This window comes from Nonomuraea sp. NPDC050691 (assembly GCF_040654455.1).
In the GTDB taxonomy this organism is placed as follows: Bacteria; Actinomycetota; Actinomycetes; order Streptosporangiales; family Streptosporangiaceae; genus Nonomuraea.
Window position 1 is genome coordinate 57,672 of the sequence record NZ_JBFAIA010000009.1, and the last position, 56,015, is coordinate 113,686.

General features: G+C 72.6%; 51 protein-coding genes and 3 tRNA genes (2 of these 54 cut by a window edge). 34 read left to right on the forward strand and 20 right to left on the reverse strand.

Annotation, left to right across the window (positions count from 1 at the left end; translation table 11 throughout):
• Window positions 1-2,342: the 5' portion of an AAA family ATPase gene (locus AB0H81_RS06135; protein ID WP_358369921.1), read on the reverse strand. It extends 1,216 nt beyond the left edge of the window; 2,342 of the gene's 3,558 nt are visible here — the first part of the coding sequence; the start codon lies at window positions 2,340-2,342; the stop codon falls past the left edge of the window.
• A 142-nt stretch (window positions 2,343-2,484) separates the two neighbouring features.
• Between AB0H81_RS06135 and AB0H81_RS06140 the strand changes: the two genes are divergently transcribed.
• Together AB0H81_RS06140 and AB0H81_RS06145 are read left to right on the forward strand one after the other, a co-directional pair.
• Window positions 2,485-3,927: an NB-ARC domain-containing protein gene (locus AB0H81_RS06140; protein WP_358369924.1), complete on the forward strand. Its 1,443-nt coding sequence runs from the start codon at window positions 2,485-2,487 to the stop codon at window positions 3,925-3,927.
• A 21-nt stretch (window positions 3,928-3,948) separates the two neighbouring features.
• Entirely contained in the window at window positions 3,949-4,089 is a 141-nt protein-coding gene (locus tag AB0H81_RS06145) for a hypothetical protein (RefSeq protein WP_358369927.1), read from the forward strand.
• Between the two features lie 82 nt (window positions 4,090-4,171).
• Here the strand turns inward: AB0H81_RS06145 and AB0H81_RS06150 are convergent, their stop codons facing one another.
• The 6 genes from AB0H81_RS06150 to AB0H81_RS06175 form a co-directional block, all read right to left on the reverse strand.
• Entirely contained in the window at window positions 4,172-4,957 is a 786-nt protein-coding gene (locus AB0H81_RS06150; RefSeq protein WP_358369929.1) for an alpha/beta hydrolase, read from the reverse strand.
• 100 nt (window positions 4,958-5,057) lie between these two features.
• Window positions 5,058-5,975, reverse strand: a complete 918-nt coding sequence (locus AB0H81_RS06155) for a BTAD domain-containing putative transcriptional regulator (protein ID WP_358369931.1) — start codon at window positions 5,973-5,975, stop codon at window positions 5,058-5,060.
• 4 nt (window positions 5,976-5,979) lie between these two features.
• Window positions 5,980-6,714 (reverse strand): hypothetical protein, encoded by a 735-nt coding sequence (locus AB0H81_RS06160; RefSeq protein ID WP_358369934.1) that lies wholly within the window; start codon window positions 6,712-6,714, stop codon window positions 5,980-5,982.
• Between the two features lie 172 nt (window positions 6,715-6,886).
• Window positions 6,887-7,414: a hypothetical protein gene (locus tag AB0H81_RS06165; RefSeq protein WP_358369937.1), complete on the reverse strand. Its 528-nt coding sequence runs from the start codon at window positions 7,412-7,414 to the stop codon at window positions 6,887-6,889.
• A 78-nt stretch (window positions 7,415-7,492) separates the two neighbouring features.
• Complete coding sequence (locus tag AB0H81_RS06170; protein ID WP_358369940.1) at window positions 7,493-8,218, reverse strand: LuxR C-terminal-related transcriptional regulator; 726 nt, start codon at window positions 8,216-8,218, stop codon at window positions 7,493-7,495.
• Window positions 8,219-8,220: 2 nt separating this feature from the next.
• Window positions 8,221-9,027 carry an IclR family transcriptional regulator C-terminal domain-containing protein gene (locus AB0H81_RS06175; protein WP_358369943.1) on the reverse strand — a complete coding sequence of 269 codons (807 nt, stop codon included), beginning with the start codon at window positions 9,025-9,027 and terminating at the stop codon, window positions 8,221-8,223.
• A 133-nt stretch (window positions 9,028-9,160) separates the two neighbouring features.
• Here AB0H81_RS06175 and AB0H81_RS06180 point away from each other — a divergent pair, with 133 nt between their 5' ends.
• Together AB0H81_RS06180 and AB0H81_RS06185 are read left to right on the forward strand one after the other, a co-directional pair.
• On the forward strand, window positions 9,161-10,228 hold the full coding sequence (locus AB0H81_RS06180) for a homoserine dehydrogenase (protein WP_358369946.1): 1,068 nt from the start codon (window positions 9,161-9,163) through the stop codon (window positions 10,226-10,228).
• Window positions 10,221-11,648, forward strand: coding sequence for an aldehyde dehydrogenase family protein (locus tag AB0H81_RS06185; RefSeq protein ID WP_358369949.1), 1,428 nt, complete (start codon window positions 10,221-10,223; stop codon window positions 11,646-11,648). The genes AB0H81_RS06180 and AB0H81_RS06185 overlap by 8 nt, the downstream gene beginning before the upstream one ends.
• Here the strand turns inward: AB0H81_RS06185 and AB0H81_RS06190 are convergent.
• The 4 genes from AB0H81_RS06190 to AB0H81_RS06205 all read right to left on the reverse strand — a co-directional run bounded on the left by AB0H81_RS06190 (window position 11,643) and on the right by AB0H81_RS06205 (window position 14,976).
• Window positions 11,643-12,083 carry an Lrp/AsnC family transcriptional regulator gene (locus AB0H81_RS06190; RefSeq protein ID WP_358369952.1) on the reverse strand — a complete coding sequence of 147 codons (441 nt, stop codon included), beginning with the start codon at window positions 12,081-12,083 and terminating at the stop codon, window positions 11,643-11,645. The genes AB0H81_RS06185 and AB0H81_RS06190 overlap by 6 nt on opposite strands.
• A gap of 79 nt (window positions 12,084-12,162) precedes the next feature.
• Window positions 12,163-12,927 carry a cyclase family protein gene (locus AB0H81_RS06195; RefSeq protein WP_358369953.1) on the reverse strand — a complete coding sequence of 255 codons (765 nt, stop codon included), beginning with the start codon at window positions 12,925-12,927 and terminating at the stop codon, window positions 12,163-12,165.
• Window positions 12,928-12,938: 11 nt separating this feature from the next.
• Window positions 12,939-14,375 (reverse strand): amino acid permease, encoded by a 1,437-nt coding sequence (locus AB0H81_RS06200; protein WP_358369956.1) that lies wholly within the window; start codon window positions 14,373-14,375, stop codon window positions 12,939-12,941.
• Between the two features lie 130 nt (window positions 14,376-14,505).
• A complete protein-coding gene (locus AB0H81_RS06205) occupies window positions 14,506-14,976 on the reverse strand; it encodes a hypothetical protein (protein WP_358369958.1) in 471 nt (156 codons plus the stop codon).
• Between the two features lie 119 nt (window positions 14,977-15,095).
• Here AB0H81_RS06205 and AB0H81_RS06210 point away from each other — a divergent pair, with 119 nt between their 5' ends.
• Together AB0H81_RS06210 and AB0H81_RS06215 are read left to right on the forward strand one after the other, a co-directional pair.
• A complete protein-coding gene (locus AB0H81_RS06210) occupies window positions 15,096-15,860 on the forward strand; it encodes an IclR family transcriptional regulator (RefSeq protein WP_358369961.1) in 765 nt (254 codons plus the stop codon).
• A gap of 212 nt (window positions 15,861-16,072) precedes the next feature.
• Window positions 16,073-17,524 (forward strand): N-acetylmuramoyl-L-alanine amidase, encoded by a 1,452-nt coding sequence (locus AB0H81_RS06215; protein WP_358369963.1) that lies wholly within the window; start codon window positions 16,073-16,075, stop codon window positions 17,522-17,524.
• 84 nt (window positions 17,525-17,608) lie between these two features.
• Here the strand turns inward: AB0H81_RS06215 and AB0H81_RS06220 are convergent, their stop codons facing one another.
• Together AB0H81_RS06220 and AB0H81_RS06225 are read right to left on the reverse strand one after the other, a co-directional pair.
• Entirely contained in the window at window positions 17,609-18,154 is a 546-nt protein-coding gene (locus tag AB0H81_RS06220; RefSeq protein ID WP_358369966.1) for an NUDIX hydrolase, read from the reverse strand.
• 47 nt (window positions 18,155-18,201) lie between these two features.
• On the reverse strand, window positions 18,202-19,260 hold the full coding sequence (locus AB0H81_RS06225; protein WP_358369968.1) for a LacI family DNA-binding transcriptional regulator: 1,059 nt from the start codon (window positions 19,258-19,260) through the stop codon (window positions 18,202-18,204).
• Between the two features lie 72 nt (window positions 19,261-19,332).
• On the opposite strand from AB0H81_RS06225, the gene AB0H81_RS06230 reads away from it, so the two are divergent.
• The 8 genes from AB0H81_RS06230 to AB0H81_RS06265 all read left to right on the forward strand — a co-directional run bounded on the left by AB0H81_RS06230 (window position 19,333) and on the right by AB0H81_RS06265 (window position 28,881).
• The gene (locus AB0H81_RS06230; protein ID WP_358369971.1) at window positions 19,333-20,490 is read left to right on the forward strand and encodes an aminotransferase class V-fold PLP-dependent enzyme; all 1,158 of its coding nucleotides are present in this window, start codon (window positions 19,333-19,335) and stop codon (window positions 20,488-20,490) included.
• Window positions 20,491-20,628: 138 nt separating this feature from the next.
• Window positions 20,629-21,936: a sugar ABC transporter substrate-binding protein gene (locus AB0H81_RS06235; RefSeq protein WP_358369973.1), complete on the forward strand. Its 1,308-nt coding sequence runs from the start codon at window positions 20,629-20,631 to the stop codon at window positions 21,934-21,936.
• A complete protein-coding gene (locus tag AB0H81_RS06240; RefSeq protein WP_358369976.1) occupies window positions 21,933-22,835 on the forward strand; it encodes a sugar ABC transporter permease in 903 nt (300 codons plus the stop codon). The genes AB0H81_RS06235 and AB0H81_RS06240 overlap by 4 nt, the downstream gene beginning before the upstream one ends.
• Window positions 22,832-23,641, forward strand: coding sequence for a carbohydrate ABC transporter permease (locus tag AB0H81_RS06245; RefSeq protein ID WP_358369978.1), 810 nt, complete (start codon window positions 22,832-22,834; stop codon window positions 23,639-23,641). Before AB0H81_RS06240 ends, AB0H81_RS06245 begins: the two co-directional genes overlap by 4 nt.
• Before the next feature lie 2 nt (window positions 23,642-23,643).
• Window positions 23,644-25,353, forward strand: coding sequence for a glycoside hydrolase family 36 protein (locus tag AB0H81_RS06250; RefSeq protein ID WP_358369980.1), 1,710 nt, complete (start codon window positions 23,644-23,646; stop codon window positions 25,351-25,353).
• Window positions 25,354-26,394: a LacI family DNA-binding transcriptional regulator gene (locus AB0H81_RS06255; protein WP_358369983.1), complete on the forward strand. Its 1,041-nt coding sequence runs from the start codon at window positions 25,354-25,356 to the stop codon at window positions 26,392-26,394.
• The gene (locus AB0H81_RS06260; protein WP_358369986.1) at window positions 26,384-27,679 is read left to right on the forward strand and encodes a hypothetical protein; all 1,296 of its coding nucleotides are present in this window, start codon (window positions 26,384-26,386) and stop codon (window positions 27,677-27,679) included. Before AB0H81_RS06255 ends, AB0H81_RS06260 begins: the two co-directional genes overlap by 11 nt.
• A 116-nt stretch (window positions 27,680-27,795) precedes the next feature.
• Window positions 27,796-28,881 carry a hypothetical protein gene (locus AB0H81_RS06265; protein ID WP_358369990.1) on the forward strand — a complete coding sequence of 362 codons (1,086 nt, stop codon included), beginning with the start codon at window positions 27,796-27,798 and terminating at the stop codon, window positions 28,879-28,881.
• A gap of 8 nt (window positions 28,882-28,889) precedes the next feature.
• Here AB0H81_RS06265 and AB0H81_RS06270 read toward each other — a convergent pair whose 3' ends face one another.
• Both AB0H81_RS06270 and AB0H81_RS06275 read right to left on the reverse strand, forming a co-directional pair.
• Window positions 28,890-29,633 carry an ABC transporter permease gene (locus AB0H81_RS06270; protein WP_358369993.1) on the reverse strand — a complete coding sequence of 248 codons (744 nt, stop codon included), beginning with the start codon at window positions 29,631-29,633 and terminating at the stop codon, window positions 28,890-28,892.
• Window positions 29,614-30,654 (reverse strand): ATP-binding cassette domain-containing protein, encoded by a 1,041-nt coding sequence (locus AB0H81_RS06275; RefSeq protein WP_358369996.1) that lies wholly within the window; start codon window positions 30,652-30,654, stop codon window positions 29,614-29,616. The genes AB0H81_RS06270 and AB0H81_RS06275 overlap by 20 nt, the downstream gene beginning before the upstream one ends.
• Window positions 30,655-30,937: 283 nt before the next feature.
• On the opposite strand from AB0H81_RS06275, the gene AB0H81_RS06280 reads away from it, so the two are divergent.
• From AB0H81_RS06280 to AB0H81_RS06340, 13 genes are all read left to right on the forward strand, one after another.
• The gene (locus AB0H81_RS06280; protein WP_358369999.1) at window positions 30,938-31,960 is read left to right on the forward strand and encodes a GH25 family lysozyme; all 1,023 of its coding nucleotides are present in this window, start codon (window positions 30,938-30,940) and stop codon (window positions 31,958-31,960) included.
• A gap of 56 nt (window positions 31,961-32,016) precedes the next feature.
• Window positions 32,017-32,544, forward strand: coding sequence for an NlpC/P60 family protein (locus AB0H81_RS06285; RefSeq protein ID WP_358370002.1), 528 nt, complete (start codon window positions 32,017-32,019; stop codon window positions 32,542-32,544).
• An 82-nt stretch (window positions 32,545-32,626) separates the two neighbouring features.
• Window positions 32,627-32,830, forward strand: coding sequence for a transposase (locus tag AB0H81_RS06290; protein ID WP_358370005.1), 204 nt, complete (start codon window positions 32,627-32,629; stop codon window positions 32,828-32,830).
• Between the two features lie 79 nt (window positions 32,831-32,909).
• A tRNA-Thr gene (locus tag AB0H81_RS06295) sits at window positions 32,910-32,982 on the forward strand.
• A 133-nt stretch (window positions 32,983-33,115) separates the two neighbouring features.
• Window positions 33,116-33,189: transfer RNA gene (locus AB0H81_RS06300), tRNA-Met, on the forward strand.
• Window positions 33,190-33,255: 66 nt separating this feature from the next.
• On the forward strand, window positions 33,256-36,786 hold the full coding sequence (locus tag AB0H81_RS06305) for a WD40 repeat domain-containing serine/threonine protein kinase (protein WP_358370007.1): 3,531 nt from the start codon (window positions 33,256-33,258) through the stop codon (window positions 36,784-36,786).
• Window positions 36,787-37,276: 490 nt separating this feature from the next.
• Window positions 37,277-37,350, forward strand: a tRNA-Met gene (locus tag AB0H81_RS06310).
• Between the two features lie 70 nt (window positions 37,351-37,420).
• Window positions 37,421-37,585, forward strand: coding sequence for a 50S ribosomal protein L33 (gene rpmG / locus AB0H81_RS06315; protein ID WP_019632658.1), 165 nt, complete (start codon window positions 37,421-37,423; stop codon window positions 37,583-37,585).
• Window positions 37,586-38,002: 417 nt separating this feature from the next.
• Window positions 38,003-38,452, forward strand: coding sequence for a MaoC family dehydratase N-terminal domain-containing protein (locus tag AB0H81_RS06320; RefSeq protein WP_358370010.1), 450 nt, complete (start codon window positions 38,003-38,005; stop codon window positions 38,450-38,452).
• The gene (locus AB0H81_RS06325) at window positions 38,452-38,880 is read left to right on the forward strand and encodes a MaoC family dehydratase (protein ID WP_358370013.1); all 429 of its coding nucleotides are present in this window, start codon (window positions 38,452-38,454) and stop codon (window positions 38,878-38,880) included. The genes AB0H81_RS06320 and AB0H81_RS06325 overlap by 1 nt, the downstream gene beginning before the upstream one ends.
• A gap of 170 nt (window positions 38,881-39,050) precedes the next feature.
• Entirely contained in the window at window positions 39,051-39,968 is a 918-nt protein-coding gene (locus AB0H81_RS06330; RefSeq protein WP_358370016.1) for a hypothetical protein, read from the forward strand.
• 81 nt (window positions 39,969-40,049) lie between these two features.
• Window positions 40,050-41,090, forward strand: a complete 1,041-nt coding sequence (locus AB0H81_RS06335; protein WP_358370058.1) for a UDP-N-acetylmuramate dehydrogenase — start codon at window positions 40,050-40,052, stop codon at window positions 41,088-41,090.
• Between the two features lie 258 nt (window positions 41,091-41,348).
• Window positions 41,349-41,921 (forward strand): TMEM165/GDT1 family protein, encoded by a 573-nt coding sequence (locus tag AB0H81_RS06340; protein ID WP_358370019.1) that lies wholly within the window; start codon window positions 41,349-41,351, stop codon window positions 41,919-41,921.
• A 5-nt stretch (window positions 41,922-41,926) separates the two neighbouring features.
• Here AB0H81_RS06340 and AB0H81_RS06345 read toward each other — a convergent pair whose 3' ends face one another.
• Together AB0H81_RS06345 and AB0H81_RS06350 are read right to left on the reverse strand one after the other, a co-directional pair.
• Complete coding sequence (locus tag AB0H81_RS06345) at window positions 41,927-44,803, reverse strand: AAA family ATPase (protein WP_358370021.1); 2,877 nt, start codon at window positions 44,801-44,803, stop codon at window positions 41,927-41,929.
• 119 nt (window positions 44,804-44,922) lie between these two features.
• Complete coding sequence (locus tag AB0H81_RS06350) at window positions 44,923-45,069, reverse strand: hypothetical protein (protein ID WP_358370024.1); 147 nt, start codon at window positions 45,067-45,069, stop codon at window positions 44,923-44,925.
• A gap of 305 nt (window positions 45,070-45,374) precedes the next feature.
• Between AB0H81_RS06350 and deoC the strand changes: the two genes are divergently transcribed.
• Genes deoC through AB0H81_RS06370 form a run of 4 tightly spaced genes read left to right on the forward strand, consistent with a single transcriptional unit; the run spans window position 45,375 to window position 48,768 of the window.
• On the forward strand, window positions 45,375-46,304 hold the full coding sequence (gene deoC, locus AB0H81_RS06355; RefSeq protein WP_358370027.1) for a deoxyribose-phosphate aldolase: 930 nt from the start codon (window positions 45,375-45,377) through the stop codon (window positions 46,302-46,304).
• 8 nt (window positions 46,305-46,312) lie between these two features.
• Window positions 46,313-47,737: an aldehyde dehydrogenase family protein gene (locus AB0H81_RS06360; protein ID WP_358370061.1), complete on the forward strand. Its 1,425-nt coding sequence runs from the start codon at window positions 46,313-46,315 to the stop codon at window positions 47,735-47,737.
• Window positions 47,727-47,924 (forward strand): hypothetical protein, encoded by a 198-nt coding sequence (locus AB0H81_RS06365; RefSeq protein WP_175595187.1) that lies wholly within the window; start codon window positions 47,727-47,729, stop codon window positions 47,922-47,924. Before AB0H81_RS06360 ends, AB0H81_RS06365 begins: the two co-directional genes overlap by 11 nt.
• Window positions 47,917-48,768: an aldehyde dehydrogenase family protein gene (locus AB0H81_RS06370; RefSeq protein WP_358370030.1), complete on the forward strand. Its 852-nt coding sequence runs from the start codon at window positions 47,917-47,919 to the stop codon at window positions 48,766-48,768. The genes AB0H81_RS06365 and AB0H81_RS06370 overlap by 8 nt, the downstream gene beginning before the upstream one ends.
• Window positions 48,769-48,797: 29 nt before the next feature.
• Here AB0H81_RS06370 and AB0H81_RS06375 read toward each other — a convergent pair whose 3' ends face one another.
• The gene (locus tag AB0H81_RS06375; protein WP_358370033.1) at window positions 48,798-50,138 is read right to left on the reverse strand and encodes an FAD-binding oxidoreductase; all 1,341 of its coding nucleotides are present in this window, start codon (window positions 50,136-50,138) and stop codon (window positions 48,798-48,800) included.
• Window positions 50,139-50,209: 71 nt separating this feature from the next.
• Here AB0H81_RS06375 and AB0H81_RS06380 point away from each other — a divergent pair, with 71 nt between their 5' ends.
• Entirely contained in the window at window positions 50,210-51,106 is an 897-nt protein-coding gene (locus AB0H81_RS06380) for a LysR substrate-binding domain-containing protein (RefSeq protein ID WP_358370035.1), read from the forward strand.
• 55 nt (window positions 51,107-51,161) lie between these two features.
• On the opposite strand, the gene AB0H81_RS06385 is transcribed toward AB0H81_RS06380, so the two are convergent.
• Window positions 51,162-52,586 (reverse strand): alpha/beta hydrolase, encoded by a 1,425-nt coding sequence (locus AB0H81_RS06385; protein ID WP_358370037.1) that lies wholly within the window; start codon window positions 52,584-52,586, stop codon window positions 51,162-51,164.
• 119 nt (window positions 52,587-52,705) lie between these two features.
• Here AB0H81_RS06385 and AB0H81_RS06390 point away from each other — a divergent pair, with 119 nt between their 5' ends.
• The gene (locus tag AB0H81_RS06390; protein ID WP_358370039.1) at window positions 52,706-53,755 is read left to right on the forward strand and encodes a YihY/virulence factor BrkB family protein; all 1,050 of its coding nucleotides are present in this window, start codon (window positions 52,706-52,708) and stop codon (window positions 53,753-53,755) included.
• Between the two features lie 74 nt (window positions 53,756-53,829).
• On the opposite strand, the gene AB0H81_RS06395 is transcribed toward AB0H81_RS06390, so the two are convergent.
• The gene (locus tag AB0H81_RS06395; protein WP_358370042.1) at window positions 53,830-55,332 is read right to left on the reverse strand and encodes an amidase; all 1,503 of its coding nucleotides are present in this window, start codon (window positions 55,330-55,332) and stop codon (window positions 53,830-53,832) included.
• A 68-nt stretch (window positions 55,333-55,400) separates the two neighbouring features.
• Here AB0H81_RS06395 and AB0H81_RS06400 point away from each other — a divergent pair, with 68 nt between their 5' ends.
• Window positions 55,401-56,015, forward strand: partial view of a pyridoxal-phosphate dependent enzyme gene (locus tag AB0H81_RS06400; protein WP_358370045.1) — the 5' portion only. It continues 585 nt past the right edge of the window; 615 of the gene's 1,200 nt are visible here — the first part of the coding sequence; its start codon is at window positions 55,401-55,403; its stop codon lies beyond the right edge, outside the window.

Sequence of the window (56,015 nt, forward strand, 5' to 3'; positions counted from 1 at the left end):
TGGTATCCGGCGGCGCGGTCCTTGAGCCTGCCTGTCTCCTTGTGCGTGGCCACGTCCCACAGCCTGCCGGTGCGGTCCCCGCTCACGGTCGCGAGGGTGGTGCCGTCGGGGCTGAAGGCGACGTCGGTGACGGGCTGGGTGTGCCCGGCGAAGGGGACGCCGAGCCGGCGGGAGGTGGCGGTGTCCCAGAGCCGGGCGGTCCTGTCCCAGCCGGCGGTGGCCAGGATCCTGCCGTCCCGGCTGAACGTCACCTTGTGGATGGGATGCGTGGAGTCCGGCCCGTGGTGGGGGTGGACCATGGGAGCGCCGTACGGACGGTGCGTGGCCACGTCCCACTGCTGGACGGCGCCTTTGCTGTCTCCGGTCGCGAAGGTCTTCCCGTCCGGGTTGTACGCGAGCGTCGTCACGACCGCCTGGAGCTTCAGCGGGGCGGCCACCTCGCGACGGGTGGCCACGTCGTAGAAGCGGACGGTGTCGAAACACGCCACGGCCAGCGTCCGGCCGTCGGGGCTGAAGCCCAGGTCGACGCTTGAGCACTCGTACTTCGGACGGGTGATCGGGGCGCCGAGCCGGCGCCGCGACGCCGTGTCCCAGAGCCGCGTGGTGCCGTCGTCGCTCCCTGTCGCGATGATCGTGCCGTCGGGGCTGAACGCCAGCGCCGTGAGCCCTCTCGTGTCCCCGCTGAACGTGCCCCGTCCGGTGCCGGTCGCCGCGGACAGCACGCGGTTGCGGGCCTCGTCGGTGTGGGCGATCCGCCACGCCGCCACGGCCAGCATCGAGGACAGGGCGGGGTCGCCGGTGACCTCGCTCTCCGCCGAGAGCTGGCGGGAGTTGGCCACCTGGCGTTGCCGCTTGGCTTCCCGCGCCGCGTTGACCGCGGTGCCGGCCGCGAGGAGGGCGAGCACCGACAGCGCCGCCAGACCGGTCATGACGAGCCGGCGGCGCCGGCCCGCTCGCCGTGCCTCCCGTGTGGACGCCGCGACGAAGTTTTCGGCGGTGGGGCCGGGAGGGGGGAAGCTGTCGGGGTCGCGGTCCCAGCGGGGACGGCTGTCCTGGACGGCCAGCAGCCGCGCGCCCCGATACAGGAAGGCGGGGTCGCGGTGGTGCTCGGCCCACTGCGCGGCGGCGTCCAGGAGCCGGTCGTACACCTCCTGCGCGGCGAGGTCGGGTTCGAGCCACTGCCGCAGTGTGGGCCAGGCGGTCAGCAGCGCGTCGTGGGCGATCTCGGCGGTGTCCTCGTGCAGGGTGAGCAGGCGCCGGTCGGCGAACGCGGACAGCAGCGCCTCGACCTGGTCGCGCCGCTGCGCCGAGTGCGCGGACGCGGCGGCGTGGATCTCGGCGAGCGTCGCCCTGCGCCGCGCCACCTGCCCTCCGGCGGTGATCACCGTCATCCGCCGGAAGAACCTGAGCGCGCTCTTGCGGTCCTCCGGTGACAGCCGTCCGAGCACCTCGTCGGCCGTACGACGCACGGAGTCGCGGACCCGGCCGGACTCCTCGTACCCCCGGACGGTCAGGGTGCCCTTCTCGCGTCTCTCCCAGGTGTTGCGCAGAGCCTGCGACAGCAGGGGCAGGGCCCCGGCCTCGTCGCGATCCCCGGCGCCCAGCTCGCCGAGGATGGTCTCCACCAGGCCCGGTTCGATCTCCAGGCCCGCCGAGGCCGCGGGGCCGGTGATGGCCAGCCGCAGGTCCGACTCCGTCATCGGCTCGACGATGACCTGACCGTCCTGGATGGCCTCGGCGAACTGCGGGTAGGCGGCGCAGCGGTTCCAGTAGTCCGCGCGTACGCCGACGACCACCCCGGCGCCGCGCGGGCCCTCGGCCATGGCGTGCAGGGCCCGTACGAACGACTGGCGCTCCCGCTCGTCGGTCACCAGGGTGAACAGCTCCTCGAACTGGTCGACCACCAGGACGAGACGGCCTGCGGAAGGGAGGGTCTCCGCCAGCGCCCGCCGTGGATCGTCCCGTAATCGTCCGGTCAGCGTCTCGGCGTGCCCGCCGAACGTCCGCGTCCACCCTTCGGCGAGCGCGCGGAACGGCTGCGCGGTCGGGGTGACGAGCAGGCGCGGCCAGTGCCGCGATCCGGCGATCGGCATCCGTCCGTCCGCCAGCGCCGCCATCACCCCTGCCCGCAACAGCGACGACTTGCCCACGCCGGAGGCGCCCGAGACCATCAGGACGGACCCGTGGTCGGCGAGACGCCGTCCGAGGCGTTCGAGGAGGCTGTGCGTGGCCCGCGTGCGCCCGAAGAACAGCTCGGCCTTTCCCGTCTCGAACGGTACGAGACCTTGGTAGGGGCACACCTCGTCGGAGGGATCGGACCCGCCCTCCTCCCGCTCGCCCATGGCGCTCATTCTGGCTAATCGCGGCTCTCCCCATCAATCGCATTCCGCTCAGTAAGTGCCGTTGGGTGGCGATCCGGTGATGGCACATGACAAGCCGTAAATCACGATTTATCCCGATCTGCCTGCCGTCCGATTTCGTCCAATGTCGTCCGACGGGTGGTCTGAACGGCGGGAAAGCGGTTTCGATGGCCGTGCGTCCTTCACCGGCGGAGTGACGACTGCGCGAAGAAAGGAGGTGTCCACCATCGCCTCGACGAGAGGGCCGGCTCCGGCCATCGCGGCCTGGACGCCCGAGGAAGATGCATTTCACCCGGTAGGCGGCGTCGAGCGGACTTTGGGGGCTTTGCTGCGCGGATGGCGTGAACGGGCATTATTGACCCAGGAACAACTCGCCGAAAAGGCCGACCTCAATGTCCGGACCGTCCGCCGGCTGGAGACCGGCGCGCTCCTGCAGCCTCGTGCCAGGTCGATCCTGCTGCTGGCGCAGGCGCTGGAGCTGGACACCGAAGAGCGGGCGATCCTGGCCGCCGCCACGCGCGGCCTGCCGGCGCCCGCCGGACGCGATGATCCGGCGGCGCTGACCGTTCCCCGGCAGTTGCCCGCCGACGTCGCGGCGCTGGTGGGCCGAGAGCCCGAACTGGCCGTTCTGGAGGGTCACCAGAGCGCGAACACGGTGACGGTCGTCTCCCTCGACGGCATGGCGGGAACGGGCAAGACGGCGCTGGCCGTGCACGCCGCCCACAGGCTCGCCCCACGATTTCCCGACGGGCAACTGTTCGTGGACCTCCACGGCCATGCCCAGGCGATGACCCCGGTCGAACCAGGAGAGGCCCTCGCCCGCGTGCTCCGTACCCTCGGCGTCCCCGGCGAGCACATCCCCGGGCACGTCGATGACCGCGCCGCGCTGTACCGCAGCGTGCTGGCCGGCCGGAAGGTCCTGATCGTGCTGGACGACGCCGCCGACGAACACCAAATCCAACCGCTGCTGCCCGCCGGCCCGGACTGCCGGGTGATCGTCACCAGCCGTCGCCGCCTGCCCTGCCTGGGCGAGACCCGGAGCCTGTCGCTGGAGCCCCTGCCGGTGGCGAAGGCGGTCGCCCTGTTCACCCGCATGGCCGGGCGGGAGCGGGTCATGGACGCGCCGCTGAACGTCCTCGCCGAGGTCGTGCGGCGCTGTGGGCTGCTGCCCCTCGCCCTCCGCATCGCCGCCGTCCGGCTTCGCGCGCACCCCGCCTGGAGCGTGCGGCATCTGCTGGACCGGCTGGCGGACGACCGGCTGGCCGAACTGAAGGCCGGACGACACAGCGTCACCGCAGCCCTGGACCTGTCCTACGGAAGGCTCTCCGCCGACCAGCGACGCGCGTACCGGGTGCTGGGCTCGCGCACCAGCGCCGACTTCGGCGTCGACGCGGCCGCCGCCCTCCTGGACACGACCGAGCTCCAGGCCAGACGGCTGCTCGACCAGCTGTCGGACGCCCATCTCCTGCAGGAGCCCGCCCCCAGCCGATACCGGCTCCACGACCTGGTCCGCGACCACGCCACGGCCGTACATGCCGGGGGAGAGCGTGAAGCCTCTACGCCGTGATGTACGTGGTGATTCCGGGCAGTGTCGATCGACTGGGAGCGGGCGCCACGGGTGGCCTTGGAGACGCCGTGGCCGGCGATCGCCCTCGTCGTCCTCGGTCTGCCCGCCCTCGCCGCGGCTCTCGCTCCGGCTCTCCTCGGCAGGAGCCGCACGCCCGGGTGAGTCTCCGGCTGCGCGCGGCCTTGCCGCGGCAGCGCGTCGCGAGGACGACACCGCCCCGCGCAGGGGGGCGGTGCGGCTCAGGTCAGCGGAGGAAGTCGAGGAGCGCCGGGACGATGGCGTCGGGGGTGGGGCCGTGGCCCTGGCCCGGCAGGACGCGGCGGGTCGCGTCGGGCAGGGCGGCCGCCACCGCGTCGGCGGCCTCGGGCATGCCGGGGAAGGTCTGGTCGCCCGAGTACACGATCGCCGGGACCGTGACCGAGGACCAGCGGGCGGCCCAGTCGGGGTCGACGTTGACGTCGTGGACGGCCGCGAGGTCGTAGACGAGGGTGGGGGCGACCGCCACCAGGTCGGCCCATCCGGGGCCCTGGGCCATGCCCTCGACGGCCTCGGCCGGCACGCCGAACACCGCCGTCATCTCGTAGCGCATCGCCTCGTCGTGCTTGCCGTCGGCCAGCAGGGAGCGCAGTGTGGCCAGCTGCTCGCCGTGGTCGGCGCCGGCGAACAGCGGCGGCTCGTACAGGGCGAGCGCGGTGACGCCGACGCCGGCCTGCGCGGCGGCCAGCGCCACGGTCGCTCCGGACGAGCTGCTGTAGAGGGTCGCGGTGCCGCCGGCCGCCTTGACCAGGGCCGCGACGTCCTCGACCTCCCGCTCCAGGGCCCACGGCGCGGTGTCGCCGGACCGGCCGCGTCCGCGCCGGTCGTAGTCGATCGCCGTGAACCCCTCGCCGGCGAGCCGCCGCGCGACCTCCGCGGTGTTCGGGTCGATGGCGCGGTACTGGGTGGCCCCGCCGATGAAGATGATCGTGGGCCCGTCACCGTGGCGGTCGTAGTCGATGACCGTGCCGTCCTCGGAGATGACTGTGCTCAAGATCCTGCCTCGTTTCGTGCCGCTGGTCGGTGCGGTGGCCGGCTGCCGGGCGCGGGTGGGGCGTGTCCTCGGCGGTCGTCCACGGCCCACAGGGTACGGGTCAGGGCCGACACTTCCCGAAGGCGGGTCTCACCGGACGACGGCGGAGCGCTCGACGGCACGGGCCGCACCGTGAGGCGCCGGGGACACCCGGCACGGTGTCCCGGGACCGGGGCGTGGCGGTGTCGCGGGCAGGGGATGGGGCGTGGGCGGTGGCGGGGGAGCCGGACAGGGTGAGGGAGTCGGCGTGCTGGAGGATGTCACGTTCCAGGGCCCTCAGCTCGGGGCCCGGGTCGAGGCCGAGCTGGTCGGCCAGCAGCCGTCCCGCCCGGCGGAGCATGCCCAGCGCCTCCGCCTGGCGGCCCGTACGGTACAGCGAGAGCGCGAGCAGGCACCACAGCCGCTCCCGCAGCGGGTTGGCCGTCGTCTCGGCCTCCAGCGTCGCGATCGCGGCCTGGGGGCGGCGCAGAGCGAGCAGCGCCTGGGCGTGCCGTTCGACGGCGACCAGACGTGACTCGTTCAGCCGCCGGATCTCCACGACCGCCCACGGCTGGTCGTCGAACTCGGCGTACGGCTGCCCGCGCCACAGGTCCAGCGCCTCCTCCAGGCAGGCCAGGGCCTCGCGGGGCGGGCGCCGCTCCGCCTGGTCCACGAGGTCCGTGAAGCGGAGCGCGTCCACCTGCTCCGACGCCAGCAGGTAGCCGGGCGGGCGGCTGACCAGCAGGGCCGGCCGGGAGCGCGGCCGGCGCCCGGGTTCGAGCGCGCGGCGCAGGTGGGACACGTACGAGTGCAGCGACGACAGGGCGCTGGGCGGCGGCGTGTCCCCGTACATGGCCTGGAGCAGGGCGTCGGTGGAGACCAGCGCGCCTCGCGCGGTCAGCAGCCGGGCCAGCACCGTGCGCGGGAGGGGGCCGCCGAGCGCGGCGGCCCTGCCCGTGTCGTCGCGCGCCTCCAGCGCTCCGAGGACTCGGAACTCCACCGGCTCACGCCTTCCCGGAGGAGGCGGGGGAGCCCAGGACGTGGCCCGGCCGGGTGGCGAGCATCAGCCCGAGCGCCGCGTACCCGACGACCAGGTGGCCGGCGCCCACCCAGCGTGAGAGGTCCTCGCCGGCCAGCAGGTACGCGGGGACGGTGACGACCGCCCAGCTCTCGGCGAGCAGCGGCCACCAGCGCAGCAGCCCGCTCCACCGGCCGGTGGCGGCGAGCTTCACGCTGATGGCGGCCATGCCGAGCATCGACAGCGGCCAGCACATGTCCAGCGGCTGCAGCCAGGCCCCGTTCTTGAGGTCGTCAGGAAGGACGCCGTGCAGCAGCGACCAGACGGAGGCCACGCCGAGCAGCACCGCCTCGACGCGCAGCGCGATGGCGGCGGCGCGGGAGGCGCCGATGGCCCGGGTCCGCGTCTGCACCCACAGCAGGCAGAACACGCCGAGCTGGAAGAGCAGCCCGGTCAGGTCGACGACCCGCTCGCCCACGCCGACGCCCGTCGAGCCGAAGACGGCGATGGCCGTCGCCCAGGAGAGCGCCCCGGCCGTGAGCCCGGCGCCGGCGCGGCGGACGGCGGTGGCGCTGACCGGCCGCGAGGCCGTGCGCTGCCCGGTGCGCGGGGCACTGCGCGGGGCACTGCGCGGCGAACCGTTCGCCGATGGAGCCCGGGGAGGAGCCGGGGGCAGGTCTGTGCGGGCCTTGGCGGGCTCGTCGGTGATGCGCGCGTCCATGAGTGCCTCCTGTGGGGCCGCCGGGTGTGACGGTGTCCACGATCGGCGTCCGCCGTCCCGGGCCGGCAGGGGCGGGCGTCCCTGGTCCGGTCCCGGATGCCGCACCTGTTGTCCCGGGACAACCTGTCACCCGTTGTCCCGGGACAACCTGTCCCGGGACGGCATCACACGATCAGGAGGCGCCGGCAAGAGAGCGCCAGCCGAAGGTGACGGAGCCCGCCAGGAGCACCACCCCCGACAGCACGCCGCTGACCAGCGGCACATAGGTGACGGCCGGCGTGGAGGCCATGACGAGGCCCGCCACGCCCAGCACGGTGAGGATCGCGCCGGGCACGGCGATGCTCCGGTCCTTCCAGACGGGCGCCAGCGCGACGAAGTGCACGCCGACCACGAACGCCACCCACGCCACGTTGCCCTGCTCGGGACGTCCCAGGACGGCCAGCACCCGCAGCCCGCCGAAGAGCAGCAGCACCTCGGCGGCCACGATGATCAGGTACCAGCGGCCGAACATGCCCGCCCGCGCCCCGCCGGGGGCGGGCCGCTCCTTCCGGGCCGTGACGAACCACATGGCCACGACGGCCGCGGCCCCCAGGCACGCGACCACCCGCAGGAGATCGGCGGCCACGCTGTTGAGGGGGCTCTGGGCGTTGACGACCACGAAAACCGCGCCGAAAACGGCGCCCACCAATAAGCCAGTCATACGTTGCATGACGCCATTGAACCGGCCGCCGGGCCCCGGCCACATGGGGGATGGGGCGAGGACGGGGTGGGCCTGGCCCTACCTCGCCGCCCCGCGCAGGTAGGCGAGCACCGCCAGCACCCGCCGGTTGTCGTCCTGGGTCGCGGGCAGCTCCAGCTTGGCGAACACGCTCGCCACGTGCTTGCCGACGGCCGCCTCCGTGATGGACAGGGCACGGGCGATGGCGCCGTTGGAGCGCCCCTCGGCGATCAGCGCGAGCACGTCGCGCTCGCGCGGGGTCAGCCGGTGCGTCGGCTCGGTGACCTCCCTGGCGCCGGCCCAGGTCTGTTCGAACAGGTCGATGAGCGCGGTGATGAGGCTCTGCTGCCTGATCACCAGCGCTCCGGGCGAGTACGCGACAGGGGTGATGCGGAGGAACGCCACGGCGTGGTCGAAGACGAGGACCTGCTGCACCTGCTCGTCGGTGACCCGGTGCAGGTCGCCGGCGGCGTGCAGCTCCCTGATCCGGGCCGCCTTGAGGGCGTCGTCCAGGACGCTGGAGTGGACGACCGTGCGCATCCTCATGCCCCGCCGCAGGGCGCCGAGCACGTCGAGCCTGCTGCGCTGCTCCTCGCGGCCCTGGTCCCTGGAGCTCACCGGCTGCAGGGCGCGCAGCTCCCGGCACGAGCCGGCCAGGTGCAGGATCTGCCGCCGGACGAGCTCGTTGTCCTCCACCCGTTCGACCTCCACGGGGATGCCGCGCAGCTCGCCGACCACCTCTTCGAGGCGGCGGGTGAGCTCGGCCAGCGACACGCTCTCGTCCATGGTCAGGGGGTACGGTCCGACATCGCGCCCAGGGCGGCGGCCGCGGCCGTCAGGTCGGCACCGACGGCGCTCTCGTGCGGGGCCAGGTCGGTGTGGCGGCCCAGCAGCGCGACCGCGGCGACGACGCGTCCCCGCCCGTCGCGGATCGGCGCCGCGTACTCGGTGATGCCGTGCTCGAACTCCTCGTGCGCCATGATCAGCCCCTTCGGGCGGTCGCGGTCGTTGGCGCGGGCGACGTCGGCGGCCGAGCGGGCGGCGTTGGGGCCGCCGACCCCGATCAGCTCGTAGCCGTCCAGGAGGGCGGCGATCTCGGCCTCGGTGTGGTCGAGGAGGAGGGCGCGTCCGGTGCCCGTGCACCAGCAGGGGGTGATCAGGGACGTGCCCGTGAGCCACTGCTCGGCGGTGCCCGGCGCCGCCTCCGAGCGCAGCAGGCGGGCCACGACGCCGTCGCGCACCGACAGGCGGGCGCCCGCGCCGTACCGGATGGACAGCCGCCGGAGGACGGCGCGGGCGCCGCGCAGCAGCCCGGGGTTGAGCGAGGCGGCGAGCTCGAAGAAGGCGCCGGCCACCCGCAGGGAGGAGTCCTCGCGCCGCTCCAGGAACCCCTTCTCGGTGAGCTCCTGCGTCAGCCGGGACGCCTTGCTGCGCTCCAGGCCGGTCTCCTCGGCGAGCCGGGCGACGTTGAAACCGGGGCGGCCGGACCTCTCGCGGTCGATCACGGTGTTGACGACGCGCAGGCCGGTCCGCAGGGACGCGGCCGCCGGCGACGACGGCGGAACGCCGTCGGCCCCGGGGTCTCCTGCTGTCACGTCCGCACTATAGCCATCCGCCCGGCGAACGAGCGGATCGCCATGCTCTGTGGTCGTTTCGGCATGGCCGGGGTGACGGCCCCGGCGGCGAGGGTGTGAGGGCACCGACAGGGTCCACGCGAAGGAGAACCTGATGACCCGATACGACCTCGCGCTCATCGGCTTCGGAGGTGTCAACCGGGCACTGGCCGAGCTGATCGCCGAGCGCGGTGACGAGCTGGCCGCCGAGCTGGGCTTCGCCCTGCGGGTGGTGGCGATCACGGACCTGCGCGCCGGGTCCCTGGTGCGCGGCGACGGCGTCGACCTGGCGCCGCTGCTCGCCGTCGCCCCGCGCGAGCTGGACTTCTCCCGCATGGAGGGCGGCAGCGCGGAGCCCCGCAACGAGCAGGTGATCCGCCACGTCCCGGCCGACGTCGTCGTGGAGGCGACCTTCACCAACCCCGACGACGGGGAACCGGCCGTGTCGCACGTCCGCTGGGCGCTGGAGGCCGGCAAGCACGTGTGCACGACCAACAAGGGGCCGGTGGCGCTGCACGGCCGGGCCCTCAGGGAACTGGCGCGGCGCAACGGCGTCCGCTTCGAGTGTGAGGGCTCGGTGCTCAGCGGCACCCCCGTGCTGCGCACGGCGCGGCGGATGTTCGGCGGGCTGCGCGTCTCGGCGGTCGAGGGCGTCATGAACGGCACGTCGAACTACATCCTCGGCCGGCTGGAGAGCGGCCTCGGCTTCGCCGACGCGGTCGCGGAGGCCCAGGCCCTCGGGTACGCGGAGGCCGATCCCACCGCCGACGTCGAGGGTCACGACGTCCAGCTCAAGGTCATGATCCTGGCCAACGAGGTGCTGGGCGCCGAGCTGCGGCGCTCCGACGTGCCCTGCGTGGGGATCTCCGGCATCACCGCGAGCCAGGTGCGGGAGGCCGCGGCCAGGGGGCTGCGGTGGAAGCTCGTCGGCTCCGCCGCGCGCCGCCCCGACGGCACCGTGGAGGCCCGGGTGGCGCCGGTGGCGCTGCCCGGCGGCCACCCGCTGGCCGGGGTCTCCGGGCCGGTGAACGCGGTGGCCTTCCACACCGATCTGCTGGGCACCGTCACCGTGTCCGGGCCGGGCGCGGGGCGCGTCGAGACGGCGTACGCCCTGCTGTCGGACCTCATCAGCATCCACCAGGCCGCCGGTGAGCGGGTCCGCGAGGAGGCGTACGTTGGCTGAGACCGCGATCCGCAGCCCGCTGCACCTCGGCGACGACATGGCGCCCGTGCGCGACCCCTACACCGGCGAGACGATCGGCTCGGTGTGCGTCGTCGCGGCGGACGCCGTCGGGGCCGTCATGCGGCGCGCCCGTGAGGGCAGCGCCACCGCCCGGCGCATGTCCCGGGCGGAGCGGGCGCGGGTGCTCGACGGCGCGGCCCGCATGCTGGAGGAGCGCGCGGAGTCGTTCGCCCGGCTCATCGTCGGGGAGGCGGGCAAGACCATCGTCCAGGCGCGCAAGGAGACCGCCCGCGCGGTCAACACGCTGCGGCTGTCCGCCGCGGAGGCGCGGCGCAACGCCGGCGAGGTCATCCCGTTCGACGCGTACGAGGGCTCGGCGGAGCGCCAGGGCTGGTTCACGCGCGAGCCGCTGGGCGTCATCGTGGCGATCACCCCCTACAACGATCCGCTGAACCTGGTGGCGCACAAGCTCGGCCCGGCCGTCGCGGGCGGCAACGCGGTGGTGCTGAAACCGTCCGAGCTGACGCCGCTGTCGGCGCTGCGGCTGGTCGACACCCTCGTCGAGGCGGGGCTGCCCGAGGACGTCGTGACGGTCGTCAACGGCGGCGCCGAGCTGGGGGCGGCGCTGGTGGCGGCGCGCGAGGCGCGGATGGTCTCCTTCACCGGCGGCTTCCGCACGGGCGAGGCGATCGCCCGCTCGGCGGGGCTGAAACGGCTGGCGATGGACCTGGGCGGGAACGCCCCGGTGATCGTGCTGGAGGACGCCGACCTGGGCGCGGCCGTGGAGGCGTGCGTCTCGGGCGCCTTCTGGGCGGCGGGCCAGAACTGCGTCGGCACCCAGCGGATCCTCGTCGCGCGCGAGGTGTACGCCGCTTTCCGGGACGCGTTCACGGCTCGTACGCGACGGCTGCGCGCCGGCGATCCGGGGGACGAGCTCACGGACGTCGGCCCGATGATCACGGCGGAGGCGGCCGCGGCGGCCAAGGCGCTGGTGGACGAGGCGCTGGCCGCCGGGGCGGGGCTGCTGTGCGGCAACCGGCTCGACGGCGCCCTCTACAGCCCGACGGTCCTGGAGGACGTGCCGGCGACGGCCGCGGTGTGGCGTCAGGAGGTGTTCGCGCCGGTCGTCGTGCTCCAGCCGTTCGACACCTTCGACGAGGCGATCGAACGGGCCAACGAGATCGAGTTCAGCCTGCACGCGGGCGTCTTCACCGGCCGGCTCGACCGCGCGCTGGCCGCGGCCCGGCGGCTGGAGGCGGGCGGCGTCATGGTCAACGACTCCTCCGACTACCGCTTCGACGCGATGCCGTTCGGCGGCTACAAGTACGGCAGCATGGGGCGCGAGGGTGTGCGCTTCGCGTACGAGGAGATGACCCAGCCCAAGGTGGTCTGCGTCAACGGGACGAGCGACGGCTCATGACCGGGGACGGTCCACGACACGGGAGAGCGTGAGCGCGGTCACCGTGTCCCGTACACCGGGCATCTGGGCGATATGTTCCCAGATGCCCTGTATGCGGTCCAGGGACCCGGCCTCCAGGCTGACCAGCAGGTCGAACTCGCCGCTGAGCACGTCGCACGCGACGACCTCCGGCACGCGCCTGATCGCGGCCAGCACGTCACCTCCGCGCATCCTGTCCTGCCGGTACACGAGCACGTGCGCGCGGACGCGCCCGTCCGCGCGGTCGCCGGACGGGCGCACGATCGTGTAGCCGGCGATGTGCCCCTGCCGCTCCAGCCGCTCCACCCGCTGGCGCACGGCGTTGCGCGAGAGCCGCACCCGGTGGCCCAGCTCCGCGTGCGAGATGCGGGCGTTGCGGGTCAGCTCGGTGATGATCTTCTCGTCGACGGCGTCCATGGCCTCCGCCTCCACCTCCTGGTCGCCAGAGGACCCCGGCGGCTCTCCGGCCGCCGGGGTGGGGTCTGTCCCGGGGCTCTCAGCCGACCGGGTGGTGCAGCGCGAACACGCGGGCGGGGAAGCCGGAGCCGCCCCGCGGCCTGGGCCAGGTGGCCACGATCAGGGCGTCCGCCTCGGGCACCTGGTCGAGGCCGGCCATCAGCTCGATCTGCCACCGGTCGCGCTCCAGCACGTACCGTTCCAGGCTGAAGTCGCCGGCGGAAGTGGCGAGCCCCGGGTCGGTGTCGGTCTGCTCGTGGCCGATGGCGGTGATCCCGGCCTCCTCGAACAGGTAACGCAGCACGTCCGCCGACCAGCCGGGCGCGTGGCTGACGCCCGCCTCGTCCCGGTTGGCCATCGCCGCCGGGTCCGGCCAGCGCCGGCTCCACCCGGTGCGCAGCGCCACGAACGACCCGGCGGGCACGCGGCCGTTGCGCTCCTCCCAGGCCGCCACGTCGGCGAGCGTGGGTACGGCGTCGGGATCGGCCTCGACGCGGCCGGTGATGTCGAGCACCACCAGCGGCAGGATCATCTCCTCCACGGGGATCTCGTCCAGCGTGCGCGCGCCGTCCACGAAGTGCACGGGCGGGTCGACGTGGGTGCCCCACTGGCCGACGATCGTGTAGCGGTGCACGTTGAAGCCGTCGCCGCGACGCATGTCGAAGGGCATCTCGCGGCGTTCGTCGGGGAAGGCCGGGAAGTGCGGCTGGCCCGGGTGGAAGGCGTGCGTGAGGTCCGTGTACACCGCCTTCTCGGTCAGGTCGCGGTACGCGGACCACAGGCGGTGCTGGGGGAGGTCGGCCATGTCGGGCCCTCTCAGGTCGTGCGGCCGTGCCGCAGGCGGTAGTAGACGAAGCAGGCGGCGACGAACGGTATGCCGAAGTACAGCGCCGCGACCTGCGCGGGATCGAAGGCGATGCCGACCAGCGAGACCAGGCACAGCGCGAACGCGAGCACGGGCACCACCGGGTAGAACGGCGTGCGGTACGCCAGGGTGCGCACGTCCCCGCCGTCCCGGACGAACCTGCGGCGGTGCATGAACTGGGAGGCGGCGATCGACATCCAGACGCCGACCACGGCGAAGCCCGAGATCGAGACCAGCACCAGGTAGACGGTCTCGGCCGCGATCACGCTGCTGAGCAGGGACGCGAGCCCGCCGAGCATGCTCACCACCAGCGCGGTCATGGGGATGCCGCGGGAGTTGCACCGGGCCAGCGCCCGCGGCGCCTGCCCCTGCTCGGCCAGGGAGAACAGCATGCGGGCACAGGAGTACAGGCCGCTGTTCCCGGCGGAGAGCAGCGCCGTGATGATGACGAAGTTCATGATGTCGGCCGCGTAGGGGATGCCGACGGCGGACAGGACCGTGACGAACGGGCTCTCGTCCAGGCCCACCTTGTCGTACGGGATGATCGCCGCGATCACCGTGATGGCGCCGACGAAGAAGACCAGCAGCCGGACGACCGTCACACGCAGCGCCTTGGGGACGGCCCTGGCCGGGTCGGCCGTCTCCCCGGCCGCGACGCCGATGAGCTCGGAGCCGGAGAAGGCGTAGAAGGCGGCGAGCACGGTGACCAGGACCCCGGAGAAGCCGTGGGGGAACAGGCCGCCGCCGGTCGAGAAGTTCTCGAAGAGGGCAGGGAACGCCTCCCCCGCGGGGGCGAGCGGGTGGAAGCCGGCCACGGCGGCGCCGCCGAGCACGATGAGGGCCACCACGGCGACCACCTTGACCAGCGAGAACCAGTATTCCGTCTCGCCGAAGACGCGCGCGGAGAAGGCGTTGACCCCGAACACGACGGCGGCGAAGACCACGCACCAGACCCACACCTCGACCGAGGGGAACCAGCGCTGCATGAGCAGGCCGCAGGCCGTGAACTCCGAGCCCAGGGCGACGGCCCAGGTCAGCCAGTACAGCCACGCCGTGGTGAAGCCCGTGGCCGGGCTGATGGAGCGGGAGGCGTAGACGTGGAAGGCCCCCGAGACCGGGTAGGCGACGGCGAGCTCGCCGAGGCACGTCATGACGAGGTAGACGACGAACGCGCCGACGAGGTAGGCGATGACGGCGCCGAGGGGCCCGGCCTGGGCGATCGTGAAGCCGGAGCTGAGGAACAGGCCGGAGCCGATGACGCCGCCCATCGCGATCATGACGAGGTGGCGGGCGCTCATGGACCGGCGCAGCCCCTCGGACGGGGGCGCGACGGACGGGGCCGTGGATGTGCCGGGCGGGGTGGTTTCGGGCGTGAGTGGCAGGGACATGCGGTGTCCTCGGATGGCAGTGGCTGGAGACGGCGATGCGTGGCGGGGAGTGGTGCCACTGTTCGGGCCACGTGCGTACCGCCGGGGACGTGGTGGGTCCCCGCCGCGAGCGCCGGCGCTGTGGACGGCGTTACGCGCGGAAGACGAGGTCGAACGGAGCGGAGAGCTCGACGACCGGGACCTCCCATGGGTGGGCGTCCAGGACGCGCGAGAGGAGTCGTGAGATCTCGGCGTCGGGGGTGCGGGCGTCGATGTGGGTGGTGACGGTCAGGGTGGGGGAGAGGGAGCTGTCGCCGACGGAGCCGAAGGTGGGCCGGGCGCCGTGCCCGGTGGTGAAGCCCTCCACGCCCACACCGACCTCGAAGACGTCACGGTAGACGCCGAAGTCGCCGGCGCAGGCCGACGTGCGCAGGACGTGGAGCAGGGCGGCGAACGACTCGTCCTCCCTCAGGACGTCGACGTCGCCGGACCCGACGCGGGCCAGCGTGCGACCCGAGACCGGCCAGTACACCCGGACCGACCGGACCGGCAGGCGCCGGACGGCCATCTCGGCGGGGGCCGGAGCCTTGCCGTCGATGGAGGGTGTCGTGATCGCGGTCATGTGCGGTGGTCCCTTCTGCGACTGGTGCGATGCTATGTGTGCGTTAATTGCATGGCAAGATGTGAATACTACACACTTGCGGTCGATCTTCAGGGTTCCGCGGCGGTAGGGTGCACGGCATGGAATCGAGCGTCGGACGCGGCTTCGACGTCCTGCCGGCGCTCGCCGGCCGGGCGGCGCGGGGCCGGCGTGGCACGTCGGTCACCGACCTGGCGCGCGACCTGGGCCGCGACCGCAGCCAGCTCTCCCGCGTCCTGGGCGCCATGGCCGAGGAGCGGTTCGTCCTGCGTGACCCCGCCTCACGCGACCTCGCCCCCCACTGGCGGCTCTACGCGGACGCCCAGGAGCTCACCGCGCACCGCCTGCGCACCGACGGGCGGACGGCCCTGGAGGGCATGGCCGCCGAGACCGGCGAGAGCTGCTACCTCGGCGTCCTCGTCGGCGACACCACCGTGACCGTCGCCGAGCGGGTCCCGCCGGGCAGCAACCAGATCGGCTCCTGGATCGGCCGCCCGTACCCGGCCTACTGCAGCGACTGCGGCCAGGCCCTGCTCTCGGACGCCGACGACGAGGAGGTCGCCGCGGTGCTCGCCCGCACCGGCTTCGTGCGCCACGGACCCAACACGCCCACCGGGGTGGACGACTTCCTGGCCCGGCTCCGGGTGACCCGCGAGCGCGGCTATTCGGTCGTCGACGAGGAGGCGGAACCCGGGCTCTACTCCGTCGCCGCCCCGGTCCGCGACTTCCGGGACGAGGTCGTGGCCGCCGTCCAGGTCGTCGGGCCGCGCGTCAGGCTCGCGCCGAAGACGGAGGAGTGCGCCGCGGCCGCCCTGCGCTGGAGCCGCTGGCTGGAGAACGCGCTGCGCGGCGTCCACGAAGGCTGACCCGGCGCGGTCCGTCCCGGCCGGTTCCCGCGTGCGCCGTCGCCTCTGTGCGCGCGGCCGGTTTTCTGTGCGTTCTCTGGACGATCCTTATGCGCGTCGCGATCACGCTTGTCGCCAGCAGGAGCGTTTCGGGGGCTCGGCAGACGCGGCGCCGGCCGAGGCCGGACACGGTGGTCGTGCGAGTCCTCCGACGTAACGTTGAGGAGAAACACGTGAAGGCTCGTCTCCGCCGTCCAGCCGCGCTGTTAGCGGGCGCCATCATCCCCCTCTCGCTTCTCATCGGGCAACCGGCCGGCGCCGCCAGTGCCGATCCCGTTGCCGACGCCTTCGCGCGAGCCTCCGCCGCGTACGAGGTGCCGCGTGATCTGCTGGTGTCCCTCGCGTACGCGGAGACCCACCTCGACGGGCACGGCGGCGAGCCCAGCGCCTCCGGCGGCTACGGCGTGATGCACCTCGTCAGCAACCCCAGGACGCACTCGCTGGAGCGGGCCGCCACGCTGACGAAGCTGCCCGTGGCCACCCTGAAGACCGACACCACGGCCAACATCACCGGCGGCGCCGCCGTGCTCCGCGCCCTCGCCGACGAGCAGGGGCTGGACGCCGCCGCGCGCAAGGACCCGGCGAAGTGGTACACCGTGGTCGCCAAGTACGGCAACGCCTCCCAGCCGGAGGTGGCCCGCCTGTACGCCGACACCGTGTACGACCTCCTCGGCGGCGGCGTCAGCGCCACCACCCCCGAGGGCGAGAGCGTGAAGGTGGCGGCCCGCGCCGTGGAGCCCGACCGCGGCGCGTACGCCAAGGTCCGGAAGCTGGGAGAGAACAACACGCTGGCCGCGGCCGCGGTGGACTACCCGGGAGCCGTCTGGGCGGCCGCCCACAGCTCCAACTACGCCGTCTCCAGCCGGCCCACCAGCGACGCCATCGATCGGATCGTCATCCACGTGGCGCAGGGCACGTACGCCGGAACCATCGACTGGTTCCAGACCGGGCCCCGGCCGAACCCGACCTCCGCCCACTACGTCGTCCGCTCCTCCGACGGCGCCATCACCCAGATGGTCAGGGAGAAGGACCGCGCCTTCCACGCCGGCGACTACAACCGCCGCTCGGTCGGCATCGAGCACGAGGGCTGGGTGGAACAGGCGTCCTGGTTCACCGACGCGATGTACCGCTCCTCGGCCGCGCTGACCCGCAACATCGCCGACCGCTACGGCATCCCGAAGGACCGCACCCACATCATCGGGCACACCGAGATCCCCACCGCCGACCACACCGACCCCGGTCCGTACTGGAACTGGACGACGTACATGAACTACGTCACGGGCAACAGCGGACCCACCAACCCGCACACCCCCGCGTCGGTCTGCGGCAGCAGCGACTTCAAGGTCATCGACTCCGCGCCTCTCGGCACGGCGGGCGACGTCTTCCTGCTCTACAACTCCACCACCGGCAAGAACTGCGTGGCCACGCTCAAGAAGACCTCGCTCGGCCAGGCCACGGCCACCAGCGCCTACCTGGAGGTGGAGGGGCAGACCCGCGTCACCGACAGCGGCAACTTCTCGTACTACGCGGGACCGGTGATCGCCGCCGCCGCCGGCAAGTGCGTCAGGTGGGGCGGCAAGGCGGGCGCGTACACCTACAACAGCCCGTTGGAGCACTGCGGCTAGCCTCCGCGCGCATCATGACCCAGAAGGGCGCCGACCGGTCCGACCGGCCGGCGCCCTTCCGTGTGTGCGCCTCCTGGGCGCCGGTCAGGAGAGGGAGTCGCCGGAGGAGGGATCGGGGTGGGCCAGCAGGGCGCGGTGGGCGGTGAGCCACACCTGGCCGGCGCAGCGCCGCTCGACCTCCTCGGGCGCCAGCCACTCGGCGCCCGTGCTCTCGTAGCCGGCGGGCGGCGCGGTGGGCGGCCCCGGCCCGTCGAGGCGGGCCTCGAAGATCACCATGTACGTCAGCGGCGCGTAGCGGTAGCCGGCCGGGGCCGGACCGGTCAGCTCGATGCGCTGCCAGGCGAACACCGACAACCGCTCGGGCGGCAGCGCGAGGCCGGTCTCCTCGGCCAGCTCGCGGGAGGCGGCCTCGGCGGCCCGCTCACCCGGGTCGAGATGGCCGCCCGGGATGTCCCAGCCGCGCCCCTGCCGGCCGACGCGGGTCAGCAGCGTGCGGCCCGCGGCGTCGAGGACGAACGCGAAGGCGGAGGTGGTCTGCTCCACGGGCGGCAGCCTCCGGGTCAGCGCGACCTCCAGGCGGTGCGGTGCGGGGATCCACGGCACGGTGATGGACGCGAGGACACGAGTCATTGCCTCATTGTCCACCGGGAGAGCCGTTCCGCTGATCAGACTCGCGCCTACCCGAGCGTGGTCACGCTGGTCCGCAGCACCGGGTCGCCCGCGAGCAGCAGCCCGGCCTCGGGCGGCTCGCCCTCCTCGACGCTCTGCAGAAGCCGGCTCACCAGGGCGTCGGCGATGCGCCGCAGCGGCAGCCGGACGGTCGTCAGAGGCGGCTGGAGCAGCCGGGTGTAGGGCATGTCGTTGAACCCGGTGACCGCGAGGTCCACGCCGACGGTCAGCCCCTCGGCCTGGGCGGCGGCGTAGGCGCCGTGCGCCAGCCAGTCGTCGTCCAGGACGAGGGCCGAGGGCCGGGGCGAGCGGTTCAGCAGGTCACGCGCCACGGCCACCACCTGGTCCAGGCTGTCGACGAAAGCCTCGTGGCCGGTCAGGCCGAAGCGGCGCATCCCTATCCGGAACCCGGCCTCCCGGTGCCGTAGCCAGGGCAGCGCCGCCGACGTGCCGAGGTAGGCCACCCGCCGGTGGCCGTGGGAGGCCAGCAGGCCCACCACGTCGATCATGGCCTGCGCCGAGTCGACGTCCACCCACGCCTGGGGCCTGCCGGGCCTGGTGCGGCCGAAGACCGCGAAGGGGAAGCCGGTCTCGTGCAGGTAGTCCACGCACGGGTCGTCCTCCAGCACGTCGGAGAGCAGGATGGCGTCGGCGGTGCGCGCGGCGATGACGTCCTCCAGCGCCTGCGCCTTGCTCTGGCCGGCGCGGGGGCGCACCAGCAGGATGCGGTAGCCCGCGTCGCCGGCGGCGGCGACCATGGCCTCCAGGAAGCCGCTCATGAGGGCGTTGGGGTTGTCCGGGTCGGTCTCCGGGGTGGTGTAGGCGATGATCCGGCGCGTGCCGGAGCGCAGGCTGCGCGCCGACTGGTCAGGGCGGTAGCCCATCTCCTCGATCAGCGCGGTGACCCGTTCGAGGGTGTCGGGGCGCAGCTTGTGCGGGGCGTTGATCGCGTTGGAGACGGTCTGCCGGGACACGCCGGCCGCGCGGGCGACGTCCTGGATGCTGACCCCGCGGGGCCGTTGCGCCGGCATGCTCGGGTTGTCCTCCTCGGTGCGAGGCGCGGCCATGGCCTGGTCATCCTAGGCCCTGTGAACGTTCATATCATGCACGATGTCACATTTGACGATCTGGGAGGTCCCGTGGAGATCACGCCGATCCCTGGTGTGCGGGAGATGTTCTCGCTGGAGCCGGGGGTGATCCAGCTCAACCACGGCTCCTACGGCGCGGTGCCGATCGAGGTGCAGGAGCGGCAGTCGGAGCTGCGGGCGGAGATGGAGCGGGCACCCGACCGGTTCTTCTCCCGCCTGCCCGCTCGCCTGGCCGTGGCGCGGGAGCGGGTGGCCGCCTTCCTCAACTCCTCCGGCGCCGCCTTCGTCACCAACGCGACCGAGGGGGTGGCCGTCGCGCTGGAGTCGGTGCCGCTCACGGCGGGGGACGAGATCCTCTACACCGACCACGGGTACGCGGCTGTGGAGCGGGCGCTGCGCCGGCGGGCGGCGGAGAGCGGGGCGACGCCGGTCAGGGTGGTGCTGGGCGACGATCCGGTGGAGGCGGTCCTCGGCGCGGTCACCGCGCGGACCCGGCTCGCGGTCCTCGACCACGTCAGCTCGGCCGGGGCCCGTCTTCTGCCGGTCGGGCGGCTGGCGGGGGAGCTGGCCGCGAGGGATGTCGTCACGGTGGTGGACGGGGCTCACGCGCCCGGGATGTTGCCGGTGGACCTCGACGCGATCAACGCCGACTTCTGGGTCGGCAACCTGCACAAGTGGGCGTTCTCGCCGCGTCCGGCCGCGCTGCTGCACGTCGCGCCGCACTGGAGGCGGCGGGTCAGGCCGCTGGTCGTCTCGTATGGAGAGGGGTTCCCGGACGCGCTGGAGTTCCAGGGCACGCGGGACTACACCGCCCTGCTGGCCGCGCCGTACGGGCTGGACGTGCTGGAGCGGCTCGGGCTCGAACGCGTGCGGTCGTACAACACGGCGCTGGCGGCCTACGGGCAGCGGGTCCTCGCCGAAGCCCTGCGCGAGGCCGGTCTGTGCGAGGACGCCCCGCAGTCGACGGGCTACCCCGGCGTGCCGATGCGGGTGGTACGGCTGGCGTCCGGCCTGGGCGTGACCAAGGCGCAGGCCGACACGCTCTGCGCGGAGGTGCTCGACCGCCTCGGGTGCCAGATCAAGATCGAGCCGGTCGGGCAGCTCCGCCTGTCGGCGCAGATCTACAACACTGCTGACGACTACGAGCGCCTGGCCGCCGGGCTGCCGGCCGTCCTCCGATCCTCACGCGCCCTCTTGCGCGCGATATGAACGATCAAATACCTTAGGCCCCTAGTCGCCCGACGATTCGCTCGCGACCATCCCAGCGCTGGCATGAATGACCAGCGAGCACTGGATTTGATCGTTCATATTCGCTCGGGCGCTCATCCCCCGAAAGGAAGCACGCAGATGATCAACCGTCGTGGAGTCCTCGCACTCACCCTCGCCGGCACGCTCGCCCTCGCCGCCTGCGGCGGCGGGACGCCGGCGGAGGGCGGCGGGCCGGTCAAGATCACCGTGTGGAGCTGGAAGCCGGCCTCCGAGGGCCTGGCCGCCGTCGCCAAGGACTTCGAGCGGGCCAACCCCGGCATCAAGGTCGACGTGCAGGCGGTCGGCAACCCGGCCATCTGGGACAAGATCACCATCGGGATGGCCGCGGGCGGCAAGGGCCTGGCCGACGTGCTGCACATCGGCATCGACTACCTGCCGGGGTACATGGACAAGTTCCCCGGCGGCCTGGCCGACCTGCGCAAACTGGGCGCCGACAGGTACAAGGACGCCTTCGCCGAGGGCCTGTGGCCCACGGTGACCGGCAAGGACGGCGGCGTCTACGCGATGCCCTGGGAGGTCAACCCGGTCGGCTTCTTCTACCGCGCGGACCTGTTCGAGAAGGCGGGCGTCGACCCGGAGAAGATCGCGACCTGGGACGACGCCATCGCGGCGGGCCGGACGCTCAAGGAGAAGACGGGGGCGTACCTGATCGGCCTGAACAAGCCCGCGGCGGGCGGCATGGACATGGACTTCTACCAGTCGCTGCTCCAGCAGCAGGGCGCCTTCTACTTCAACCGGCAGGGCGAGGTCACCCTCGCCGCACCGCCGGCCGTGCAGGCGATGACCCTCATCAAGAAGATGAACGACGCGGGCATCGTCGCCGACACCTCCGGCGAGAACACCGCCAAGCAGCTCATCAGCGGAGGCAAGCTGGCCGTCCTGCCCTGGGCCGCCTGGGCGGTCAGCTACATCCCCGAGATGCGTCCCGAGCAGAAGGGCAAGTGGCGGGTCATGCAGCCGCCCGCGGTGACGGCCGGTGGCAAGCGCGCCGCGATCGTCAACTCCACCCACCTCGCGGTCTCGGGCACGAGTCCCCACCAGACGGAGGCGTTCAGGTTCGTCGAGTACGCGCTGACCAGGCCCGAGGTCATCACCAAGGTCTACAAGGAAGGCGGCGTCTTCCCCGCGCTGACCGCCGCCTACGCCGACCCGGTGTTCACCGCGCCCCAGCCCTACTTCGGCGGCCAGCCCGCGCTCAAGACCTTCGTGGACGCGCTCACCGAAGGCGCCGACGCCACCTACTACTCGGGCGACTACGCCAGGGCGCTGAAGATCGCCAACGACGCGCAGACGAAGGTCCTGCTCAAGAACGCCGACCCGGCCGCGGCGCTGACCGAGGCCGCGACGCTGCTGTCCCAGCAGACGAACAGGAAGCTCGCGCGATGACGCTCACCCTGCCGCGACCCCGCCGGATGCCGGTGGCCGGGCGCTCGCTCGTCACCAGACGCAACATCCCCTACCTGCTGGTCCTGCCGGCGCTGCTGGGCTTCCTGGCGTTCAAGGCCTATCCGATCGTGGCCGCCCTCTACATCAGCCTGACCACGGGCGCGGGCGCCATGCGCAGCTTCGTCGGGCTGGACAACTACGTGCGGCTGGTGAACGACCCGCTGTTCTGGACCTCGCTCGGGAACACCGGGCTGATCCTCGTCGTCCAGGTCCCGATCATGTTGCTGCTCGCGTTGCTGCTGGCGCTCGCGCTCAACTCCTCCTCCGTGCGGCTGCGCGGCCTGTGGCGCCTGGGCGTGTTCATGCCGTCGCTGACCGGCCTGGTGGCCTACGGCGTGATGTTCTCGGTGATCCTGCGCAAGGACGCGGGCCTGCTCAACTGGCTGCTGAGCCTGTTCGGCGTCGACCCGATCGACTGGCTGGGCAGCCCGTTCTGGGCGCGCATCGCCATCGTCATCGCCCTCACCTGGCACTACACCGGCTACAACGCGGTGATCTACCTGGCCGGCCTGCAGAGCGTCCCGAAGGAGCTCTACGAGGCGGCGATGGTGGACGGCGCCGGCGCGGCCCGCAGGTTCCGGTCGATCACGGTGCCCCAGCTGCGGCCCATCCTGCTGCTGACCGTGGTCCTGTCCACGATCGGCACCCTGCAGCTGTTCGACGAGCCGTTCGTGCTGACGGGCGGCGGGCCCGACAACTCGACCCTGACGATCTCGCTGTACCTGTACCAGAACGGCTTCCGCTACTTCGACTTCGGCTATGCCGCGGCCATCGCGTACGCGCTCACGCTGATCGTGGCGGGCTTCGGCTTCGCGCAGATGAGGATGCAGAGACGATGAAGGGCTGGACGCTGACCTTCGTGCTGGCCACGGTGTTCGCGTTGTGCGTCGGGCCGTTCTACTGGCTGGCCATGGCCGCCACGCACGCCAACTCCGACATCTTCTCCTGGCCGCCGAGGTTCTACCCCGGTGACCGGCTGGTGGCGAACACGGTGCAGCTGGAGGAGTCGATCGGGCTGGTCGGCGTGCTGGCCAACACGCTGTTCGTCGCGGTCGTGCAGAGCGCCGGGGCGATCGTGGTCTCGCTGCTGGCCGGGTACGCCTTCGCCAAGTTCGAGTTCGCCGGACGCAACTTCTTCTTCGTGTTGCTGCTGTCGACGCTGGTCATCCCCGGTGGAGTGACGATCATCCCTATCTTCGAGATGATGAACGACTTCGGGCTGATCGACAGCTACCCGGCGTTGATCCTGCCGAGCCTGTCGGTGCCGTTCGGCGTCTTCCTGATGCGCCAGTCGCTGCTCGCCGTCCCGGACGAGCTGCTCGACGCGGCCCGGGTCGACGGCGCGGGCGAGCTGCGGGTGCTGTGGCGGGTGGTCGTGCCCGTCATGCGCCCGGCGCTCGCGGCCCTGGCCGTCTTCCTGTTCCTCGGCGCGTGGAACGACTTCCTGTGGCCGCTGATCGCGCTGCGCACGCCCGAGATGTACACGCTGCCCGTCGCGCTGGCCACCCTCCAGGGGCTGGCCAGGACCGACTTCGGCCAGGTCATGGTGGGTACCGCGATCTCCTCGCTGCCCATGATGGTCCTCTTCCTCGTCCTCCAGAAACAGTTCATCTCCGGCCTGCTGGCCGGTGCCACGAAGGGATAAGCATGCAGGTCTGGGAGCCCTACGCGCTCGGCGAGACGAGCGCGGTGCGGGCCGGCGCCATCGAGCTGGCCCTGGCCGGGACGGACGAGGCGGAGGTGAGGCAGGTCGCCGAGGGCGTCTGGCTGGTCGACGCGCCGGGTGCCACGGCCGTGCAGTGGCGGGTGCCCTGCGTGGGGGTCAGCGCGTTCTGGACACCGATCGGGGGCGCCCGCTGGGTGCCCCCGATCTGGAACCCGCCGCTGACGTCCAGGCTGACCGCGGGCGCGCCGGTGATCTCCCTCGTCGGTGCGGCCGGCGCCAACGTCTGCACGGTGGGCGTGGCCGAGGCGGTGGCGCCGGTGAGCTTCACGGGTGGGGTGATCGAGGAGACGGGTGAGTTCGCGTTCACCCTGCACGGGGACGGGCTGCGATTCCGGCTGGACCTGTCGGAGCGGCCGTTCTCGGCGGCGGTGGCCGGGGTGGCGGCCTGGTGGCAGGCGGAGGCGGGTGACCTGCCGCCCGTTCCCGAGCGTGCCCGGCTGCCGGTCTACTCGACCTGGTACAGCATGCACCAGGAGGTCGGCGCCGAGTCCGTCGAGCTCCAGGCGCGGCTGGCCAAGGAGCTGGGCTGCGAGACGATCATCGTGGACGACGGCTGGCAGACCGCCGACCGGGCGCGCGGCTACGCCTTCTGCGGTGACTGGGAGCCGAACGCCGGCACGTTCCCCGACATGTCCGGTCATGTGGCTCGGGTGCGTGAGCTCGGCATGGCCTATCTGCTCTGGTTCGCCCTGCCGTTCGTCGGCAAGCACAACGCCGCGTTCGAGCGCTTCGAGGGCAGGTATTTGCGCTACCTCGACCACATGGACGCCGCCGTGCTGGACCCGCGTCACCCGGAGGTGCGCGGGTTCCTCGTGGACCGGCTCGCCCAGGCGGTCGAGGTGTGGGGCATGGACGGCTTGAAGATCGACTTCGTGGACCGCTTCGCCACCCCGGGCGGCGACCCCGCTCCGGGCGAGGGGGCCGACTGCGCGGAGGTGGACGAGGGGGTCAGGCGGCTGCTCCACGACCTGGACGCGCGGCTGCGCCGTGCCCGGCCGGAGCTGCTGATCGAGCACCGCCAGCCGTACACCAGCCCCGGCCTGTGGCCGTACGCGAACATGGTGAGGGCGACGGACTGCCCGCTCAGCCCGCAGGAGAACCGGCAGCGGACCGTGGACCTGCGGCTCGCGGCCGGTCCGGTGGCCGTCCACTCCGACATGATCCTTTGGCATCCCGACGAGCCCGCGGAGCAGGTGGCCGTCCATCTGATCAACGTGCTGTTCGCGGTGCCGCAGATCTCGGTGGACCTGGCGGCGCAGCGGCCCGGCCAGCTCGCCGCGCTCCGGTTCTGGCTGGGGATCTTCCGCGCCCACCTGGGCACGCTCCAGTCGGGGACGCTGGAGCCCGAGCAGCCCGAGCACGGCTACCCGCTGGTGCGGGCCCGCGACGAGCGCGTCACGATCGTCGCGCGCTACGCGCCGCTGCCCGTCGAGGTGCCGGAGTCCGGCGAGCTGCTCGTCGCCAACGCCGACCCCGACCCGCGCGTGGTCCTCTTCGGTGCCGGTCCGGCGCACGTGGAGGTCCGCGACTGCCGCGGGAGCCTGGTCAGGACGGCCGAGCTGCGGCTGGGCCCCGGGGCGAGCGTGGTCGAGGTGCCCATGGGCGGCCTGCTCACGCTGCGGAGAGACTGAGTGCCGGCACGCCGGCCACGCGAGCGCGGGGTCACCGTCGAGGACGTCGCGCGGGCGGCCGGCGTGTCCCGCCAGACGATCTCCAACGCCCTCAACGCCCCGCACCGGCTGAGGCCGGAAACCCTGGAACGGGTCTCCGCGGTCATCGAGAAGCTCGGCTACCGGCCCGACCAGTCGGCCCGCAGCCTGAGATCGGGCACCAGGCGGATCATCGCCTACCCGGCCCCCGTGGACGATCCGGCCAACCCCAACGCGCTGATGGGCGGCTTCCTCGAAGCGGTCGTGACGGCGTCGGGCGAGGCGGGATACCGCATCCTGCTCGTCCGCCCGCGCCCCGGCCAGAGCCAGGAGCAGGCGCTCGACGAGCTGATCGCCGCGCGGAGCGTGGACGGCTTCCTGCTGTCGGACGTGCTGCGGGACGATCCGCGCCTGGCTTATCTGAGCGGGGCGGGATTCCCGTTCGCCGCCTTCGGCAGGACGAGGCCCGACCAGCCGCAGTCCTGGGTGGACGTCGACAGCGCGCAGGCGGTGATCGACCTGGTCGGCCTGGTGGCGGCAAGGGGACACCGGCGGGTGGCCTTCCTGGCCTCCTCCTCCGGGCAGCCGTGGATGGACGACCGGCGCGATGGGTTCCTGGCCGGGGTACGGCGCCACGGCCTGGCCGGGCACGTCTACTCCGTGCCGCGCGACGATCCCGGCGAGATCGTCACGGCCACCCGCGGGCTGCTGACGGGCCGCGACCGGCCCACCGCGATCGTGGCCGGGGGCGACTGGCTCGCGCTCGGCGTCTACACGGTGGCGCGCGCGGAGGGGCTGGAGATCGGCACGGACCTGGCCGTGGCCGCCTTCGACGACCTGCCGGTCACCGCGTTCCTCCAACCGGCGCTGACCACGGTGCGGCTGCCGCTGCACCGCATCGCCAAGGCCCTGATCAGCCGCCTCCTCCAGATCATCGAGGACGGCGTCACCCCGCGGGCCGGCCTCGTGCTCCCCGGCGAGCCGGTGATCCGCCCGAGCCTGGGACCCCTGCATGCACCTTGACTCAAGCCACGACGAGCTCGTGGCGATGTTCGCGTGGGCGCGCGACCGCGCGCTGCGCTGGGCGCATCCCGGCGGGACGCGTGGTCCCGTCAACGTCGACGAGCGGTGCCCGCACGGGACCGGCGAGGGCGTCTACCTGCCCTCCTATTGGGCCGGGTACGCGCACCGCAGCGGCTTCTACCTGCGCGACTTCGTCCACCAGGCGGCGGGCGCGCATCTGCTCGGCCTGGCCGAGGCCAACCTGACGATGGCGCGCCGCTTCGCCGCCTCCGCCACCGCGGAGCACGGTCATCGCCCGGTCTGGGCGTTCAACTTCGACGGCTCGTACCTGTCGATCGACTACCGCGGGCCCGGCGAGTTCGTCAGGGAGGTGCCCGCGGTGTTCGAACTGGTGGAGTGCCTGGCGGAGCTGCACCGCTGGACCGGCGAGCCCGCCTACGTCCACGACCCCGTGCTGCGCGACTACTGCGCCAACGCGATCATGCTGCCCGCGACCGCGCGGGGCAGCGGCATCTTCGAGGGCGTCGCCAGCTACAACGAGCTGAGCGGCGAGCCGCTGGCGGTCGCCGGCGACGGCCTCGCCGCGCAGTACGCCGCCCACCTGGCCATGGCCGCGCTGGCCAGGGCGCGCGGCGAGGACGGGGACCGGTTCGAGGCGCGGGCCGCGGAGCTGCGCCGCCACTACGAGCGGGACTGGAAGGGCGCTCGCGGCTTCACCCTCGACGGCCGACCGGTCACCGGCTGGGGCGCGGAGAACAGCTGGTTCATGCCGTTGAAGGGCCTGCGCGACGACGCCGCCTACCTCGACTACGTCGACGAGCAGGCCGCCGGCCCCGGCCGGCCCGTGAACGTCGAGGCGTGGACGTACCTGCCCGACGTCTTCTTCCGCCACGGGAGGCCGGGGACCGCCTGGCGGTGGATGCGGGAGATCTTCAATGCGCGCACCGCGGTGCACGTGGCGGGCGGGCTCAACGGCGACTACCCGGAGGTCTCGTTCACGCTGGTCAGCCAGGTGGTGGCGGGCCTGCTCGGGGTCAGGCCGGACGCGCCGGCGAACGCGCTGTCCACCCTCTCGCGGCTGCCGCCGGAGATCGGCTGGGCCGCCGTCACCGGCGTCCCGATCGGCCGGGGGAGCGTCGCGGTCCGCCACGACGGCGGGGACGCCACCACGCTCACCAACCTGTCCGGCCAGGTGACGTACACGTGGACCGCCGCCTTCCCCGACGGCTCAGCCACCACCCGGGAGGTCCCGCCCGGCGCCACCGTCACCGTGGTCCGCGGCTAGCCTGACCTGGGCGACATTTCGCATGAAACGGGCATGATGGGAGTGATTGCCGTTATTCATGCGAAAGAAAGGGCGTAACACCCTATATGCGTCGCCATATCGCGCGTTGGTGGACCGTGGCCGTTCCGGCGCTGGCGTTGCTCGCGCTGGCACTGACCTGGGGGCGGAGCGTGTCCGCGGTCACGGGGGTCCTGGTGGCCCTGCTGCTGGCCGGGGCCGTGCTGGCCGCCGTCCATCACGCGGAGGTCATCGCGCACCGGGTCGGCGAGCCGTTCGGGTCGCTGGTGCTGGCGGTGGCCGTGACGGTGATCGAGGTGGCGCTGATCGTCAGCCTGATGCTGTCCGGAGGGGAGAAGACGGCGTCGCTGGCCCGCGACACCGTGTTCGCCGCCGTGATGATCACGTGCAACGGCATCGTCGGGCTGTCGCTGCTCGCCGGCACGCTGCGGCGGCGCGTCGCGGTCTTCAACGCCGAGGGCACCGGCGGGGCCCTGGCGACGGTGGCCACGCTGAGCACGCTCAGCCTGGTCCTGCCGTCGTTCACGACGAGCGCGCGCGGGCCCGCCTTCTCGCCGGCCCAGCTCGGGTTCGCGGCCGTGGTGTCGCTGGCGATGTACGGGTTGTTCGTTCTCACCCAGACCGTACGGCACCGCGACTACTTCCTCCCCGTGGCCACCCCGCACACGGAGGCCGCCGGGCAGAAGGCCGCAGAGGGCGGCGCGGAGGAGCACGCCCCGAGGCCGTCCGGGCGGACGGCGCTGACCAGTCTCGGGCTGCTGCTCGTAGCCCTCGTGTCCGTCGTCGGCCTGGCCAAGGTCGAGTCGCCGATCATCGAGCTGGCCGTGGCGAACGCCGGGCTGCCCCAGGCCGTCGTCGGCGTGGTCATCGCGCTGCTGGTGCTGCTCCCCGAGACCATCGCGGCGGTCCGCGCGGCCCGCCGCGACCAGATCCAGATCAGCCTGAACCTGGCGCTGGGCTCCGCGATGGCCAGCATCGGGCTGACGATCCCGGCCATCGCGGTCATGTCCATCTGGCTGGAGGGGCCGCTGATGCTCGGCCTCGGCGGCACCCACATGGTGCTGCTGGCGCTGACCGTGGCGGTCTCCACGCTCACCGTCGTGCCGGGGCGCGCCACGCTGCTGCAGAGCGGGGTGCACCTGGGGCTGTTCGCCGCGTTCCTGTTCCTGGCGATCAGCCCCTGACACCCCGCCTAGACGCCCTTGCGCAGGGCGCGGTTGCCGGCGACGAGCCCGGCCACGGCGATCAGCGCCGCGGCGGCCGTGCCGTACAGGACCGACGGGTGGCTGAGGTCGCCGGAGAAGAGGGCGCGCTGCGCGTTCACCACGTGCGTGACGGGGTTGACGCTCCCCACCACCCGCAGCCAGTCCGGCCCGCCGTCCATCGGCAGGAACACCCCGGACAGGAGCAGCAGCGGGAACATCAGCGCCTGCGTGACGAGCCAGAACAGGGTGCCGTCGGGCGCCGACCTGATGGCCAGCACGAAGGACAGCGCGCCCAGCCCCGTCGCGAACAGCAGCAGCATCGCGATCCCGGCCAGCGCCCCGGCGGGATACAGCCGGAACCCGAGCGGGAGCGCCAGCACGACGATGAGGACGGCCTGGCAGAGCAGGACCACGGTGACCTTCATCGTCCGGCCGACGAGCATGGCCGTGCGGTTGAGCGGGGTGACCAGGAGACGCTCCAGCGAGCCGCCGATCAGCTCCACCAGCATCGTGTAGCCGGCGCCCATCGGGCCGGTCAGGCACATCATGACGAGGATGCCGGGCACGAACCACTGCCAGGACGAGCCGACCGCCCCGTCGAGCAGCGCCCCGTACAGGAACAGGAACACCAGCGGCTGTCCCATCTCCAGCACCAGCGCGCCCGGCTCGCGGAGCGACGGGGTGATCTCGCGGCTGAAGACGATGGCGGTGTCACGCAGGAAGGTCGTCATCGGTGAGGCTTCTCCCGGTGAGAGTGAGGAACACGTCGTCGAGGGTGGGGCGGCTGGTCTCGGCGGTGACGGCCTTGACGCCCGCCTCCTCCAGCGCGCGCAGGTAGGCGGGCAGGGTGGCGGGGGCGCGGGCGACCCGGACCCGCACGGTCGTCCCGTCCACGGTGACGCCGTCCGAGATCTCCCCGGGGCGCTCCCCGGATCTCCGCCCGGCGGATCCGGAGGCGGTCGAGCCGGTCGCCGTGCCGGTCGGCGTCCCGGTCGTGGTGCGGGCCACGGCGGCCGCCGTCGCCGCCTCGGCCTCCGTCTGGGTGGTGATCGTGATGTGGTCGCCGGCCAGGTCGTTCTTCAGCCGTCCGGCGGTGCCGTCGGCGATGACCCGGCCGCCGTCCACGATCACCACCCGCTCGGCCATGGTGTCGGCCTCCTCCAGGTAGTGCGTGGTCATGAACAGGGTCGTGCCGTACGCGTCGCGCAGCCGCGTGATGTGCTCCCAGATGTCGGCGCGGCTCTTGGGGTCGAGGCCGGTGGACGGCTCGTCCAGGAACAGCAGGTCGGGTCGATGGACGAGGCCGAGGGCGATGTCGAGGCGGCGGCGCTGCCCGCCGGACAGCGTGCCCGGCTTGCGGCGGGCCTGGGCGCGCAGGCCGAGCAGGTCCAGCAGCTCGTCGGCGCGCCCGGCCGCCACGGCGGTCGTCATGCCGTAGTAGCGGCCCTGGCTGACGAGCTCGTCGCGGACCTGGAAGTTCTCGCCGGCGCTGCTCTTCTGGCCGACGTACCCGATGCGGGCGCGCACCCGGGCGGGCTCGCGGGCGACGTCGTGGCCGGCGACCATCGCGGTGCCGGAGGTCGGCGGGAGCAGGGTGGTGAGCATGCGCAGCGTGGTGGACTTGCCGGCGCCGTTGGGGCCGAGGAAGGCGACGAGGCTGCCGGCTTCCACGTCGAGGTCGATGCCGCGTACGGCGTGGACGGTCTCCCTTTTCACGGTGAACACTCGGGTCAGTCCCCGGGCGTGGATCATGCTGTGGCTCCTCAGGGCATGGCGAGGAGACCCCGGTTGGGGTCGGGCTAGGGAATCCAGGCCATCTTGCGACCGCATAACCCTTTTCGGCAAACGCGAACGTCACGTTCACATATGGCGCTGACCTGGCAAAACGACGTCATCGACGGGTGGCTGCTTGAGGATATTTTCGGCCACTGAGCTGCGCTTTTCGGAAATGGGGCGATTTTTCGTAGAAAGCGCTTTGATAACGGCGAACCTATTCGGCTTGCGGCCAGGTAGGGGCTCGGCCATGATCGCCGCCGTGAATCGTCTATGGGGAGCCGCGATCGCGGCCGCGACGGCCGGCGCCCTGGCCGTGTCCGGTGGGGCCGCCGCGGCGGCGGACGGCGCGATCGCCGGGGTGGACGTGAGCAACTGGACCGGCGAGGTCGACTGGGGGGCGGTCACCTCCGGCGGCGGGAAGTTCGCCTTCGTCCAGGCCACCGAGGGCGTCGACTACCGCAACCCGCGCTTCGACGAGCAGTACGGCGGCGCCCTGGCGGCCGGCCTGGCCCGCGGCGCGTACCACTTCGCCCAGCCGCACGAGTCCGACGGCGCGACCCAGGCGGCCTTCTTCCTCCTCAACGGCGGCGCCTGGAAGTCGGACGGGTGGACGCTGCCCGGCGTGCTCGACCTCGAGGACAACCCGTACAAGGACCGCAACGGCAAGAACGTCTGCTACGGCCTGTCGCCCGCCGACATGGTGACCTGGATCAAGGACTTCACGAACAAGTACCGGCAGGAGACCGGCCGGCGGACGATCATCTACACGACCACGAGCTGGTGGCGGAGCTGCACGGGCGACTCCACCGCGTTCAAGGCGAACCCGCTGTGGCTGGCGCGCTGGGGAGCCGACCCCGGCGAGCTGCCCAAGGGCTGGAAGCGCCACACGTTCTGGCAGTCGGCCGAGAAGGGCACGCTGCCCGGCGGGCAGAACTCGTTCAACGGCACCCAGGACGAGCTGGACGCGCTGGCCAACCCGCCCGCCGAGATCACCGTGGCGGGCGCAGCAAGGGACAGGAAGCACTACACGGTCACGGTGTCCAACACGGGGCCGCACCCGGTGACGCGCATCAAGGTCTCCGGCCGCGCGTACGGAGGGCAGAGCGTGGTCAAGGCGCCCGGCTGCTCCTTCAGCGGCACGGCGGTGCGGTGCGAGATCGCCGAACTGCGGCGCGGGCAGAAGGTCACGCTGTCCTTCACCACCAGGCCCCGCTCGGCCAAGGGCACCGTGGGGCTGCGGTTCACGGTCGGGTCCGTACGGCTGACCCTGAGCACCTCATGAGGTGATGAGGCAGGATCTCTCCCGAGGAGATCCTGACCGACCGAGGGGAGCCCGGGGTGTCCAGCAGGCGGAGGACCGCGCTGGTGACGGCGCTCCTTCTGGTGACCGCCACCGCGTCGGTGCCGCTCATGCCGTACGTGCAGCCCGAGATCGTGCGGATCGCCCTCCGGGCCGGGGGGCAGCAGATCGCCTACTCGTGGGGCGGCGGGCACGGCAGCGAGCCCGGGCCGTCGAAGGGCACCTGCGCCGGCTACCGGGGGAGCATCCTGCCGTGCCCGGCCGAGCGGACGCGCGGGCTCGACTGCTCGGGGTTCGCCCGCTGGGTGTACGCGCAGGCGCACGGCCAGGACGTGCTGGGGCCGGGCACCACGAACGACCAGGTGCGCAGGATGCGCCGGGTCGTCTCCGCCGTGCCCGGAGACCTCGTCTTCTTCGGCCGGACGACCGCGAAGGGCCTCGACACCCACCACGTCGGGATCTATCTGGGCGACGGAAAGATGATCAACGCGCCCGAGACCGGGGCCTTCGTCCGGGTGGACCCGATCTCCCGTCTCAAGGACTTCGCCGGCTTCTACCGGCTCTGACACCGTCCTGACCGGCTTGATAGCGGTGTAACGCCAGTCGCCTACCGGAAAATGAGAGACCCGAGGGCTAATCTGTGCCGCTATGGACAGTCGATGGGTCGGGCCCGACGGTTTCGAGATCGTTCCGGGGGCGCGTGACGGGCGGCAGGTGCTGCGGGTGTGCCGTCACGGGCAGGTCGTGGCCGACTGCTTCTCGGTCGCGGAGGTCGCCGCGCTCGTCGATCTGGCCGACCTGTGCGAGGTGGTCACCCTACGGCCACGGCGCGGTTTCGAGGCCGTCGGCTGACCTGACCTGGGCGGTCTCGCTCAGTTCGCATCATCGCTGGGGGCCGTGTATGGTTACACCTGTCCGCAGCGCCGGACAGGCCCCTATAGCTCAGTCGGCAGAGCGTCTCCATGGTAAGGAGAAGGTCAACGGTTCGATTCCGTTTGGGGGCTCTCACTCTGAACAGACACGACGCCCGACCCGCGCCATCGCGGAGTCGGGCGTTTCGCGTTTCACCGGGTCGCGGCGGATAAAGCAGTGGCGGCCGGCTCGTCGCGGCTGGGATAGTCGAGATCGTTCGCCGATGCCTGCATAGCTCAGTCGGCGAGAGCGCCGCACTCATAATGCGGAGGTCCCAGGTTCGAGTCCTGGTGCAGGTACGTACCTCTCCGAGTGCCCGATTCGGCGACCGGAACTTTGTCGGCGGGCCCGACATCTAACACGCCGTGGAAGCGCTGATCGCCGGGGACCCGCAGCACATCGGGGAGTACTGGCTCGCGGGAAGGCTCGGCTCCGGCGGTCAGGGAGTGGTGTACGACGCCTACGACCGCGAAGGGCGCAGGGTCGCGCTCAAGATGCTCCACGCGGCCGACAGCCAGGCGGGCCGCGACCGGTTCGCCAAGGAGGTGGCCGCCGCCGGCCGGGTGGCCTCCTTCTGCACGGCCAGGGTGCTGGCCTCCGACCTGTCCGGCAGCAGACCGTACATCGTCAGCGAGTACGTGGCGGGGCCGACCCTGCGCCAGGCGGTCGACCGGGGGCGCAGGTTCACCGGGGACGATCTGCACCGGCTCGCCACCGCGATCGCCACCGCGCTGACCGCCGTGCACGACGCGGGAGTGATACACCGAGACCTCAAGCCGGACAACGTGCTGCTCGGCGCGGACGGTCCGCGGGTGATCGACTTCGGCATCGCGCGGACCGCGGACATGTCGCTGACCAAGACCGGCGAGGTGTCCGGCACGCCCAGCTACATGGCGCCCGAGGTGTTCACCGGGCAGCGGGCGGGCGCGCCTGCCGACGTGTTCGCCTGGGGGTCGATCATGGTGTTCGCCTCCACGGGTGAGGACCCGTTCAAGGCCGACAACCTGGGCGGGGTCATGCACCGGGTGCTGTCGGCGCAGCCTGACCTGAGCGGGCTGCCGCCACGATTGGCCTCGCTGGTGGCCGCCGCGATGGAGAAGGACCCTTCGGCGCGTCCCACGGCCCGCGACCTGCTGCTCGCGCTGGTCAGCGGCGACGCCTCGGACATGCGCGGGCTGCTGACCGCGGGCAGCCACGCGGCCAGGGGCGTGTACGCACCCGACGCGGCCGACCCGGCGCTGGGCACGATCGCCGAGGACGCGTACGGCGCGCTCACGCCCGACGAGCGGGAGCTGGCCGCCGAGGTCTTCCTCCGCATGGTGGCGGTCACCGACGACGGGTACGAGGCCGTGCGCTGGGCGCTGAAGGAGGAACTGCTCGCCGGCCGCTCGGAGCGGGAGGCCCAGGCCATCGAGCGGATCCTGCAGGTCTTCTCCTACCTGGTGACGCAGAAGGGCGACGCGGTGGCGCTGTCGCGTCCTGCTCTGCTGCGCGCCTGGCCGCGGCTGCGCGTGTGGGTGGACGGTGACCGTGACGGCCTGGCCGTCCTGAGCCAGATCAGCGGCGCGGCCCGCCAATGGGCCGACAACGGGCGAAAGGACGGCGACCTGCTGCAGGGCAGCCGCCTCGACCACGCGCTCACCTGGGCCGCCACCGGACGCAGGCACATCACGTTGACCCCGCAGGAACGTGACTTCCTCGCCGCGGGCACCGAGCTGACCAGGAGGCGCATCCGCCGCAGGCGGCTGACCACGGTCGCGCTGGCCGGGATGCTGGCGGTGGCGCTGGCGGCGGGAGGTCTCGCGGTGCTGCAGAGCAGGCAGGTGGCCGAGCAGAGCCGCCTGGTCGCCAGGCAGCGCGACCAGGCCGTGGGGCGGCAGGTCGCGGTCGAGGCCGACAGGTGGCGCACCACCGACCCGGTCAGGGCGATGCTGCTCAGCGTGGCGGGCTGGCGGCTGGCCCCGGACACCGACAGCAGGCGGAGCCTGACGACCTCGCTGACCATGCCGGAGAGCGCGGCCTTCCGCGACCCGGGCGCCAAGGGGGTCTCCGCGACAGCGGCGGCGGTCGACGGGCGGACGCGGGTCATCGCCGGTGAGGACGGCGTGCGGGTCTACGACGTCCCGTCGTGGCAGCAGACGACGTTCTGGAAGTGGCCGAGCGGGTTCGGCGCGCTGCCGACGGCCGCCGCGCTCAGCCCGAGCGGCAGGACGCTGGTGATCGTCAGCAGGAACAGAGCGTACTCCTGGGACACCATGACGGGCAGGAAGCTGCGCGAGCACGCCGTCAGTGAAGGCTCGCCGGGCGTGCACGTCGTCTTCGACGCGCACGAGAGCCTGGTCGCGGTGATGCGGGAGAACACCCTGGAGTTCCTGTGGAACGCCAGGACGGGCAGGTCGTACTCCCCCTCCCCGGAGCTGGAGGCGGACTCCGCTCCGGCGATCGCGCCTTCCGGCGCCTACGTCGCGGGGATCGGGATCAACCAGGGCGGGCTGAAGGTGATCCGCCTTCCCGACCTCACGGTGGACACCCGGATGCCGAAGAAGTGCGGCACCGCGGTGGCGTTCACGCCGGACAGCCGGCGCCTGCTGTGCGCCGACGGCGACATCGAGGAGTGGAACCTGGACACCGCCACGAAGGTGACCGACGAGGACCGGCCGTTCTGGCAGGAGTCGGCCTCGGAGGACTTCGTGGGCGCGCGTCTGCGGGTCAGCCGGGACGGCGACAGGATGCTCGGCGTCGACGGGAGAACGATCCACCTGTGGGACGCCGAGAAGGGCGGCGAGCTCCACACCTACCAGGCGGAGGGCCCGCTCGACGACGCCTGGCTGGACCCTGACGGCAAGACCGTCCGCTATCTGCTCGACAGCTCGATCATCACCGTCGACCTCGGCTCCCGCGTCGCCTCCGGCAGGCTGCCGAGCGGTTACCAGGTCAGCGCGTTCAGCCAGGACGGCCGCTTGATCGCCGCCACGAAGGACGCCCACCCCGTGCGCGTCTGGGACACGCACCGCCTGGGCGTGCCGATGGCCGGCAGCGAGGGCACTGCCAACGAGCTGTTCGACCCGGCGGGCAAGCGGCTGGCCGCCACCGGTGAGGACTCGGCGGTGTCCGTCTGGGACGTGGCCACGGGCACGCGCCTCTGGCGTCGTCCCGTACCCGAGGGGCAGTTCGTGCTGTCGAAGACGTTCACCCCCGACGGCGGCAAGCTGGTGCTGTCGCTCGCCGAGGAGAGCGAGCGGGACGCGCGCAACGAGCTGGTCGTGCTGGCCGCCGACACCGGCCGCGTGCTCGCCCGGCACGAACTCGCCACCACCACGGGGACCATCGTCGCGACCCGCGACGGCACGGCGGTGGTGAGCAACATCGGCAAGGTGTTCGACCTGAACACCGGCAAGGTCGTCGGCCGCGGGTTCAACGGGGCCGGCGAGGCCATCGCGGTCAGCCCCACGACGCCGCTCCTGGCCCTAGGCTCCAGCACGGTCGAGCTGTGGGACAGCGCGCAGGGCGCCGAACTGACTCCCGCCATGCGCGTGGCGAACGACGCCCGGGTCGAAGCCGTGCTGTTCAGCCACGACGGCGCCCTCATCGCCCTGATCAGCAGGTCCATCGGTGAGACGTTCGACGACGTGTACACCGCCCAGATCTGGGACGTCGGCTCGCGGCAGAGGCTCGGCTCCTTCCCCATCGAGATCTTCGACCTGCTGGCGTTCAGCGCCGACGACCACACGCTGTACGTGTCGGGCAACAGCTCCGGGACCGTGACCGAGATACCGGTCGACGGGGACCGTGTCGCCGAGCTGGTGTGCAGGCGCGCGGGCCGCACCATGAGCCCGCAGGAATGGAGCCGGTACCTGAAAGGGGTGTCCTATCGCGATGTGTGCCCGGCCTTGTAGGGGGCTCCGGCCGTCGGTCACCGGGGGGCGGTCGCGGTGACTGGCGCGCGCCTGGCCCGCTGCTACCGGATCGTCCGGGCGCGGAAAGCCGATTCGCCGCCAATGCGAAACGACGTCTGCTAGGTTGATCGCGTCAGGTACCGCCGGACGGGCGGGAACGGAGTCGATAGGCTCGAAAGCCTGTGGAGACCCGGTAAGACCACTCCGGTGGCGCAGGTCGGCGAAGCAGGAAGCCGCAGGAGTGTCGCATGCGCGGCACAGGCTGGATCTTCGGCGTTCACGCCGGAGAGCACGTCAAGCTGGCGCGCACTCCGGCCCCGTCCGGAGTGATCGGCCGGTTCCCGGAATGAGGGGACGGGCTGTTGACGTTGAATTCGTCAGAGCGGTGCTCCTGAGGCATACTGGGAGCACCCACCCGATCAGGTGAAGTACATATGTGCTTCGCGGGTCGGGTATCCTTCACGGGCCGGGTCGTTTCATCCGGCTCAAAGGCGGAGTAGCTCAGTCAGGCAGAGCAAACGGCTCATAATCGTTGTGTCGCCGGTTCAAGTCCGGCCTCCGCTACTGCCCCTCCCCAGGTCACCGACCTGGGCATGGGTATGTCCTAGTCCCAAACGTAGAAAGGCACTCCCACGTGGCTGCCACCGACGTTAGGCCGAAGATCACGCTGGCCTGCCAGGAGTGCAAGCACCGCAACTACATCACGCGGAAGAACCGGCGCAACGACCCGGATCGGCTTGAGCTGAAGAAGTACTGCCCGAACTGCCGCTGCCACCGCGCGCACCGCGAGACCCGCTAGCTCGTTCCCGAGCGCGGCTCGCCCGGCAGTACTGCCTGGCCACACGCACCACACAACCGGCGCCCCGGATCCGAGGCGCCGGTTTGTCGTGTGCACGTACCGGTCTTCCCGGTCGTGAACCGCCGCACCCGACGCCTGCGCCCTCCGGCGTGCCTCACGCGGCTCGGCACGTGCTGGCCTCCTTGGGGGTGCGGTGCCCGCGCCTCGGGGCATGCTCGTGCTCTCGGGACGTGCTGGCGACCTTGGGACGTGGCCGGCCCCAGGTCGTGGTGCGTCTCGATGTGGCTCGGTCCTGTGTCGTGGAGGGGACGGCACAGGCCGGGTCCGTCGGCAAAATCGCGGGAAAGCGCCGGCGACAGCCGAACGTTGTTCTGTTAGCGTCTGGCTCGACGGCGCAGCACATGCGAGGGAGCACAGATGGCCTTGAACCGTGACTTCGTCGGGCGCACATACGCGTCCAGCGCCCCGTACGAGGTCAGCCGGGTGAAGATCAGGGAGTTCGCGGCCGCGATCGGCGACGCCAACCCCATCTACCGGGACAGGGAGGCCGCCCGCGAGGCCGGGCATCCCGACGTGGTCGCGCCGCCGACGTTCCCCATCGTGTTCAGCCTCCAGGGCGGCAGCGAGGCGCTGGTGGACCCCGACCTCGGCCTGAACATCGCGATGGTCGTCCACGGCGAGCAGCGGTTCGAGTACACCCGCCCCATCTACGCCGGAGACGAGCTGGTGACCAGCTCCACGATCACCGACATCCGCAGCGCCGGCCGCAACGAGCTGATGACCATCCGCAGCGAGGTCGCCACCGTGTCCGGCGAGCCGGTCTGCACCACCTACAACACGATCGTCGAGCGCGGAGGTGCGGCCTGATGACCGCGACGGTGAAGTACGACGAGGTCGAGGTGGGCCAGGAGATCCCGGCCGCGGACTACCCGGTGCGGCGGGTCAACCTGGTCATGTACGCGGGCGCGTCGGGCGACTTCAACCCCATCCACTGGAACGAGCGCTTCGCCAAGGCCGTCGGGCTGCCCGACGTGATCGCGCACGGCATGTACACGATGGCGCAGGGCGGCCGTTTCGTCACCGACTGGGCCGGGGACCCGGCCGCGGTGGTGGACTACGGGGTGCGGTTCTCGTCGATGGTGGTCGTCCCGGACGACGACACGGGCGCCACGATCACGGTCAGCGGCGTGGTGGAGGAGAAGCTCGACGACAAGCGGGTGGTCGTCGGCCTGACGGCCCGCGCGGGCGACGCCAGGGTCCTGTCGAAGGCCCGCGCCGTCGTCCAGCTCGCCTGAGCGACCCCCGCGCCGCCCGACGACCGGGACGACTCCGCTCGTCCGAGTGGTCTCCTCGTCCCGTTGACCTGGGGGCGCGATGATAGGGCGGGCGGCTTCGGGGTAGCCGTGTGACCATGACCGAAGCTCCACACCACGTCACAGTCTGGCCCACGGTCCGTTCGATCCCCGTGTCCGCCGTGACCGACGACGCCCCGTCGCACCACCTGCGTCCCCCGAGGCCGCAGGACATCGCCGGCGGCACCGGCACCGGCCGCGACACCGCGGGGGGCGCCCGCCCGGGCGGCGCCGAGGCGGGCACCGCCGACCGTCCGGCCTCGGCAACGGGCGCGCGCGGCAACCCCGCCGCGGAGTTCGGCTTCTCCGGCGACCCGGCGCAGCACGGCGTCCCCGACGACGACCTCCTGCACGCCCAGCGCGTCTGGGACGGCACGCTGGCCGCCAACCGCCTGGACGCCCTCGGCGTCAACGCCGAGCGGCAGCGCGTGCGCACCGAGGACATCACGACCACTGTCGGCTTCGTCGTGGACGGTCACCCCGAGGACACCCGGCGGGCGCTCCAGTCGGTGATCGACCACACGGCGGCGCACGTCCTGGCCCTGGACCTGGGCGACGTGGACGGCGCGGGCGCGGTGCTGGGCGAGCTGGCCGCGCGCCATCCCGAGCGCGTCACGGCCTGGCGCGTCGAGGAGAAGCCGGCCTGGCGGGGCGGCACGGCCACGTGGGGCGAGTGCCTGGCCAAGCTGCTGCGCCTGGACACGGCCGAGGTGTTCGTCGTCATGGACGGCTCCGTCGTGCTGGAGGGTGACGCGATCACGCCGCTCGTCGCGGCGATCGACGACGGCGCGGTGGCCGCCGGGTGGACGGGGCAGGAGCCGGACGGCCGGACGTGGCGCGAGACCGATCCGGGAGAGGGCGGGAGGGAGGTCTCCGCGCTGGGTGGCGAGCTGCTGGCGGTACGGAGGTCGGCGGCCCTCGGCGACGCCCCTGAGGAGGCGCGTGACGGCACGGAGCTGTCCCGGAGCCTGCGCGGCGTCCGCGTCGTCCCGGCCGACCGCCTGCCCGTCCGCCGCCTGCGCACCACCTGACCCTCGGTCGCGGGCGGCCCTCGTCACCACCTGACCCTCCGTCGCGGGGCCCGGTATCTCCTAAGCTTGTGCCCCATGGAGATGCTCGCGCCGTACACCACGCTGGGCCTGGGCGGCCCCGCCCGCCGTTTCGTCGAGGCCGTCACCGCCGAGCAGGCGGTCTCCGAGGTGGCCGAGGCCGACCGGACGGGCGAGCGGGTGCTGGTGCTCGGCGGCGGCAGCAACGTCGTGGTGGCCGACGACGGCTTCGACGGCCTGGTCGTCAAGGTGGCCTCCAAGGGCGTGTCGGTCTCGCGCGACGGTGAGCAGGTGATCGTCACGGTCGAGGCGGGCGAGAGCTGGGAGCCGCTGGTCGCCCGCGCCGTGGAGGAGGGCTGGTCCGGGCTCGAATGCCTGTCCGGCATCCCCGGCCTGGTCGGCGCCACCCCCATCCAGAACGTCGGCGCGTACGGCCAGGAGGTCGCGCAGACCATCAGGTGCGTGCGCGCCTATGACCGCCGCACCCGGCACGTGGTCGACCTGGAGGCGCGGCAGTGCGGCTTCTCCTACCGCGACAGCGCGTTCAAGCGCGACCCGGGTCGCCACATGGTCCTGGCGGTGACGTACGCGCTGGACGTGTCCGGCCAGTCGGCACCTGTCGCGTACAAGGAGCTGGCCGGGCGGCTCGGCGTCGAGCCCGGCGAGCGGGTGCCGTTGGCGCGCGCCCGTGAGGCCGTGCTGGAGCTGCGGCGCTCCAAGGGCATGGTGATCGACCCGGCCGACCCCGACACCCGCAGCGCGGGCTCGTTCTTCACCAACCCGGTACTGAGCCGCGAGGAGGCCGCGGAGCTGGAGACCCGCGCGCCCGGCCACCCGCACTGGGACCTGCCCGACGGCTCCGTCAAGGTGCCCGCGGCCTGGCTGATCGAGCAGGCGGGCTTCCCCAAGGGCTACACCCGCGGCCCGGCCCGCATCTCCACCAAGCACACGCTGGCCCTGACCAACCCCGCGGGCGAGGCCACCGCGGCCGACCTGCTGGCGCTGGCCAGGGAGGTGCGTGACGGGGTGCTGGAGAAGTTCGGGGTGGCGCTGGTCAACGAGCCGGTGCTGGTCGGCTGCGCTCTGGACGGGGCCGCCGGATGAAGCGGGGCCCGGAATAAGGCACGTCCGGATGCTTGTTAGAGTTCTCCGGAAACACACCGAGGGGGAGTAGTCCCAATCGCGTGATCGACACACTGGCGCCGCGGCGCCCGGTCGCGCGGGCCTGAGACGGGCGGACGAGACCTTCGGCCTGGCAGTCGTGGACATGTACGTCATGCACCAAGACGCTGCCGGGCCGGAGTCGTGCCCGGAATCTCCCCCGGGCGGCCGCTCACGGTCCGGCCGCGCGGAAGAGGACCGTTGGAAGCTTTCTGGATCAGTCTCGCCGTCATCTTCGTGGCGGAGCTGGGCGACAAGAGTCAGCTCATGGCGATGACGTTCGCCACCCGTTTCAGGCCCTGGCCCGTGCTGGCGGGCATCACCGTGGCCACGGCCGTCGTCCACCTCGTCAGCGTGGCCGTCGGCGGCCTGGTGGGCGACGCGCTGCCCACCACCGCGATCTCGATCGTGGCCGGTGTCGCGTTCCTCGGGTTCGCCCTGTGGACGCTCAGGGGTGACGAGCTGACCGAGGAGGAGTCGCAGAAGGCGCAGCGCACCACCCGCCATGCGCTCATCGCCGTCACCGTCGCGTTCTTCCTGAGCGAGCTGGGCGACAAGACCATGCTGGCCACGATCACGCTGGCCACGCAGCACGGCTGGCTGGGCACCTGGATCGGCTCCACCGTCGGCATGGTCGCCGCCGACGCGCTGGCCATCGTGGTGGGCCGCATGCTGGGCAAGCACTTGCCGGAGAAGGCCATCAAGTACGGCGCCGCCGCGGCGTTCGCGATCTTCGGCGTCGTCCTGCTCGTCGAGCCGTTCGTCCAGCTGTAGCGGGGCTAGAGCGACAGCAGCGAGAGGCGGTGGGCCGCGGCGGCGGCCTCGCCGCGCGTCGTGACCCCCAGCTTGGCCAGAATGTTCGACACGTGGACGCTGACCGTCTTGGCCGAGATGAACAGCTCTTTGGCGATGTCGCGGTTGGTGCGCCCGAGGGCGACCAGCCGCAGCACCTCCAGCTCGCGCGGCGTGAGCAGCTCGGGCGCCGCCTGGTCGGTCTGCTGCGGCTGTGGCGCACCGACGCGGCGGCCCAGCGCGTCGATCTCCTCCAGCAGCGGCGCGGCCCGCAGCTCGGCCGCGAGCGGCCGGGCCAGCGCCAGCCGCGACGCGGCGCCCTCGCGGTCGCCGGAGCGGGCCGCGATCCCGGCGGCCCGCAGCAGGGCCTTGGCCTGGTTGTGCGGACGGCTGAGCCGCTCCCAGGCAGCCGCCGCGGCGTCGAAGTCGCGCGAGTACGACAGCCGGTACGCCTCGGCGACCGGCCCGCTCACTGTGAGGCCGGCGGCGATCTCCGCGGCCTGCTCGCGCACCGCGCGGGCCCGGGCCGGCTCGGCGTTTTCCATCGCGTCGCACACCACGGTCAGCAGGGCGAGCAGCCGCCAGCCGAGCATGGCCTTCGGCGACTGGGCGGGCCGCGCGAGCGTGCGCTCGGCGACCGCCAGCGCGGCGTCCGGCTCACCCCGCAGCAGGTGCCAGCCGATGTGCAGCCGCATGCTGTTGGTGATGTCCTGGACGAAGTCCTCGGGCCCGTCCGACAGCACGCCCGTCTCGCGCAGGATGCTCTCCACGACGTCCACCTCGCCCCGGCCGATGGCCACGTCGGCCCGTATCCGCAGCAGGTGGTGGCGGTTGCGCAGCACGGGGCCGAGGTTGAGCGCCCGCTCGACGGTGTCGAGGGCCTCGTCCCAGCGGCCGATCGCCACCAGCGTCTCGGCCATGTTGAGCAGGGTGAACAGCCCGGACAGCCGGACCCGGCCGTACTTCTTGGCCAGCCGCCAGCCCTCCTCGCCCAGCTGCAGCGCGTCCTGCCAGCGGCCGAGGTCGTTGAGCGTGTCGACGATGTTGCCGATCGCGCGGGTGATCACCCGGCCGGAGCCCTCCTCGCGGCCGATCTCCAGCGCGCGCTGGTTGGTGGCCAGCGTGGCCTCGGTGTCGCCCGCGAGCGAGTAGCCGAGCGCCAGGTTGAGCAGCAGCTCGGCCTCCTGGCAGCGGTCGCCGAGCTTCCTGGCCAGAGCCAGGCCCTCCTCGGCGAGCGCGGTGCCCTCCTCGGTGTCGCCGCGCAGCATGAGGTGCTGCGACATCAGCGTGATGACCTCGACGCGGGCCAGGTCGGGCTCGGGCACGAGGCTGAGCGCGTGGCGGAGCTTATCCACCACGTCGGTCTTCTCCTTGTAGACCTTGAGCTGGCCCCAGCGCACGAGGAGCTTGGCGACCCGGGCCGGCTCGCGCGTCTCGTCGAGCTGGGCCAGCGCCGCCTTGACGAACTTCAGGCCCCGGTCGATGTCGCCGCTGGCGCGCGCGGCCGCGCTGGCCTTCTCCAGCGCCGCGGTGTGGTCGGCGCCGATGCGCTCGGCCGCGTCGGGCACGCGGTCCCACAGCATGAGCACGCGTTCGAGCAGCGGGATGGCCTCGGTGTAGGCGAACGTGTGGAACGACGCGCGGGCGGCCTCCCAGGCGGAGATCAGCGCCCACTCGTCGTTGCGGGCGCCGTACCAGTGGTGGGCCAGCTCGACCTCGGCGCGGCCGGGCGGCACGAGCGTGCGGTCGCGGGAGATCTCCTCGGCGTAGCGGGCGTGCAGCCGCTGGTGCTCGCCGGGCAGCAGCTCGTCGTGGACGGCCTCGCGGATGAGCGAGTGGCGGAACAGGTAGGCGCGGCTGTCGGCGATCTGCAGCACGTTGCCGGCGATGGCGGGGCGCAGCGCGCCCTCCAGCTCCGGGTCGGACAGGCCGCTGACGGCGGCGAGCAGGGCGTGGCCGACGCGGATGCCGCCGGCGGCGGCGATGCGCAGCACGCGCTGCGTCTCCTCGGGCAGCCGCTCGACCGAGCCGAGGATGAGGTCCTGCATCGAGGACGGGAACGCGCAGTCCACGCCCGAGTCGAGCAGCGCCTCGACGAACAGCGGGATGCCCTCGCTGCGGTCGTAGACCTTCTCCACCTTCTGGTAATCGGGTGACTTGCCGAGGATTCCGCCCATCTGCTGCGCCACCTCGTCCTTCGACAGGCGGGGCAGGTCGAGCCGGAGCACGCCGCCGACCCGCCCCAGCTCGGCCAGCACCGGGCGCAGCGGGTGCTGGCGGTGCAGGTCGTCGGAGCGGTACGTCATGACGATGAGCACCTGCGGGGCGCTCAGGTTGCGGCACAGGAACGCGATCAGGTCGCGGCTGGACCGGTCGGCCCAGTGGATGTCCTCGATGAGCAGGACGATCGGCCGGCTCTCGGCCAGCCGCTCCAGGAGCGTGAGGATCTGCTCGAACAGGCGGGCGCGGCCGCTGTCGGTCTCGCCGTCGCCGCTGGGCTCGCCGAACTCGGGAAGCAGCCGGGCCAGGTCGCGTTCGGCCCCGTCGGGCAGTAACGCGGCCACCCCGGCGCGGCCGTGCTCGCGGACGAGCTGGCGCAGCGCGGCGGTGAACGGCGCGTATGCCAGGCCCTCGGCCGACAGTTCGACGCAGCCGCCGTACAGGACGAGGGCGCCGTCGCGGGCCGTCTGCTCGGCGAAGCGCTGGACGAGTCTCGTCTTGCCGACGCCGGCCTCACCGCCGAGCAGCACGGCCGTCGCGGCTTCTCGCCGGGCCTCTTCGAAGGCCTGGGAGAGGATCACCAACTCCTCGGCCCGTCCGACGAAGACGGGACTCACCGAACGGCCCAGCATGTCTTCCAGCATGTCATGCCCTTTGGTGAGCTTTCGCCGTATTTATTACGGATCGAGGGACGAAACGGTCAGTCACGAAGGCGCAGAGGCCCGGCCGCGAGGGAGGATGCGGCCGGGCTCTCGTGACGTGTTCATGAGGGGCGACGCTTGCCGAAGACCGAGCGGCGCTCGGACTTGTTGCCCTCCTCCGCCTCGCGTACGCGGCGGTGCTGGGCGGCGGCGGCGCGCAGCTCCCTCGCCTGGCTCTTCATGAGCTGGTATTCGATCTCGGGGTTCATGGTGTCTCCTGACTTGACCCACTTCTTTCTGACACCCTCTACTTTCCGGCTAAGGCCCACCCCGCCACATCGGGCGGATTCCCTATCTCCCGGGCCACTTTCGCCCCGGGGTACCTAGGCCGGGGCCCCGTATCGCCTTAGGCCGCCTTAGGCCGCCTTAGAACAGCCCTATCCGCACCTCAGAGCCGCCTTACGCCCCCTCACGAGGGTCCCGCCGCGATCCCGCGCGCGACCATCGGACACGAGCGGAAAGATCCGGTTTGGAGCTGGCCCGCGTGGTCGGCGATGCTGTGGAGGTGTCAACTATGACTACTTCGCTCGCGGACGTGGCCGCTTCCGGCGCGACGCTCAGAGCGTTCCTGCACGGCCTGCCCGGCGTCGACCGGGTCGGCGCGGACCAGCGGGCGGCGATGCTGGGCACCCGTTCCATCAAGACGACGGCCAAGGCACGGGCGATCGACCTGGCCATCTCGATGGTCGACCTGACCACTCTCGAAGGCGCCGACACCCGCGGCAAGGTGCGGGCCATGTGCGTCAAGGCAGTCCACCCCGGCGCCGGGGTCCCCCGCGTGGCGGCCGTCTGCGTCTACCCCGACATGGTGCCCGTGGCCGTGGAGGCCGTGGCCGGCTCGGGGGTGAAGGTGGCCTCCGTGGCCACGGCGTTCCCCAGCGGGCGGTCCTCCCTCGACGTCAAGGTGGCCGACACCGGGTTCGCCGTCGCCGCGGGCGCCGACGAGATCGACATGGTGATCGACCGCGGCGCGTTCCTGTCCGGCGATTACCTGAAGGTGTACGAGGAGATCGTCGCGGTCAAGGCGGCCTGCGGCGAGGCCCACCTCAAGGTCATCCTGGAGACCGGCGAGCTGGTCACCTACGACAACGTGCGGCGTGCCTCGTGGCTGGCGATGCTGGCCGGCGCGGACTTCATCAAGACCTCCACCGGCAAGGTGTCGCCCGCCGCCACGCTCCCGGTGACGCTGATCATGCTGGAGGCGGTGCGCGACTTCCGTGACCGCACCGGCCGCCAGGTCGGCGTCAAGCCCGCCGGCGGCATCCGCACCACCAAGGACGCCGTCAAGAACCTGGTGCTCGTCAACGAGGTCGCGGGCGACGACTGGCTCTCGCCCGACTGGTTCCGCCTGGGCGCCTCATCGCTGCTCAACGACCTGCTGATGCAGCGCGAGAAGCTGGCCACCGGCCGCTACGCCGGCCCCGACTACTTCACCCTGGACTGAGGATGGCGATGTTCGAGTACGCGCCGGCCCCCGAGTCGCGCGAGATCGTCGACCTGCGGCCGTCCTACGGGCTGTTCATCGACGGCGAGTTCACCGAGGGCTCCGGCACCCCGTTCAAGACCGTCAACCCCGCCACCGAGGAGACGCTCGCCGAGGTGGCCTGCGCCTCGGCCGACGACGTCGACCGGGCCGTGCGGGCCGCGCGCAAGGCGTTCGGCGGCTGGAGCGGCCTGCCCGGCTCCGAGCGGGCCAAGTACCTGTTCCGGATCGCGCGGATCATCCAGGAGCGGGCCCGTGAGCTGGCCGTGCTGGAGTCTTTGGACAACGGCAAGCCGATCCGCGAGTCGCGGGATGTGGACCTGCCGCTGGTGGCGGCGCACTTCTTCTACTACGCCGGTTGGGCCGACAAGCTCGGTTACGCCGGGTTCGGGCCGGACCCGCGCCCGCTGGGGGTGGCCGGTCAGGTCATCCCGTGGAACTTCCCGCTGCTGATGCTGGCCTGGAAGGTCGCGCCGGCGCTGGCGTGCGGCAACACGGTGGTGCTCAAGCCGGCCGAGACGACGCCGCTGACCGCGCTGCTGTTCGCCGAGATCTGCCGGCAGGCCGAGCTGCCGCCGGGTGTGGTCAACATCGTGACCGGGGCGGGGGAGACCGGCGCGGCGGTGGTGGCCCACCCCGAGGTGGACAAGGTGGCCTTCACCGGCTCGACCGAGGTCGGCCGGCTCATCGCGCGGACCGTCGCGGGCTCCGGCAAGAAGCTGACGCTGGAGCTGGGCGGCAAGGCGGCCAACATCGTCTTCGACGACGCCGCGATCGACCAGGCCGTCGAGGGCATCGTCAACGGCATCTTCTTCAACCAGGGCCACGTGTGCTGCGCCGGGTCGCGGCTGCTGGTGCAGGAGTCGATCGAGCAGGAGTTGCTGGCCGCGCTCAAGCGCCGGCTCGGCACGCTGCGGCTGGGTGACCCGCTGGACAAGAACACCGACATCGGCGCGATCAACTCCGCCGAGCAGCTTTCCAGGATCCGCTCGCTGAGCGAGGCCGGCGAGAGCGAGGGCGCCGAGCGCTGGTCGCCGGCGTGCGAGCTGCCCGAGCGGGGCTACTGGTTCCCGCCGACGCTGTTCACCGGCGTGGCGCAGTCGCACACCATCGCCCGGGAGGAGATCTTCGGGCCGGTGCTGTCGGTGCTGACCTTCCGCACCCCGGCCGAGGCGGTGGAGAAGGCCAACAACACCCCGTACGGGCTGTCGGCCGGTGTCTGGACCGAGAAGGGCTCACGCATCCTGTGGATGGCCGAGCGGCTGCGGGCCGGCGTCGTGTGGGCCAACACCTTCAACCGCTTCGACCCCGCCTCGCCGTTCGGCGGCTACAAGGAATCCGGCTACGGCCGCGAAGGCGGCCTGCACGGGCTGGAGGCGTACCTTGACGTGTGACCACCGCCGCGCCCGCCGCAGGGCGCGCCGCGCCCAGGCCACCCGGGACCACGCCTACGCCCGCGCCGGCCGGCCCGTACGCACCGGCTGGTACGCCCACCGCTGCGGCGTGAGCCGGTGCGGCCAGGTTTTCGTGCCGGTCGAGATGTCGCAGGAGATCACGTGGAGGGGACGCGGCGATGAGTAGGTTGGCCGTGCGCAAGACCTACAAGCTGTTCATCGGCGGGGCCTTCCCCCGCTCCGAGAGTGGGAGGTCCTACGCCGTGACCTCGCCCGACGGCGACTTCCTGGCCAACGCCGCCCGCGCCTCCCGCAAGGACGCCCGCGACGCCGTGGTGGCCGCGCGCAAGGCGTTCCCCGGGTGGTCCGGGGCGACGGCCTACAACCGGGGGCAGATCCTCTACCGGGTCGCCGAGATGCTGGAGGGCCGCCGCGCCCAGTTCGCCGACGAGCTGGGGCTCGCACGGACCGAGGCGCTCGCCTCGGTGGACGCCGCCGTGGACCGGCTGGTCTGGTACGCGGGCTGGTCCGACAAGATCGCCGCCGTGCACGGCACGGCCAACCCGGTGGCGGGTCCGTACTTCAACCTGTCGTCGCCGGAGCCGACCGGCGTGGTCGCGGTCGTCGCGCCCGCCGACCCGCTGCTGGGGCTGGTGTCGGTCGTGGCGCCCGCCGTCGTCACGGGCAACACGTGCGTCGTGGTCGCCTCCGAGCCGTCGCCGCTCGCGGCGATCACGTTCGCGGAGGTGCTGGCCACCTCCGACCTGCCGGGCGGGGTGGTCAACGTCCTCACCGGGCGGCAGGCGGAGCTGGCTCCCTGGCTGGCGGCCCACATGGACGTCAACGGGCTGGACCTGACCGGGGTGACGGACGCCGACCTGGCGCTGCGCTGCGAGCAGGAGGCGGCCGGCAACCTCAAGCGGGTCCTGCGGCCCACGCCGGAGCCCGCGGACTGGACCGCCGACCCGGGCCTGGCCCGCATGACGCGCTTCCTGGAGACCAAGACCGTCTGGCACCCCCTGGGCGTCTGAGCGGCCCCGTCGTCACCTAACCGCCTCGATCAGGAGGCCGGTGGGATGTTGTGGTTGAGGCGGAAGACGTTGGCCGGGTCCCAGACCGCCTTGAGCGCGGCCAGGCGGCGGTAGACGTCCGGGGCGTAGGCCCTGCGCACCTCGTCGGGGTTCGCGTGCTCGCCGTACAGGAAGGTGAGCGCGCGGCCCCCGGTGGACCACGGGGCCAGCGCCGCGCGCACCCGTTCGTGGACGGGCCGCACGGGAGCGGGGTCGGCGCCCGGGGCCAGCCGCGACAACAGGCCGGCGTGGAAGGCGGCGTCGCGGTTGCCGACCGCGTTGGCCGCCGGGCCGGGCCGTGACAGCGCCCCACCGAGGTGGCGCACCTCCACGACGTGGCCCGCCGCGGCCTCCTCCAGCGCGCCGGCCGCGTCCGGCGGCAGGTCCTCGAGCAGCGTGTGGGTCGCGTAGAACGCCACGGGCCCGGCGGGGTCGTCGTGGATGGAGCCCGACTCGGTGTACGGCATGACCCGCACGGTGTCCTTCAGCGTGGGGCCGAGCGCGCGCAGCCGCGTCACCAGCGGCTCGCCCTCCTCCGCCGGGCCCGCGTACGCGATGCGGACGTGGGCCACGCGGCGCCCGCGCAGCGCCTCGGGCACCTGCGGCGCGTCGGGGAACGGGATGAGCGCGACCGACGAGGTCATCTCCTCGGGCACCGTGTCGGTCCACTCCCGCCAGGCGGGCAGCACGCCGTCCACCCGGTCGGCGTCGAAGAACAGCGCCCCGCCGTACAGGCTCTCCACCGGTACGAGCCCGACCTCCAGGGCCGTCACGACGCCGAAGTTGCCGCGCCCGCCCACCAGCGCCCAGAACAGGCCGGGGTCGCTCTCCGGCGTCACGCGCCGCAGCTCGGCGTCGGCGGTCACCACCTCGACGGCGCGCACCTGGTCGGCGGCGTAGCCGTGGCGGCGCGCGAGCAGCCCGACGCCGCCGCCCAGCGAGTACGACACCGCGCCCACCGAGGGCGCCGAGCCGGACAGCGGGGCCAGGCCGTGCCGCGCCGCCTCCTCGATCACGGCCGACCAGCGCACCCCCGCCTCGATACGGGCCGTCGCCGTGTCCGGGTCCACCCGTACACCCGTCATCCGGTGCGTGCTGATGAGAAGGCCGCCCTCGGCCGGCACCGGCAGCCCGTGCCCGGTGGCCTGCACCGCCACCGGAAGGTCCTCCGCCACCGCGTACGCCACGGCCAGCCGCACGTCGTCCGCGTCCACCACGCCGGCCACGACGTCCGGCCGGTGCGCGGCGAGCGCCTGGAAGCCGGTCCGCTCGTTGTCGTAACGCTCGTCGCCCGGCCGCAGCACCGGGCCCTTCAGCTCCGTGATGTCCATGTGACCCATGCTGGAGGCCCTGGAGTCAGAAGTCCAAGAGATAGTTCTACTCCTGTCTATAATCGACGGTTATGGAACTTCGTCAGCTCGCGTACTTCGTGGCCGTCGCCGAGGAGGCGAGCTTCACCCGGGCCGCCGCCTCGCTGCACGTCGCCCAGCCCGGGGTCAGCGCGCAGATCCGCCAGCTCGAACGGGAGCTGGGCCAGCCGCTGTTCGACCGGTCGGCGCGCGCCGTCCGGCTGACCGCGGCGGGCGAGGCCGTGCTGCCCTACGCGCGGGCCGCGCTCAAGGCCGTGGCCGGCGCCCGGCAGGTGGTCGACGAGCTGACCGGGCTGCTGCGCGGGCACGTGGTGATGGGCGGAGTCTCCCTGCCCAGCGTGCTCGACGTGCCGGGGCTGCTGGCCGACTTCCACGACGCCCATCCGGCCGTCGAGATCACCCTCAAGGAGGCCGACCCGGAGACCGTGGTCCGCGACGTGCAGACCGGGCGGATGGACCTCGGGCTGTTCGGGCTCGGGCCGAGCGTGCCGCCCGGGCTCGACGTGCAGATCGTGGTGAGCCGGCCGCTCGTCGCGGCCGTGGGCCTCGACCACGAGCTGGCCGGGCGGTCCGGGATCGAGCTGGCCGACCTGGAGGGACGGCCGCTGCTCTGCCTGCCGCCGGGCACCGGGCTGCGGGCGGCCCTGGAGGACGGGTGCGCGGCGGCGGGGTTCCGGCCCCGGGTGTCGCTGGAGGCCAGCGAGCCGCTGGTGCTCGCCCGGCTCGCCGCCCGCGGCCTCGGGGTCGCCGTGCTGCCGGAGTCGGCGGTGAGCGGGGCCGAGGGCCTGGTGCACGTCATGGAGCTCACCGGGCCGCGGCTGCGCGGGCGCATGGCGATCGCGTGGCGGTCGGAGGGCGAGGTCAGCCCGGCGGCGCGGGCGCTCATCGACCACGCCAGGAGGACGCTGCCCGACCTGGGGCTCGACTGAGGCGGCCGCGCCCGAGAGGGCCTCGTCCACGGCGGCTCGACTGAGGCGGGCTCGGCTAGGGCGCCGGGGCCTGCCGGCAGACGGTCCCGGCCGGGGGAAGCTCGCCCGACACCAGGTAGTCGTCGATGCGGGCCGTGGCGCAGGCCGCTCTGAGGTAGGAACTGTGCCCGTCGCCGCCGTTCTCGTCGTTCACCAGGAGCCCGGAGCCGTGGATGCGGGACGACAGGCTGCGCGCCCAGGACAGGGGAGTCGCGGGGTCGTGGGTGTTGCCGACCACGAGCACCGGTGGGACGCCGCGGACGTTCAGCGGGCGTTGCGGGTTCGTGGGTGGGATCGGCCAGCCGAGGCAGCCCGCCGTCATGTCCCAGAACTCCGAGGTGCCCTTCATGTGCGGCGAGAGCTTCCGGACGCGGTCGAGCCGGGCGCGCAGGTCGCGGTAGCCGCTGATGCCGTGGGCGATGTCGAGGCACAGGATCGACCGGTAGGCCGCCGTGCTAGCCGGGTCGTCCAGGGCGGAGGCCCGGACGGAGGCGAGGATCCGGGCGTCGCCCTTCTCGGCCAGTGCTATGCCGTTGGCCAGGCCCTTGCCGTACTCGGGGAGCTGGTTGAGGAAGACGTAGGCGACGTAGCGCAACTCCTCGGCGGTCATGGGACGGCCGCCCTTGACCGGGATGGGCTCGCGCGCGGCCCTGGCCACCAGGTCGTCCCACACCCGCGCGACGTCGCGGCCGTGCAGCGCGCAGGCCGGCGTCCCGGCGCACCAGGCCGTGAAGCGTCCGAAGGAGTCCTCGACGGCGAGGGAGGCGTCGGCGACGAGCCGCTCCGAGCGGAGGCTGTGGTCGACGGCGCCGTCGAGCGCCATCGTACGGACCCGGTCCGGGAAGAGCCGCGCGTACTCGGTGCCCAGCATGGTGCCGTAGGACTTGCCGAGGAAGCTGATCCTCGACTCCCCGAGCGCGGCTCTGACCGCGTCGAAGTCGCGGGCGACGCTCGTGGTGTCGATCTCACGAAGCAGGGGGCCGGTGCCCGACAGGCAGCTCAGGCCGACGGCCCGGTTGTGCGCCACCAGCGCGCGGTACTGGGCGAAGGTCTCGGGGAACTGCGTCACGGCCGGGTCGTGGACGGGGCGCTCGCACGTCACGGCCGAGCTCTCGCCGACGCCCCGCGGGTCGACGCCCACCACGTCGAACCGGCGCAGCAGCTCGTCGCTGACGGCGTACTGGGGGTAGTCGCGCAGCAGCATCACGGCCTGGCCGCCGGGGCCGCCGGGGTTGAAGAAGAGGGTGCCGAGGCGTTCGCCGGTGGCCTTGCGGCGTACGACGGACAGCTTGATCGTGCGGCCGGCCGGGGATGCCCAGTCGAGCGGGACCTCGACGGTGCCGCACTCCGCCTGCCGCGTGCCACAGGGATGCCAGGAGACGGGCGGCGGAGCGGGCGTCGGGGGCGACGCCAGGAGAAGCGCCAGGAGGACATGTTTCACAGCAAGCCATGCTGTCCGCGTCACCGGATCACGGACATCAGCCGTCCGGCCGACCTGGCTCGGCCGTACGGCCGGGCTTAACTCCGCATTCCTCCCGAAAACGGGTATAAGTTCTCGCCGTGGGATCTACCGTGTCCGTCCCCCAGACGCGCACCATGAAGGGCGACGAGCTGTCCGCCGACGACGCGTGGGCGACCCTGCGCAAGTACGGCGCATGGCACCTCACGCGCGACTCGCTGGTCCGGTTCAGGTACGGCGACGGCATGAGCCACTCACGCGCGCTCGCCTTCCAGATCTGCCTGGCCATCATCCCCGGCGCCATCGCGCTGGTCGGCCTCAGCTCCGTCACCCACCAGGAAGAGCTCGGCCAGGTGCTCGAACTCACCCTGAGCCGCCTGGCCCCCGGCGACGGCGCGGCGGTCAAGGAGGCCCTGGGCAACGGGCACCACGCCCGGGACGCGCTCGCCCTGTGGCTGGGCCTGGCCACCACGATGGTGGCGCTGACCACGGCGATGGCGCAGTTCGAGCGAGGCGCGAACCGGATCTACGGTGTCGAGCGCGACCGGCCGTTCCATCGCAAGTACGCCAGGGCCGCCCTGCTCGCGCTGGTCGCCGGGGTGAGCATGATCACCGGCTTCACGGTCATGGTCGGCGGCGGGGCCATCGGCGAGGCGATGTCCGACGTCTTCGGCTGGGGCGGCGGGGCGCGGCAGGCGTACGCGCTCGTCCGGTGGCCGCTCGGCTTCCTGCTCGCGCTGGTGTCCACGGTCACCCTGTTCAGGGCCTCGCCGCGGCGCAGGCAGCCCGGACACAGCTGGCTCGCCTTCGGCGCGCTGGTGGCCCTGGCCCTGTGGACCCTCTTCACGCTGGCCCTGGCCCTGTACACGGCCAACAACAGCACCTTCGGCGCCACGTACGGACCGCTGACGGCGGTCATGGCGCTGCTGCTGTGGTCGTTCCTCAGCTCGATCGCGCTCTTCCTGGGCATCGCGTTCGCGGCGCAGCTCGAAGCCTGCCGGGCCGGCTGTGTCCCGCCCGCGCACCCCGACACGGGGCCCACGGCGGAGGAGGAGCGCGAACCCCTGGTCGGGGCGGTCGGCTCCGCCGCGATCACGACCGCCCGCCGCGTGGTCGCCATGCTGGGCAGGAAACGGCCCGGCAAGCCCTGACCCCGGTAGACGGCGGCCGGCCTCGGTCATGTCGACATGCCGGGCACTTGTCATGTGGACATGCCGGGCACGCGTCACGTGGACATGCCGGGCGGGCGGACCAGCGGGTGGGCGGCTTCGAGCTGCGCGGCCAGGCCGAGGAGCTGCGGCTCCCCGCCCGGTGGTGCGACGAGCTGCACGCCGATCGGCATGCCGGTCGAATGCGTCGCGATCGGCACGGCCAGGGCGGGCCAGCCGCACATGTTCCACGGCCCGGTCGCCGGGGCGAACCTCATGTTGGCCAGCGCGTTGCGGGCGAACCCGCGCTCGCGCCAGCCGCCGGCCGTGGGCGGCACGGTGGCCAGGACCGGGGTGATGAGCACGTCCGCGTCACCGAACCACTGGTCGGCCGCGTACGCCTGCCAGCGCGCCCGCCCGCGTGCCCCGTCCAGGCTCAGCGCCTTCAGCACCCGACCGCCACGCGCCAGCGCCCGGCTACGGCGGTCGAGCTCCGGCCCGCCGCCGGCGCCTTCAGCCCTGTTACCGGTCGTCCCGCCGGTCCCGCCGCCGGTCGTGGGGCGGGAGAGGCCGTCGACGGCCTCGGCGGCGCGCGACAGCCAGGCGGCCATGGTGGACAGCCCCAGCCAGAACGGCAGCCGGCGCTCGTGCTCCACGACCGTGTGCCCCGCCACCCGGAGCGTCTCGGCCGCCCCGCGCACCGCCGCCCGGAACTCCCGGTCCATCGGCAGCCCCGCCGGCAGCGGCTGCGGCGCGTACGCGATCCGCAGGTCGAACTCCTCCTCGGCCGGCGGCGCCGGCGGCTCCCACACCTCGTCCTCGCCCGCCCACACCGAGCGCAGCATCCGGGGCGCCGGCTCCCGCCGCCTGCCCGCGCGCCACGACTCGGCCAGCGCGGGGTCGGCCGCCAGCACCGACAGGGCCAGCGCCAGGTCCGGCACGTGCGCGGCCAGGGGGCCGTTCTCGCTCAGCCCGTCCCAGTCGTCGCCGGGCCGCGGCACCAGCCCCGCGCCCGGCTTCACGGCGAACACCCCGCAGGCCGCCGCCGGGATCCGCAGCGAGCCCATGCCGTCGTTGCCGAGGGCGATCGGCACCATGCCCGCCGCCACGGCCGCGGCGCTGCCCGAGGAGGAGCCGCCGGCCGTACGGGAGAGGTTCCACGGGTTGCGCACGGTGCCGTGGACGCTGTCGCCGAACCCGACGAGGCCCAGCTCGGGCAGGTTCGTCAGGCCGACCACGACCGCGCCGGCCGCGCGCAGCCGGGCGACGGTCTCGTGGTCGCGCGGCTCGGGGACCACGGCTGTCGCGGCGGAGCCGGCCCGCATGGCCTCGCCCGCGACCTCCAGGTTGTCCTTGACCGCCACCGGTACCCCGGCGAGCGGCAGGTCGGCGAGGTCGCGACGCCCGCCCAGCGCCCGCGCCTCCTCCACGGCCTGCTTCCTGACCCGCCGGAACGCGCCCACCTGCGGGTCGCGCCGCGCGATCACGTCAAGATGCTCCTCGACGACCGCCTCGGCGCTCACCTCGCCGCGGCGCACGGCGGAGGCGATCTCGACTGCGGATCTTCCGGCCCACGACATGCCTAGAAGTGTGCAACGTCCGGCCTCCGGTGGCGAGGTCTCTTTCTGAGGTGATTAGTCTCGGCACAATGAACGGAGCCTCCCTCGCCACCGGCCAGCGTTCGCTGGGCGACCCGTCCGTCACGTTCCCGCTCTGGCCGCCGCAGGTGCGCGGCTGTCCCGAGACCAGCACGGCTGAGATCGCCTACCCGGTCGAGGTGGACTACGCCTACGAGGACGTGGACACGGCGCTGTTCGCGCAGGCTCCCGGGCCCGACCTGGCGCGCTGGGCGCCGCTGCTGCCGCCGCTGCACGCGCCGACGCTCGGCGAGGGCGGCACGCCGCTGCTGGAGCTCGACGGACTGCCCGGCGTGTACCTCAAGGACGAGTCGCGCAACCCCACCTGGTCGCACAAGGACCGCCTCAACCGGGTCGCGGTCAGCGCCGCCGTGGGCGCCGGCGCCCCCGGCGTGGTCGTCGCCTCCTCGGGCAACCACGGCGCCTCGGCCGCCGCCTACGCGGCCCGCGCCGGGCTCCCCGCGATCGTGCTCGCCTCGGCGGAGGCCCCGCCCGCCGTGCAGTCGTTCGTCCGCGCGTACGGGGCGAAGGTCCTGACCCTGCCGGCCGAGGACCGCTGGCCGCTGATGCGCCGGATCGTGGACCGGTACGGCTATCACCCGGTCAGCAACCTCACCGTGACGCAT

What these genes read in the sequence shown, in the direction of transcription:
- AB0H81_RS06140 (WP_358369924.1), top strand. Translation starts at nt 2,485, where the DNA reads ATGTCGTCCGACGGGTGGTCTGAACGGCGGGAAAGCGGTTTCGATGGC.
- AB0H81_RS06160 (WP_358369934.1), bottom strand. Translation starts at nt 6,714, where the DNA reads ATGGACGCGCGCATCACCGACGAGCCCGCCAAGGCCCGCACAGACCTG.
- AB0H81_RS06165 (WP_358369937.1), bottom strand. Translation starts at nt 7,414, where the DNA reads ATGACTGGCTTATTGGTGGGCGCCGTTTTCGGCGCGGTTTTCGTGGTC.
- AB0H81_RS06170 (WP_358369940.1), bottom strand. Translation starts at nt 8,218, where the DNA reads ATGGACGAGAGCGTGTCGCTGGCCGAGCTCACCCGCCGCCTCGAAGAG.
- AB0H81_RS06180 (WP_358369946.1), top strand. Translation starts at nt 9,161, where the DNA reads ATGACCCGATACGACCTCGCGCTCATCGGCTTCGGAGGTGTCAACCGG.
- AB0H81_RS06190 (WP_358369952.1), bottom strand. Translation starts at nt 12,083, where the DNA reads ATGGACGCCGTCGACGAGAAGATCATCACCGAGCTGACCCGCAACGCC.
- AB0H81_RS06195 (WP_358369953.1), bottom strand. Translation starts at nt 12,927, where the DNA reads ATGGCCGACCTCCCCCAGCACCGCCTGTGGTCCGCGTACCGCGACCTG.
- AB0H81_RS06200 (WP_358369956.1), bottom strand. Translation starts at nt 14,375, where the DNA reads ATGTCCCTGCCACTCACGCCCGAAACCACCCCGCCCGGCACATCCACG.
- AB0H81_RS06205 (WP_358369958.1), bottom strand. Translation starts at nt 14,976, where the DNA reads ATGACCGCGATCACGACACCCTCCATCGACGGCAAGGCTCCGGCCCCC.
- AB0H81_RS06210 (WP_358369961.1), top strand. Translation starts at nt 15,096, where the DNA reads ATGGAATCGAGCGTCGGACGCGGCTTCGACGTCCTGCCGGCGCTCGCC.
- AB0H81_RS06220 (WP_358369966.1), bottom strand. Translation starts at nt 18,154, where the DNA reads ATGACTCGTGTCCTCGCGTCCATCACCGTGCCGTGGATCCCCGCACCG.
- AB0H81_RS06225 (WP_358369968.1), bottom strand. Translation starts at nt 19,260, where the DNA reads ATGGCCGCGCCTCGCACCGAGGAGGACAACCCGAGCATGCCGGCGCAA.
- AB0H81_RS06235 (WP_358369973.1), top strand. Translation starts at nt 20,629, where the DNA reads ATGATCAACCGTCGTGGAGTCCTCGCACTCACCCTCGCCGGCACGCTC.
- AB0H81_RS06240 (WP_358369976.1), top strand. Translation starts at nt 21,933, where the DNA reads ATGACGCTCACCCTGCCGCGACCCCGCCGGATGCCGGTGGCCGGGCGC.
- AB0H81_RS06245 (WP_358369978.1), top strand. Translation starts at nt 22,832, where the DNA reads ATGAAGGGCTGGACGCTGACCTTCGTGCTGGCCACGGTGTTCGCGTTG.
- AB0H81_RS06250 (WP_358369980.1), top strand. Translation starts at nt 23,644, where the DNA reads ATGCAGGTCTGGGAGCCCTACGCGCTCGGCGAGACGAGCGCGGTGCGG.
- AB0H81_RS06260 (WP_358369986.1), top strand. Translation starts at nt 26,384, where the DNA reads ATGCACCTTGACTCAAGCCACGACGAGCTCGTGGCGATGTTCGCGTGG.
- AB0H81_RS06270 (WP_358369993.1), bottom strand. Translation starts at nt 29,633, where the DNA reads ATGACGACCTTCCTGCGTGACACCGCCATCGTCTTCAGCCGCGAGATC.
- AB0H81_RS06275 (WP_358369996.1), bottom strand. Translation starts at nt 30,654, where the DNA reads ATGATCCACGCCCGGGGACTGACCCGAGTGTTCACCGTGAAAAGGGAG.
- AB0H81_RS06290 (WP_358370005.1), top strand. Translation starts at nt 32,627, where the DNA reads ATGGACAGTCGATGGGTCGGGCCCGACGGTTTCGAGATCGTTCCGGGG.
- AB0H81_RS06320 (WP_358370010.1), top strand. Translation starts at nt 38,003, where the DNA reads ATGGCCTTGAACCGTGACTTCGTCGGGCGCACATACGCGTCCAGCGCC.
- AB0H81_RS06325 (WP_358370013.1), top strand. Translation starts at nt 38,452, where the DNA reads ATGACCGCGACGGTGAAGTACGACGAGGTCGAGGTGGGCCAGGAGATC.
- AB0H81_RS06335 (WP_358370058.1), top strand. Translation starts at nt 40,050, where the DNA reads ATGCTCGCGCCGTACACCACGCTGGGCCTGGGCGGCCCCGCCCGCCGT.
- AB0H81_RS06345 (WP_358370021.1), bottom strand. Translation starts at nt 44,803, where the DNA reads ATGCTGGAAGACATGCTGGGCCGTTCGGTGAGTCCCGTCTTCGTCGGA.
- AB0H81_RS06350 (WP_358370024.1), bottom strand. Translation starts at nt 45,069, where the DNA reads ATGAACCCCGAGATCGAATACCAGCTCATGAAGAGCCAGGCGAGGGAG.
- deoC (WP_358370027.1), top strand. Translation starts at nt 45,375, where the DNA reads ATGACTACTTCGCTCGCGGACGTGGCCGCTTCCGGCGCGACGCTCAGA.
- AB0H81_RS06360 (WP_358370061.1), top strand. Translation starts at nt 46,313, where the DNA reads ATGTTCGAGTACGCGCCGGCCCCCGAGTCGCGCGAGATCGTCGACCTG.
- AB0H81_RS06370 (WP_358370030.1), top strand. Translation starts at nt 47,917, where the DNA reads ATGAGTAGGTTGGCCGTGCGCAAGACCTACAAGCTGTTCATCGGCGGG.
- AB0H81_RS06375 (WP_358370033.1), bottom strand. Translation starts at nt 50,138, where the DNA reads ATGGACATCACGGAGCTGAAGGGCCCGGTGCTGCGGCCGGGCGACGAG.
- AB0H81_RS06380 (WP_358370035.1), top strand. Translation starts at nt 50,210, where the DNA reads ATGGAACTTCGTCAGCTCGCGTACTTCGTGGCCGTCGCCGAGGAGGCG.
- AB0H81_RS06395 (WP_358370042.1), bottom strand. Translation starts at nt 55,332, where the DNA reads ATGTCGTGGGCCGGAAGATCCGCAGTCGAGATCGCCTCCGCCGTGCGC.